The organism is Nitrobacter sp. TKz-YC02 (genome assembly GCF_049852135.1).
GTDB lineage: Bacteria > Pseudomonadota > Alphaproteobacteria > Rhizobiales > Xanthobacteraceae > Nitrobacter > Nitrobacter vulgaris.
Genome location: NZ_CP180728.1, coordinates 1235693 through 1293363 on the forward strand (window position 1 = coordinate 1235693; position 57671 = coordinate 1293363).

Here is a 57671-nt window from a genome sequence, read left to right on the forward strand (position 1 = left end):
TGATACGGCATCTAGATTTTCCACGTATTTTACTGAAATTAATAGAAAATTAGTGTCTTCGGATTTTCGTAGAAGGTCACGCTCCGACGGAAAATTTGGTTAAGGGGCGGCGTGATTGCGGCGGAGATGGGGTAACAATCGGTAAAGAAGCGTGAGTTGGCGTGCTTTATGGCAACCGGTATGTTCTAGGCGTGACTTTGGGGATCACGAATCGATTCGTCGCCTTTGCAGGCGGAGACATCGCCTTTCGGGATTAGTCACTTGGGCAAGACTTTATGAGATTCAACCGCCAGACGACGCTTCGTTCGCGAGCCACCGTGACGGGTGTCGGCGTTCATTCCGGACTACCAGTCAATTTGACCCTTGGGCCTGCCTCGATCGATGCGGGTTTTATTTTTGTCCGTATCGGTCCCGATGGAACCGAACGTCGGGTGCGAGCTGCGGTAAAATCCGTGACGTCGACCCAGTTTGCCACTGTCCTGGGCGACCAGCAAGGCTCGCTTGTATCCACCGCCGAACACGTTCTTGCTGCATTGCGAGGCCTTGGGGTCGACAATGCAACCATTGAACTCGACGGACCTGAAGTGCCGATTATGGATGGCAGCTCGGCGGCGTTCGTCGCCGCGATCGATCAGGCTGGTATTGTCGAGCAGTCGGCAGCGCGCCGCTTCATTCAGGTTCTGAAAACGGTCCGGGTGAAGAAGGGCGAGGCGTTCGGCGAACTGCGACCGCACAGGCGCGGTTTTCGCATCGACATCGAGATCGATTTCGCCAATCCGGTGATCGGCCATCAGGATTATTCCATCGATCTCAATCCCGAAAGTTTTCGTCGCGAAATTAGCCGGGCTCGAACCTTCGGTTGCATGAACGATGTCGAAAGACTCCGGAGCGCGGGTTTTGCGTTGGGCGCGTCATTTGAAAATTCCATGGTGTTCGATGACGAGCGCCTGTTGAATACCGGCGGTCTGCGCTACGCCGACGAGTGTGTGCGACACAAGGCTCTCGATGCGATCGGCGATCTGGCTCTCGCAGGGTTTCCGCTGATCGGCGGCTATCGTTCGGTGCGTGGCGGGCACAAGCTCAACCACGCGGTACTCACGGCCCTGATGGCCGATCGGACTGCGTGGCGGGTGGTTGAGGATCAGCCGGCTCCGCGTCCGCGCAGTCAGGGCGAAGTGGTCGGCGGAATGGTGGGCGGCATGGTTGCGGCCTATGGTCCCAACGTGTCCTGAGTTCTGCCCGGCCTCGCACGCTTTCATCCATCCTGCTCCATACGCGCGCCCTGATCCTGCACGGCTCCGCAGTCTCACGCGAAATGCTTGGGTGGTAGTATGGACAGGCGAGATCCGGATGAATCGGACCAAAGCCTTACTTTCGATCGAGCATGATCTTGTCCGAAAAGTGATTTCCGCTCGGGACCGGGCCCGGTGTTCCCGCCTTAATCCCGGCGAAATACCTGCTTACCCCGTTGGTGGACGGATTCTTTTCGGCTAAACGGGTCGCGGTAAAAGGCCGCGCATCCTGTTTGCCTGGTGCTTGGATCGCCGTATCACGGACGTCGGATTTTCATCAATGTTGGCTAAGCGTATGGCGCTCGGACTGAGCGAGTTCATGGATCGCGTCGCTCTTGATCGGCTTGGCGGGAAACTCCGGCTCGCCGCCAGTCTTGCACTTGTTGCCGTTACCGTGGCCGGTTGCGGGACCGGACCGCTCTTGGACAAGCTCACGGCAAAGGACGAACAGACCTTCAGCGATGACCCGGCGGACAAGCTCTACAATGAGGGCTTGTTCCTGATGAACAAGGAGCGCGACCTCAAGGCGGCTACGAAGAAATTCGACGAGGTCGACCGCGAACACCCCTATTCGGAATGGGCGCGGAAGTCGTTATTGATGTCGGCCTATGCATCTTATCAGGCGGGCGATTACGATACGTGCATTGGCTCCGCGTCGCGCTACGTGACGCTCCATCCGGGCACCCCGGACGCCGCCTATGCGCAATATTTGATCGCCGTCTCGAACTACGACCAGATCCCCGATGTCTCGCGCGACCAGGCTCGCACCGAAAAAGCCATGCACTCCATGGAAGAGGTGATCCGTAAATATCCGACGTCCGAATATGCCGGCGAAGCTAAGAAGAAACTTCAGGCCGCGCGCGATCAACTCGCCGGCAAGGAAATGGCGATCGGCCGCTATTATATGGAGCGACGTGATTATACGGGCGCCATCAACCGCTATAAGGCCGTGGTGACGCGCTACCAGACCACGCGGCATGTCGAGGAAGCGCTGGCTCGGCTGACCGAAGCCTACATGGCGATTGGAATCGTTGCCGAGGCGCAGACCGCCGCGGCTGTGCTCGGCCACAACTTTCCGGACAGTCGCTGGTACAAGGACGCCTACAATCTCGTGACGTCAGGGGGAAGCCAGCCCAGCGAGAATAAGGGCTCGTGGATCAGCAAGGCGTTCAGGAAAGTGGGGCTTGGCTAGACATTCCCAAGCCGTTTCAGCGAATGCTGTTGCGAATGCGGAATCGAAGGGCGCCCCTTGGGCTGCCGATGCCGTTATCAATCCGTGGCTCTGGTTTCGCGATCCGAACTTCGCTAGTCTCCGCGCCACGCTTCTCTGCATCTCTCAACGACTTTCGGCAGGAACCGGCCTCCTATGCTTGCGCGCCTTTCGATCCGCGACATCGTCCTGATCGAGCGGCTCGACATCGAGTTCGCCTCCGGTCTTGCGGTGCTGACCGGCGAGACCGGCGCGGGAAAATCCATTCTGCTTGACGCCTTTGCTCTGGCGCTCGGCGGTCGCGGCGACGCCGGGCTGGTCCGTCACGGCGCGGAGCAGGGTCAGGTCACGGCCACGTTCGATGTTCCCAAGAACCATCCGGCCTGCGTCATCCTTACCGCCAATGGCATCGACGGCTCTATTTCTGAAGATTCGGGCGAGATGATTCTTCGACGGGTTCAACTCGCCGACGGTCGCACCCGAGCCTTCATCAATGATCAAGCGATCAGCGTGCAGACCTTGAAGGCGGTAGGCGCGACGCTGGTGGAAATTCATGGCCAGCACGACGAGCGGGCGCTGGTCGATGCATCGACCCACCGTCGGCTGCTCGATGCCTCTGCGGGGCTGGACACCGAAGTCGCAGCGCTGGAGGTGTTGTGGGAAGCTCGCCGCCGCGCCCGCGCGACGCTTGACGATCATCGCGCCGGCGTGGAGCGCGCCGCGCGAGAGGCCGAGTTTCTGCGTCATGCCTCCGACGAGTTAACACAACTCGCACCGCAGGACGGCGAGGAAACCGCGCTTGCCGAACGTCGTGCCACGATGATGGCGGGCGAAAAGATCGCAACCGACCTGCGCGAGGCGCAGGACGTTGTCAGCGGTCATGGCTCACCGGTGAGCGTGTTGGCGGCTGCGGTGCGGCGGCTGGAACGGCGAGCTGCGAATTCGCCGCAACTGGTCGAGCCCGCGGTCAGAGCCATCGATGCCGCCATCAACGCGCTGGAGGAGGCGGACCAGCATCTCGCGGCGGCGCTGGTTGCCGCCGATTTCGACCCGGCCGAGCTGGAGCGTATCGAGGAACGGCTGTTCGCGTTGCGCGCGGCGTCGCGCAAATATGCGACGCCGGTCGACGGCCTGGCTGCGCTTGCCAAGAAATACGCCGCGGAAGTCGCGCTGATCGACGCCGGTGCGGACCGATTGGCCGTTCTGGAAAAAGAGGCGGCCGACGCCGACAAACGTTATAAAGCGGCAGCGGCGAAACTCTCGGCCGCGCGCACGAAGGCTGCTGACAAGCTCGACAAGACGGTCAACGTCGAACTTGCGCCGCTGAAACTCGAGCGCGCCAGATTTTCCACGCAGATCGATTCCGACCCGTCGGCACCGGGACCGCAAGGCTTCGACCGCGTCGAGTTCTGGGTGCAGACCAATCCCGGTACGCGACCGGGGCCGCTGATGAAGGTCGCCTCGGGAGGCGAACTGTCGCGCTTCCTGCTGGCGCTGAAGGTGGTGCTCTCCGACAAGGGCTCGGCGCCGACGCTGGTGTTCGACGAGATCGACACCGGGGTCGGCGGCGCGGTGGCCGACGCCATCGGCGCGCGGCTGGCGCGCTTGGCCTGCAAGGTGCAGGTGATGGCGGTGACGCACGCGCCGCAGGTCGCGGTGCGGGCCGATCAGCATCTGCTCATTTCAAAGGATGCGCTGGATCGCGGCAAGCGCGTCGCCACGCGTGTTGCGACGCTGGCTGAGGATCACCGCCGCGAGGAGATCGCGCGGATGCTCGCCGGAGCCGAGATCACCGCGGAGGCTCGTGCCGCCGCGGACCGGCTGTTGAAAGCGGCAGGGTAGTGTCTAGGTCCAGGCATGAGCAACAAACTGAATCGAGCAGCCGCAGTCAATCAAATCGCTGATGATTGGTTATTAGTCTTTCCAGACACTCAGAAAGCGCAACTTACGGCCGCTTTGCGGACTTTCTCGGACAACCATCTTGAAGACATCATTTCCTTTCATCGGCGAATTGAAGATTTAAAACCGCCGACGAGAAGGCGCATTTTGCGGGACCTTCCGGATAATTATATGAAAGTTATCTCGGAAATGCTTGAGGCTTACACCAAGGAAATCGAACGCGCTAAGCATGCTTACTATATCTTAGACGCACCCTATATGCCCGATTCCGATTTCGACTTGCTTGAAAAGCTGGTCAAAATAACTATCGAGCAGAAAAGGCAATGGAAAAAGTACTTTGATCGTATCAATGCGGTAGGCACTAAACCATCTGCACGTGGCTTCGCAAAGGTGCAGCACGCGGTACCGATGTTGTCGCTCGGCAATGCTTTCAGCGACGCTGAGGTTGCGGAATTCGTCGAACGCATCCGGCGTTTTCTGAAACTTGCCCCGGACGAATTCCCCGCCATTGTCGCCGAGCCGAAGATTGATGGCCTGTCGCTATCATTGCGCTACGAGCGCGGCGAACTGGTGCGCGCGGCGACGCGCGGCGACGGCTTCACCGGCGAGGATGTCACCGCCAATGTCCGTACTATCAAGGACGTGCCGCAGACGCTCACAGGCCGCAACATTCCCGCCGCCTGCGAGTTGCGCGGCGAGGTCTACATGCTGAAGCAGGACTTTCTTGCACTGAATAAAAAGCAGCAAGAGGCTGACGATACCGTGTTTGCCAATCCTCGCAATTCGGCCGCCGGTTCGTTGCGGCAGAAGGATGTCGCGATCACCGCGTCGCGTCCGCTCAAGTTTTTCGCCTATGCGTGGGGCGAGATGATAGACCGGCCCGCCGACACCCAACACTGCATGCTGGAGTGGCTCAGGGGCGTCGGATTCGTCGTCAATCCGCTGATCGAATTGTGTCATAGCGTCGAGGATGTGCTGGCGTTTTATCGCCGCATCGGCGAGCAACGCGCCACGCTCGGCTACGACATCGATGGCGTGGTCTATAAGGTCAACCGGCTCGACTGGCAGGAGCGGCTCGGCTTCGTGTCGCGAAGCCCACGTTGGGCGGTCGCGCACAAGTTCGCCGCCGAGCAGGCGATCACGATCCTCAAGGGCATCGACATTCAGGTCGGCCGCACCGGCGCGTTGACGCCGGTGGCGCGGCTGGAGCCCGTCACCGTCGGCGGCGTCGTGGTGCAAAACGCGACGCTGCACAACGAGGACTACATTAGAGGCATTGGAAATGACGGCCAGCCGATCCGCGACGGTGTTGATCTTCGCGTCGGCGACACCGTGGTGGTGCAGCGCGCTGGTGATGTGATTCCGCAGGTGGTCAGTGTTGTCATCGACAAGCGGCCAACGAGCGCCAAGCCGTATGCGTTTCCGCACAAGTGTCCGATCTGCGGCAGTCACGCAGTGCGCGAGGAGGGCGAGGCGGTGCGCCGCTGCACCGGCGCACTGATCTGCCCGGCGCAGGCGGTGGAGCGTCTCAAGCATTTCGTCTCGCGTCTTGCCTTCGACATCGACGGTCTCGGCGAAAAGCAAATCCAGGAATTCTATGACGACGGCCTCATCATGCATCCGGTCGACATTTTCACGTTGCAGAAGCGCGACGCACGCGCAGCGAAAAAACTGAGTGATCGCGAGGGCTATGGCGATGTTTCAGTGCGCAACCTGTTCGCTGCGATCGACGCTCGCCGCAAGATCGAACTGAACCGGTTGATCTTCGCGCTCGGCATCCGCCATGTCGGTGAGGGCAACGCTAAACTGCTGGCGCGGCATTACGGCAGTATCGAAAATTTTCGATCCGCCATGGCGGAAGCGGCCGCGGCGCAGACGGAGGAAGGCAACGGGTCGGATGCCTATGCCGACCTCAACAACATCGGAGGCATCGGCGATATCGTCGCCGACGCGGTGGTCGAGTTCTTCGCTGAGACGCGCAACGTCAGGGCACTGAACGATCTGCTCGCTGAGATCGAGGTGCTGCCGGTCGCGCAGGCCCGCAGCGACTCGGCCGTGGCCGGCAAGACCGTTGTGTTCACGGGTTCGCTGGAAAAATTCACGCGCGACGAGGCCAAGGCATCGGCTGAGCGGATGGGCGCGAAAACTTCCAGCTCGGTGTCGAAAAAGACCGATCTTGTCGTCGCTGGTCCCGGAGCTGGCTCAAAACTCAAGGACGCCGAGAAGTTCGGCGTGAAGGTGATTTCGGAAGACGAGTGGCTGCAACTGATCGAGGGATAAGCGATTCCCCGAGTGGTGCGTCGAGGACGTGATGGCGCTCAAGCTGCTGGCTGGCCGATCGTCACTGTCAGCGTACCGACGCCGTCGCAGCCGCATTCGACGTGGTCGCCCGGCTGAAGGGGGGAGACGCCGGCTGGCGTGCCGGTCATGATGATGTCGCCGGCGTCAAGCGCGACCTGTTGCGAGAGCTGCGCGATGATCTCCGGCACATTCCAGATCATCTGCGCGAGATCTCCGGATTGGGTTTCCCTGCCATTGACCGTGAGCCAAATGTGGCCCTTCGACGGATGTCCGATCCTGGCGGCGGGTTGCAGCGCGCCACTGGGCGCGGCGTGATCGAACGATTTTGCGATCTCCCAGGGCTGCTTCTTTTCGCGCACAGCGTTTTGCAGGTCGCGCCGGGTGAGGTCGATGCCGACGGCGTAGCCGTAGACGTGATCGAGCGCGGTGTCGGCGGGGATGCGCAAGCCGCCGCTCTTCATCGCGACGATCAGTTCGACTTCGTGATGCAGATTCTGGGTGAGGGGCGGATAGGGGATAACCGCGCCGTCAGCGTCGATCATGTCGGCGTGTTTGGCGAAGAAGAACGGCGGCGCGCGCTCATCGTGGCCCAACTCGCGGATATGGTCGAGATAGTTGCGGCCGACGCACCAGATGCGGCGGACTGGAAAAAATCTGTCCTCGCCAGCGACCGCAATGACGGATTGGGGCGGCTGTGGAATCACGAATGGCGATACGCTCATGCGGGCTCTCCGCTCTGCCTGCGCTGGCGCGACGAGATCGTCATTGCGGACAATCGCAATGAGCTTACGCCGACGCGCTCAAAGGGGTCAGCGTCAGCGGCGCTGTTTCGCGATGCTGCAGGCGGAAGAACGAAGCATAGCGTCCGCCGCTCCGCAGCAGGTCGTCGTGGCGCCCGCGCTCGACGATCTCGCCGTTCTCGACCACAAGAATGGCGTCGGCATGCATGATGGTGTGCAGGCGGTGCGCGATCACGATCGTGGTGCGATTGCGGCACAGATGCTCGATCGCTTCCTGCACCTGCTTTTCGGATTCCGAATCGAGTGCGGCGGTGGCCTCGTCCAGCAGGATGATCGGCGCGTCTTTGATGAGCGCGCGCGCCACGGCGATGCGTTGGCGTTGCCCGCCGGAGAGCTGGGTGCCGTGCTCGCCCACAGGGGTATCGTAGCCGAGCGGAAAGTTCATGATGAAGTCGTGGGCGCAGGCGGCTTTCGCCGCCGCGACGATCTCGTCCTCGCTGGCGCCGGGGCGGCCGAACGCGATGTTCTCGCGGATGGTGGCGCGGAATAGGTAAACGTCCTGGCCGACATAGGCAGTCTGCTGGCGCAGCGATGTGCGCGATACGCCGGAGATGACCTGTCCATCGATCAGGATGTCACCGTCGGTGACCTCATACAGGCGCAGCAGGAGCGCCAGCACGGTGGATTTTCCGCCGCCCGACGGGCCGACCAGTGCTGTCATCTTGCCCGGTTCGGCGACGAAACTCATGCGCTTGAGCACGGGCTCATCGGCGCGATAGGCGAACGTGACATCCCGCAGTTCGACGCGCGCGTCAGTCAATTGCAGAGCGGGTTTGTCACTGTCGTCTGGCTCGCTGGCGGGGCTGTCCACGATTTCAATCAGCTTGCGCGCGCCGATCAGGCTGCTGTTGAGTTCGATGTTGAGACGGGCCAGCCGCTTGGCCGGCTCATAAGCCAAGAGAAACGCTGCGAGGAACGAAAAGAACTGGCCTGGCGTCGCGCCCATGGCGACGACGCGATAACCGCCATACATCAGCCCGCCGGCGATAGCGAAACCGCCGAGCGTTTCCATCAGCGGGCTGGCGCGGTTGGAGACCCGCGCCATGTTGTTGTTGGTCTGCTCGACGGCGGTGATGCTGGCGTCGATCCGTTCGCGCATGGTCTGTTCGAGCGTGAACGCCTTGACGGTCCGAATGCCTTGCAGCGACTCCTGCATCGTCTCCATGATGTCGGCGGTGCCATGGAACTGGCTGTGCGCCAGTCCCTTGATGCGCTTCACCAGCTTGCGCAGCACGATCATCGCGGGCGGCGCCACTAGCGCGCCAAACAGCGACATATACGGATCCTGCATCACCATCACGGTGACCAGCCCGATTAACGACAGGAGATCGCGACCCACCGCGTTGATCAGCAGGCTGAGCACCTGTGTCACCGAGGTCGCGCCGGCCGTGAGCCGCGCAAGAAATTCCGATGAATGTCGTTGCGAGAAATAGCCGATGCTCTCGCTCATCAGCTTGGCGAACAAGCGGCGCTGATTATTGGCAAGGATCGCGTTGCTGATTTGGGACAGGATCACGGAATGACCGTAGGTCGCCGCGCCCTTGGCCACGAAGATGACGAGCACCACTGTGGACAGCATGAAGATGCCGCTCACGTTGCGGTCCACGTAAGCCTGATTGATGACTTCACCGAGCAGGTAGGCCGAGGTCGCCGTCGCCGCCGCGGAGACGGCCATCAGCGCGAATGCGGCGAGGTAGCGCCGCCAATAGGCCATGCCCTGTTCCGTGATCAGGCGACGAATGAGAGCGGCCGCGCCATAGGGATCGTCGGTAATTTTCTTCGGAGGTTCGGTCATCGCGTTCCGTTGACGCCGTGAATCGGCGGTTGCCCGCGCGTCAGGGGTATTGCGAAAGCTCCGACTCAATGCCCGCAATAGCAGCCTTTTTCAAGCGAAAACCGGGTTTCGCCCGGTTTGTCAGGCTGATGCCGCGAGCGCCTCCGAGACCTGTCGTCCCGCCAGCTTTTCTTCCCACGCCAGCGCGTGCGCGGCGATGGTCGCGAGGTCGTCGTATTGCGGCGTCCAGTCGAGCGCCGTGCGAATCCGGCTCGTGTCGGCGATCATGGTCATGATATCGCCAGGGCGGCGGTCGGAATAGTGAACCGCGAAGTTGCGGCCGCAGACCCGGCGGACCGCTTCGATCGTTTCCAGAACGGAATAGCCGCGTCCATATCCGCAATTCAGCGTGGTCGAGCAGCCGCCGTTTTGCAGATAAGTTAGCGCGGCGCGATGGGCTTGCGCCAGATCGCTGACATGGATGAAGTCGCGAATGCAGCTTCCGTCCGGCGTCGGATAGTCGGTGCCGAACACGTCGATCTTGGCGCGCTGTCCGGTCGCGGCTTCGACTGCGACTTTTAGCAGGTGCGTGGCGCCCGCGGTCGAGAGGCCGATACGCGCCTGTGGGTCGGCGCCCGCGACATTGAAGTAGCGCAGCACTACGTAGCTCATGCCATGTGCGGTTGCGACATCGTGCAGCATGATCTCCGTCATCAGCTTCGACGACCCGTAAGGAGAGAGCGGCCGGGTCGGCGCCTCTTCCGGGACCGGCATTTGGTCGGGATTGCCGTAGACTGCGGCGGTCGACGAAAAGATGAAGCGGTTGACCCCGCATCGGACGGCGGCGTTCAGAAGGCTACGAGTCGCCATCGTGTTGTTACGATAGTAGGCGAGCGGATCGCGCATCGACTCGGGCACCACCACGGAACCCGCAAAGTGAATGATGCTTTCGATACCGTTCTGGGCGATGACGTTCTCGACGAGATTTTCGTCTCCGGCGTCGCCGATGAACAGCGGCACGCCTTCGGGGAGCGCCGACGAGAATCCAGTGGACAGGTTGTCGATCACGACGACGTTCTCGCCGGCCTCAGCCAGCGCGAGCACCATATGACTGCCGATGTAGCCGGCTCCACCGGTGACAAGCACGGTCATATCTGCTCCTTTTGTGCCAAGCTTTGCGGCGAGTTCGGCCGCGGTCGCCGAAGTCTCCCACAAAAGAATGGAATTGCCGTATAGCATGATTGTGAACGACCAGATTTCGTCCGTCTGATCTCGGGATTCGACATTATGGTTGCCAAACTGTAACGGGAACCGGTCTTTCTTTGAGCAGCTGCGGCCGTCGATGACCGACATTCTCATCATCAAGACATCCTCGCTCGGCGACGTCGTGCATCAGATGCCGGCGATCGTCGATGCCGTGCGCGCATGTCCGCAGTTGCGGCTGACGTGGCTGGTCGAGGAATCGTTCGCGCCGTTGGTGCGGCTGCACCCGTCGGTCGCCGACATCATTCCTGTCGCGACGCGGCGTTGGCGTTCGCAACTCGGTGCTGGCGCCACATGGCGCGAGATCGCCGAATTCCGGGCGAGGCTTCGCGAACGATCGTTCGACAAGGTGATCGATACTCAGGGCCTGATCCGCTCGGCGATCATGGCGCGCGTCGCGCGCGGCGAGCGCCACGGTTATGACGGTCGCAGCATCCGCGAACCGTTAGCCGCGCGATTCTACGACGTCAGGCACACGGTAGGGCGCGACCTGCACGCCGTGACGCGCAACCGGATTCTGACCGGTCTGTCGCTTGGATATCGGTCCCCCCACGACGTTGATTATGGTCTGCTCCCGTTCATGCGGATGGGTGGTCAGCCCTATGCAGTCTTGCTTCACGGCACCTCCCGGCTCTCGAAAACGTGGCGTGCGGAGGACTGGATCGAAACCGGCCGCTGGCTGAGTGCGAACGGATTGCAGACCGTGCTTCCGTGGGGTACCGAGGCCGAACGCCTGTTATCCGAACGGCTGTCGGGAGACATCGCGGGCAGTCGTGTCCAGCCGCGCCAGACTCTCGATCTGACCGCGCAGATGATCGGCAATGCGGCGTTGGTGATCGGCGTCGATACCGGCCTGATGCATCTTGCGGCAGCGTATCGTGTTCCGCTCGTCGGCATTTATGTCAGCACCGATCCCGGTCTGACCGGGCCGGTCGGCAGCGGCCGCATGGCGGTCCTGGGCGGCAAGAACGGTCCGCCTTCCGCGGGGCAAGTGATCGATGCCGCGGAGCGATTGCTGGCTTAGGTACGTGGCGTGATTGTGCCGGATATCTCTGCAAGCACCCGCGCGACGAATGCGTCGAGGTCGCCGCCGCTAAACAGGAAGCCCGGAATTCCTGCACCGGCAGCGGCTTCGATATCGCTCTCGCGGTCGCCGATGGCAAAGCTGCCGTGCTGCCGCACCGGCCAATGCTGCATCAGGTCGAGAATCATGCCGGGCTTCGGTTTGCGCCAGCGATGATCTTCCAGATATCCGGCGACGCTGCCGTCGGGGTGGTGCGGACAATACCTGAAGTCGTCGATCCGCGCGCCCTGCGACGCGAGATGGGACTGCATCCACAGGTGCAGATTACGAACATCATCCTCGCTGAAGAAGCCGCGCGCGACACCGGATTGATTGGTGAAGATGAAAACGAAATAGCCGGCCTCGTTTAGCCGCTGGATCGCCCTAGCGACGCCGGGCATCCAACGAATGCGATCACGCGTACCCATATAGCTGTCGTCATGATTGATGACGCCATCACGGTCCAGGAAGGCGGCGGGTTTGCCGGCCTGAGCGATCTCCGCTCCGCTCACTTGCGGCCCGCTCCGTCCACCAGGGCGTGCTCCACGTTATCGCAGATTGCGTGAGCCGCGGTCATGTGGATCTGCTGGATCACCGGGGTGTCGTCGCTCGGCGCAACGAGAAGGCGGTCGCAGATCTCGTGCAGGCTTTGCCCCTTGAGGCCGGTAAAACCGACGGTGACAAGTCCGAGCCGTCGCGCGGCTGATAGGGCAGCGAGGATGTTTGGGGAGCGTCCCGAGGTGGACAGCGCCAGCAGCACGTCGCCAGGTCGGCCCAGACTCTCGATCTGCCGGGCGAAAATCTGCTCGAAGCCGTAGTCGTTGGAGATAGCGGTGAGAGCGGACGTATCGGTCGTCAGGGCGATGGCGGCGTAGCCGGGCCGTTCTTTCCTGTAACGCCCGACGATTTCCGAGGCGATGTGTTGGGCGTCGGCGGCGCTTCCGCCGTTTCCGATCAGAAGCACTTTATTTCCGGAACGGAGCGCGTCGATGATCGTGACAGCAATGTCGCTTACGACTGCGAGCAGCGCCGTGTCATTGGCTGCGCGCTGGAGGGCCGTCAGCGATTGCTGAAAATGGGTTGCGATCGGGTTCTGGCTCAAGACGCACCTTTGTCACCGTGATGGCTAGCGCATTTTCGCTTCTGATTGAATCAGAAGCGACGCTCTAGATTGTTGTTTTGAAGCGTTTTCTTCACGCGAACCGGTATCCACTTCGCTCGCAAACGCTATAGCAGTGGTAATGAGCGCGTCATACTCACGCAAGCATGGCGTGCAGCGTCAACGTGCGTCGTGCGCTCCGGCCTCCGCCAGCACCCGTTCCGCGATCGCGATTACCTCTGCTGCGGGGATATCGCGCATGCAACGATGATCATTCCTGGTGCAGACCGGACGATGGCATGGTTGGCACGGGAGAGGCGTTTTCGCCTGAATCGTCGCGGCGAGCCCGTTCAAGGGCGCCCAGTGATAGGGGCTGGTCGGCCCGAAAATTCCCAGTGTCGGCGTTCCGATCGCAGCCGCGACGTGTAGCAGACCGGAGTCGTTCGATATTGCAATGGTGGCCCCCGCCATCGCCAGAATGCCGTTTCGCAGGTCGTGACCCGTCAGATCCCGGACCCGCGGGCCTCCGGTTGCCGTGATTTCGGTCGCCATTGCTTTTTCATTGGGGCCGCCGATCACCCAAAGGTCGATTTTGCGCTCGGCCAGCATTCGGGCGGCCTCGGCGTAGGAGGTCCAGCGCTTACTGGAGCCGACCGCCCCGGGTGCCAGCGCCACCGCCGGTCCTGTGCCCAATCCCTGCGCCTGCCGCCAGCGGGTGACGTCTTCGGTGGATATCCGAAGCTGTGGTGCCGGCCATTCAGGCGGCCGTGCCCCCCCGGTGGGAAGTGCCAAGGACGCCTTCCTGTCGATCATACGGGGCAGGGCTCTTTCACCCCAACGCCAGCGGTTGAGCAGCCCGAAACGCGCTTCGCCGACAAAACCTACCCGTTCCGGGATGCCGGCCAGCGCGGGCGCGATCGCCGATTTCCAGGTGCGCGGCATGACGAAGGCTGTTCCATACCCCCGCGCGCGCAATTGCCGGGCGAGACTCCACTGTTGCGTCGGTGCCAGCCGGCTGCGGGGTAGGTCCCAGACCACGCCAGCGCGCACTCCGGGCATATAATCGACCAGCGGCGCGCAGAGCGTTGTCACCAGCATATCCACCGGTCGATTCGGCCAGCGCTGTTTGAGCACCCGCACCACCGTGTGGCCGCGCACGAAGTCGCCGATCCACATGTAGGGAACGATCAGAATGGGCCGGGTATCGTCCGGGTCGGCCATTTCCGGTCCATATGGTGAATCTGTTTTCATATCTTGATCGATGCGCGATCCAGGATCGGTGTTCGGTCCTCGGTATCTGCTCCGACCCGTGAGGTAAAGTTATCTCGCGCGCTGTTTTTCACGGCCCGATCGTCACACGGCAGGCCCACCTAAGTTGCCTCGCGGGCTGGAGTGGGGCAAACCAGTGGGGTGAATTTGACATTCGCCACCCACTTTGCCGCAAACCCGGTAAGGGAATGTCAAATTCAAAACTCCACTGGAAAACCTTATGGTTGCTGGTGGTCTCTTGCTTCTAACATTTGCAAAGAACGCCTGCTGCGCCGGGATGCAAATGTTAGAACTACCATTAAGAGTCGCACATCCATGACGGGGACATCATGCTGCTGGTGACCGGGGGCGCCGGTTTTATCGGATCCAATCTCGTTGCCGCGTTGAACGACGCCGGTCGCAGCGATGTGGCGGTGTGCGATGTGCTGGGACATGACGGCAAATGGCGTAACCTCGCCAAGCGGCAGCTTGCGGATATCGTTCCACCCGAGGAATTGATGCGTTGGCTGGACGGCCGTCGTCTGGACGCCGTCTTTCACCTCGGCGCGATCTCCGAAACCACCGCGACCGATGGCGATCTTGTCATCGAGACCAACTTCCGGCTTTCGCTCCGATTGCTCGACTGGTGCACGTCGACCATAACGCCTTTCATCTATGCCTCGTCGGCGTCAACCTACGGCGATGGCGCGCAGGGCTTTCGCGATGATCAATCGTTGGCCGCGCTGCGAGCGCTCCGGCCGATGAATCTCTACGGCTGGAGCAAACACCTGTTCGACATGGCCGTTGTGGACCGCGCCGCCAAAGGGGGTGCTCTGCCGCCGCAATGGGCTGGTCTGAAGTTCTTCAACGTGTTCGGACCGAATGAATATCACAAAGGCTCCATGATGAGCGTGCTGGCGCGCCGCTTCAGCGATGTGAAAGGCTGCCGCCCGGTGCAGTTGTTCAAGTCGCACCGTGAAGGCATCGCCGATGGCGATCAGCGCCGCGACTTCATTTACGTCGACGACGTCGTTCGTGTGATGATGTGGTTGTTTGCGACGCCTTCGGTCAACGGTCTTTTGAATGTGGGAACTGGTGAGGCGCGCAGCTTTCGCGATCTGATGACGGCGGCCTATGCCTCGCTTGGCACGAAGCCGAATATCGAATACGTCGATATGCCTGAACAGATTCGCGGTGCTTACCAGTATTTTACGCAAGCGGATATCGAGCGCTTGCAAGGCGCTGGTTACAACGGAGGCTTCACGCCTTTGGAGGAAGCCGTCGATGCCTATGTCAAGGGCTATCTCGATCGCGACGATCGCTTTCGCTGACGCGCTGGAGCATGATCCCGAAAAGTGGAAATCGGTTTTCGGATAAGATCATGCTCGACCGAAGGATGGGCTTGGGTCTGGTTGATGCGATTGCATCAGACCCCAGTAGCAGGTGAAGGGTTTTGATGATCGATTTTGACGACTTGTCGAATGCCTTTTCCGGCCAGACGGTCCTCTGTGTCGGCGATCTCATGCTCGACGAGTTCGTGTACGGCGAGATTTCGCGGATTTCGCCGGAGGCGCCCGCCCCGGTCATCGCGGTTCAGCGGAGCGAAACCAACGTCGGTGGGGCGGGCAATGTGGCGCGCAATATCGCCGCGCTCGGTGCGCGCTGCATCTTCGTTGGATTGGCGGGTGAGGATGACGCAGGCGAGAGGCTCCGGGCCACGCTTTCGCGGGAACGCCTGATCGAACCATTGTTGATTTCGGATCCGGCGCGACCGACGACGCGCAAGGTCCGCTTTGTTTCGGAGCATTTTTCGACCCACATGCTGCGAGCCGATTGGGAAATGGCCGTTTCGGTGTCCGGGGCAGTGGAGCAGACCTTGATCGATGCCATTCTGCCGCAACTGCCACGCGCTGACATCGTATTGTTGTCTGACTATGCCAAGGGAGTGTTGACAGCGCGGGTAATCCGCGACGTCATCGATGCCGCACGCCGGCTTGGCAAGCGCGTGATCGTCGATCCGAAGAGCGCCAATTTCAACATCTATCGCGGCGCGACGTTGCTCACGCCGAACCGCAAGGAGTTTGCGGATGCGACTCGCACCCGCGCCGACGATCAGCCGAGCATTGCGGCAGCGGCTCGCGAAATGATGCGGCTCGTCGATGGCGAGGCCGTGCTGGTGACGCAAAGCGAACACGGCATGACGCTGGTGCCGCGTGACGGCGAGGTCATCCATGTTCCCGCGCACACCGTCAAGGTTCGCGACGTGACGGGCGCCGGCGATACCGTCGTCGCCACGCTCGCGGTTTCGCTTGCCGCGGGCGCAGATTGGGAAACCGCGCTGCGGACAGCGAGCGCCGCAGCCGCCGTCGCTGTCGGCAAGAGCGGGACCGCGATTGTCACACTCGCGGAACTGCGCCGCAATATTCTGCCGCCGGCCTCTCTGGCCGCCGAAGAGAAAATCGCACAATCGACGATCAACCTTGACCAACACCTGACGGCGTGGCGTGAGCAAGGTCTGCGAATTGGCTTCACCAATGGCTGTTTCGATATCCTGCATCCCGGTCACGTCAAGGTGTTGACCGGAGCGCGCGCTGCGTGCGACCGGCTGATCGTGGGATTAAACAGCGATGCGTCCGTGATGCGGCTGAAGGGCGAGGGCCGTCCGATCCAGAATGAGCGGGCGCGCGCAGAAGTTCTGGCTGCGCTCGAGGCTGTCGATCTCGTTGTGATTTTCGAAGAGGACACGCCGATGAACCTGATCGAGCGAATCCAGCCGAGTGTGCTCGTCAAAGGCGGAGATTATTCTCTTGAGCAAGTCGTCGGTCAGGAGCTAGTTACTGCACGAGGCGGGGAGGTCGTTCTGATCGATACTCTGAAAGGATTCAGTACGACGTCGCTGGTGAAGCGCGCAGGAGGCCGAGCATGAGAGCCTTGCTCCGCAGTGGCCGGTGTGTTTTCGCTTCTTATACTGTCCGGACCAAAGCCTCATGACTCCGCGCCGAAAGTTTACTTCCCGAAATGTTCTGATCGCGCTGCATGACCTGATAACGGTCGTGGCAGCGGTGCTCGTGAGCTGTTACTTCCGTTTTGATGATCATGATTTTGCCCTGCGTTTGCCACTGCTCTTGAAAGCGCTGCCCTATTTCCTGGCCATCAGCTGCGTTATCTTTTATGTCTTTAACCTGACGACAACAAAATGGCGGTTCATTTCCCTTGTGGACGCCCTCAATATCGTCAAGGCGTCCTCGCTTCTGGCATTCGTCATCCTGGTCTTCGACTATGTCATCATCGCTCCCAATCTTTATGGTACGTTCTTTCTTGGAAAGAAGACGATCATACTTTACTGGCTGTTGCAGATATTTCTGCTTGCAGCTGCGCGCTTTACCTATCGGTATTTTCGTTACAAGCGGACCCTTGTTCACGTAAGGGCCGACGACGCAACGCCAGCCATCATCGTCGGACGCGCCGCGGATGCCGAAATTCTCCTGCGTTCGGTCGAGAGTGGCGCGGTCAAGCAATTGCGACCGGTCTGCCTATTGTCGCCGTCGGCCGCTGACATTGGTCAGACGATACGCGGTGTTGCCGTCCTTGGTGGAGTGGATCAACTCGAGGAGGTGATAACGGATTTTGCGGAAAGGCAGACGTCAATCAAGCGCATCATCATGACGCCCTCCGCGTTCGAGCCCGACGCCCAGCCGGAAACGGTTCTCGCTTACGGCCGCAAACTAGGCCTTAAGGTAAGCCGGCTGCCCTCGCTTGGGGAGGGGGGGGAGATTCCGCGCCTGACGCCGGTTGCCGTTGAAGATCTTCTGCTTCGCCCAAGCCGTACCATCGACTATGAGCGGCTCGAAGGACTGATCAAGAACAAGTCCGTTGTCGTGACCGGCGGCGGCGGATCGATCGGGTCCGAAATCTGCAAACGTGTCGTGACGTTCGGTGCGAGCCGTCTGTTGATCGTCGAAAATTCTGAACCTGCTCTTTATGCGATCGTGGAGGAGTTCAGCTCCACGAGCCGAGCCGCTGTGGTGGAAGGTCGCATTGCTGACATTCGTGATCGCGAGCGGTTGATGCGCTTGATGAACGAATTCAAGCCCGACATCGTGTTTCATGCGGCTGCGCTCAAGCATGTTCCCATTCTCGAGCGGGATTGGGGCGAGGGCGTCAAGACCAACATTTTCGGTTCAGTCAACGTCGCCGATGCCGCGCTGGCATCGGGTGCCGAATCCATGGTGATGATCTCCACCGACAAGGCGATAGAGCCGGTGTCGATGCTCGGGCTGACCAAACGTTTTGCCGAGATGTATTGTCAGGCGCTGGATCGTGAACTGGCGGCACGTGCGGACGGCAAAGTTCCGATGCGGCTGATTTCAGTCCGTTTCGGCAACGTGCTGGCGTCGAACGGATCGGTGGTGCCGAAGTTCAAGGCGCAAATCGAAGCCGGCGGTCCGGTGACAGTCACGCATCCGGACATGGTTCGATACTTCATGACGATCCGCGAAGCCTGCGATCTCGTCCTTACCGCGGCCAGCCATGCAGCGATGCCGGAAAGACATGATGTCTCGGTGTATGTCCTGAATATGGGCCAGCCGGTGAAGATCGTCGATCTGGCCGAACGCATGATCAGCCTGTCCGGCCTGCAGCCTTACAGCGACATTGAGATTGTTTTTACCGGGGCGCGGCCGGGCGAAAGATTGAACGAAATCCTGTTTGCAAGCCAGGAGCCGACGATCGAGATCGGCTTACCGGGGATCTTGGCGGCAAAACCGAACGAGCCGCCGATGGACACGGTTCGCGAGTGGGTCGCGGTTCTAAAGGAAGCCGTCGCGAGCGAGAACAAGCTGGCGATCCGATCGATCCTGAAAGATGCCGTGCCGGAGTTCGGCGCGCATCCCGCGCAAACCTCGCCTCTCGCGCCCGATATGTCGCGATGAACCGCTGCGTTATTCGGCACCCTCGATTGAGGGCGATCCTTTCTGACTTCTTTCGCCGCTCAAAATCCAGACGAGTCCCCCGAGCGCGCCTACGACCAAAAACACCGCGCCGTACAGCAGCGAGACATTGACGCCTTCGCTAGTCGCCAGTCCGGCATATCCGAAAGTCAGTGCCATCGACGCCTCGCGCACGCCCCAGCCCGCTATCGAGATCGGCAGCATCGTAATCAGCATGACCGGTGGGACAAGCAAGAAAATCTCGCTGAAAAGGATTGGCGCGGCGATCGCCTTCACAACGCACCATGCGATCACGACGGCGAGGATGTGGATGAGCAGCGACAGAAACGCAATCTTCGACCAGCGCTCTCGATTGAAGATGGCACGGTTCGTGATGATCGAGCAGGCGCGAAGATGGTGCACGGCCCGGATACGTCCGAGCCAGTGCCAATGCAATCTACCGAGAAGCAGGAAACCACCGGCGGCTGCGAGCGCGACAAGATCGACGAACAGCAATGCGAGCCGGCCTTGGGGATCGCCGACCAGACGGTAACTCCACGGTAGACTCGTGGCTATCAGCAGGGCAAGCGCAATCAGGCCAATCGCGCGGTCGACGAAGATCGAATAGGCCGCTGCTCGCCAACCGGCCGGACCACGTCCGACCAGCCAGAGCCGCATGGCGTCGCCGCCGATCGATGAAGGTAGGGTCTGGTTGAAAAACGAGCCGATCATGCAATAGCGCACCGCCTGTGCGACCGAGAGGCTGGCGTTGCAGTCGGCGCTGATTTCACGCCACCGCATGGCGCTGGCGAATACCTGCAATAGCGTTACGGCAATGGCGAGCGCGATCCAGCCGGCGCTGGTGAAACCAAGGCGCGAGAGGAGGTCAGAGATATCGACCTTGCGGAGCGCTAGGTAGAGCAGGGCAGCCGAAATCAGTATTTTTGCCGTTGAAAGCAGAATTTGGCGCATTGCGCTTGTCTGTGCCGAGGTTAAGTTGGCCATCGGGCTCTTCGGTATAAAGTGGGCTTCTTGTCTTGGTATGGTTTTGGATTGCCTCTGGCAATAGTCGTGCACAGCAGGGTATTGCGGCCCTGCGATGCCATGGATAACGAGGCAGGGCTACCCCGTGGGCCGCGGCTCACAGTTCCTGAGGAGTGAAATTGTCGGATTATCCGATATTGGTTACCGGCGCGGCGGGCTTCATCGGATTTCACGTCGTCGGCCGACTCCTGAAGCAGGGGCATCGGGTTGTCGGCATTGACAGTCTCAACGATTATTATGATCCTGCACTCAAGGATGGCCGGCTCGAAATCTTGCGCAAGGATTCACACTTTCGTTTTGTCAAAGCCGACCTGGCTAATCGTGAGGCGACGGCCGCATTGTTCGCTGAACATCGCCTTTCGGTCGTGCTCCATCTCGCAGCGCAGGCGGGCGTTCGCTATTCATTGCAGAATCCCCATGCGTACGTCGATTCCAACCTCACGGCTTTTGCGAATGTCCTTGAAGGATGTCGGCACGGCTGCTGTCCTCACTTGCTGTTTGCTTCATCGTCCTCTGTTTACGGCGCAAACACAAAGCTTCCTTTTTCCGTTCATGATAATGTCGATCACCCCGTCAGCCTCTATGCGGCGACGAAGAAGTCGAACGAGCTGATGGCGCACGCCTATAGCCACCTCTATCGGATTCCGACGACGGGCTTGCGTTTCTTCACGGTCTATGGCCCGTGGTACCGACCGGACATGGCGCTCTACAAGTTCGCCGACGCGATCGTGGGAGGGAAGCCGATCAAGCTGTTCAATCATGGCAACATGCAGCGGGATTTCACCTACGTCGATGACGTGGTGGAAGCCGTTGTCCGCCTGATCGATCATGCTCCACAGGCTAATGCGAGTTGGTCGGGCGATGCCCCCGATGCAGGGACCAGTTCGGCTCCATGGCGAATCTATAATATCGGCAACAACAAGCCGGCAGAGTTGATGAGCGTCGTCACCCTGCTGGAGAAAGCTCTCGGACGATCCGTGCAAAAGGAACTGCTGCCGATGCAACCCGGCGACGTACAGGCAACATTTGCTGACATCGATGATCTTGCCCGTGACGTCGGTTTCCGTCCCTCTACTTCACTGGAAGATGGTGTTCATCGTTTTGCAGCCTGGTATTGTCGTTATCATCGGGTCAATTAGTGCGGCCGTCGGGGTTTGCGTGATCCGATTGAGTGCCTTTCATCGCACGGCTTCCCTCGTCCCTTTGATCCGGGTTCGCATCAAGATGGCTGCCAGAGTCTGATCCAACTGCGTTGAATCAGACTCTGGCCTTAACTTTTTGATTGACATGATCTTATCCGAAAACCGGTTTCCACTTTTCGGGATCATGCTCTAAGGGTCTGCGAACGTCGGAATCGGGATGGACAAATCAGCATACGGAGATGGTCCTGTGAGTGAGCGTATCGTCCCGCTCATCATGTGCGGCGGTGCGGGAACCCGGCTGTGGCCGGCCTCGCGGGAGGGGCGTCCGAAGCAGTTTCTGCCGTTGTTCGGGCCGCGTTCGACGTTTCAGGATACGCTGCGACGAGTGTCCGATCCCTTGCTGTTCGAGCGGCCGATCGTTGTCACCAACGCCGCCTACCGTTTCATGGTGCTTGAACAACTCGCTGAGATCGGGTTTGAAGCGGACATTCTGCTGGAGCCGGCACGGCGAGATTCGGGGCCGGCGATCGCTGCGGGGACGATCTTCGCGCAGATGCGTCACAGTGAAGCCGTCGTACTCGCGCTCGCCGCAGATCACGTTGTCCGCGACACCGAAGCGTTTGTCTCCGCCTGCCGCCAGGGATTAGCTGCCGCCAGTGGTGGCCGCATCGTGACTTTCGGCGTTCGGCCACAGCGGCCGGCGACCGAATACGGTTATATCAACCCTGGCGCGGCGATTGCGGGCGCGGTGCGAGTGGTAACGACGTTTGTCGAAAAGCCCGATCCGCAAACCGCCGCCGGTTACCTTGAGGCGGGGTATCTCTGGAACAGCGGCAACTTCATGTTCCGCGCAGCGGTTCTTCTGGATGAATATCGCAACGTCGATCCGGACAGCGTCGCCGCGGTGACTGATGCGGTATCCCATGCTGGCCGGGATCTTGGCTTTGTCATGCTCGATCCGGAGGCCTTTTCGAGGGCGCAAGCAATTTCGATCGATTACGCCGTAATGGAAAAGACCGCTCATGCGGCCGTGGTGCCGGTTGATTGCGGCTGGTCAGACGTCGGATCGTGGCATGCGGTTTGGGAGTTGTCGGACAAGGACGGTCAGGGCAATGCGGCGCAGGGGATCGCCGTGTTCGAAGATTCCCGCAACTGCAATGTCGCGACCGATAAAGCACTGGTCGCGCTGGAAGGTGTCGACGATCTCGTTGTGGTAGCGACGCAGGACGCCGTGCTGGTGTCGCGTCAGAAGGACGCCAGCGGGCTGAAACGTCTGGTGGCGAAGTTGAAGGGCCTTGCGCCGCAGGTCACGGAAGAACATCTGCGGGTCCATAGGCCCTGGGGCGCTTACCAGTCGATCGACAGGGGCGAGCGGCATCAGGTCAAGCGCATTACCGTGAAGGCTGGCGACCGGCTGTCGCTGCAAAAACATCACCATCGCTCGGAGCACTGGATCGTGGTGCGCGGCACGGCGAGGGTGACGGTCGATGACGTTGTCAAGATCGTGCACGAGAACGAATCGATCTATATCCCGATTGGAGCCGTCCACCGGCTGGAGAACCCGGGCAAGATTCCCCTCGAACTGATCGAAGTGCAAACCGGCAGCTATCTTGGCGACGACGATATCGTCCGGATCGAGGATGATTATCGGCGAAACTGAGCTACGGCTCGGGCGCCGAATCGGCTAATCTGTGGACACACTGTGGATACACTGTTGCCCTATCCAAAGGTGTTGTTCTTCGTTCGGCCGGCCACAATGTTATGTAATTCTTTGAATCAAAACGTGTTGGGATTGTTATTCCTCTAATCGCCTCTTTTGTTATGGCGTGCTAGGGAGAACGCGCGGTCGGGTTCGGGGGTGCCTAGGCTGTCTTTTTTTGGGGTACTTGATGAGTTCCAAGCCATCTGCACTGAAGCCATCTGCACTGAAGCCATCTGCACTGAAGCCGCCTGCATTGAAAACTGCAGCGTCCGAGCGCTTGCTGCGCGTCGGCGTGATCGGCGCGGGCGTCATGGGCAGCAATCACGGCCGCGTGCTGGCCGGTCTTCCGGGCGTCAGGCTCGTCGGCATCGTTGACCCCTTGCCCGGGCATCGTGCCCGCGCGGCCGAGATGACCGGGTGCCGAACCTTCGGGACATTCGATGAGCTACTCGCCGCCGGCGTCGACGCGGTGACTATCGCTGCGCCGACACACCTTCATTGTGAACTCGCGCTGGCTTGTATCGCGCGCGGCGTTCATGTTCTGGTCGAGAAGCCGATAGCCTCGACGGTTGAGGAGGGATTTAAGATCGTCGCAGCAGCGCACCGTGCTGGTTTGACTCTGATGGTCGGCCATGTCGAGCGCTTCAACCCGGCGGTCGCCGCCATCAAGCAGGCGATTAGGGGCGAGGATATTCTCTCTATCGCGATCACGCGTGTTGGGCCATTTCCGCCGCGCATGTCGAATGTTGGTGTTGTGATCGACCTCGCCGTACATGACATCGACCTGATCCGCTGGTTTACAGAATCCGAAATCGTCGACGTCCAGCCCCAACTCTCCTGTGCGGTCGCCGAGCGGGAAGATATCGCGCTGCTTCAGTTCCGGACCGCATCCGGCGTGCTCGCGCACATCAATACGAACTGGCTGACGCCGTTCAAGGCTCGCAACGTCACGGTCGCAACCCGCGGCAAGTACGTGATGGGTGATCTGCTGACTCGCCAGGTCACGGAATGTTTCGGTTTCCAGCCGGACGGCAGTTACTCCATGCGGCACCTTCCGGTAGGCCACGATGAACCCCTGCGCGCTGAACTGATCGCGTTTGTCGATGCGGTGCGTTCGGGCAAAGCTCCGGCCGTGGGTGGCGCCGAAGGCGTCGCCAGTCTCGCGATCGCGATCAAGTGCCTGCAAGACCAGTCTCCCGTCGCTCCGCCGGTGCAGACAGCGCGCCGCGCTGCCGGCTAATAGCCTGGAGCACAGAATGCAGCAGCATATGCCTTCACAGGCGATTTCATTCATCGACGTCGCCGAACAGCGCCGTCGCCTGGGTAAACGTATCGATGACGCGATAGCTCGTGTCCTGACGCACTGCCAGTTCATCAACGGTCCCGAGGTCGCACGTCTGGAGGCCGATCTTGCGGCTTTCAGCGGCGCGAAGCATGTGGTGGCCTGCGCGAGTGGCACGGATGCGCTGTTGATGGTGCTGCTGGCGAAGAAAGTCGGCCCTGGCGACGCGGTGATCTGCCCGACATTTACATTCTGCGCGACCGGCGAGGTCGTGGCGCTGCTCGGCGCGACGCCCGTGTTTGTCGATGTTAACGAGACAACCTTCAATATCGACATCGCTTCGCTCAAGAATGGTATCGCCGTCGCGAAAAAGCAGGGTCTCAAGCCCCGGGCTATCATCCCCGTCGACCTGTTTGGTCAGCCCGCCGATCATGATGCGATTGCGGCGGTTGCTGCGGCCGAGAATCTGTTCGTTTTGGACGACGCCGCGCAAAGTTTTGGCGCGACCTACAAGGGCCGGCGGTTGGGTACGTTCGGCCTTGCGACCGCGACCAGTTTCTTCCCCGCCAAGCCGCTCGGCTGCTATGGCGACGGTGGAGCGATCTTCACCGATGATGCCGAACTGGCGGAAACGTTGCGCAGCGTGCGTGTGCATGGTCAGGGATCTGACAAGTACGACAACGTGAGGCTGGGTCTCACGGGCCGCATCGATACTGTGCAGGCGGCGGTCTTGATCGAAAAGCTCAAGATATTCCCTGACGAGATTGCGGCGCGGGATGCAGTTGCCAGGCGCTACAATGAAGGGCTCGGGCAGGTTGCGATCGTGCCGCGCGTCGCATCGGATTGCACCTCGGTATGGGCGCAGTACACCATCCGGCTGCCGAATGGGGGCCGTGAGGCGCTGGCATCGACGCTAAAGGCGCAGGGCATTCCGACCGTGGTCTACTATCCGAAGTCGCTGCATCAGCAGACCGCCTACCGAAGTTTCCCGGTCGCCGTCGGCGGCCTTGCCGTCAGCGAAAAGCTGTCGACCGAGGTCATCAGCCTGCCGATGCATCCCTATCTGGATGCATCGACCCAAGACCGGATCATCGAGACTGCGCGCGCCGCGCTTGCGAACTGATTTCGCCGTTTTGCGCCGCAAGGCGATCCTGTAGAAACGCCGGATGCTTGGACGTATTTTCACCGTCGGCGGATATACGCTGCTCTCGCGGCTGACGGGGTTTGCGCGCGACATCATGCTCGCGGCAATCCTTGGCGCGGGGCCGGTCGCGGATGCTTTCTTCGTAGCGCTGCGTTTGCCGAATCATTTCCGGGCGATTTTTGCCGAAGGCGCTTTCAACGCTGCGTTCGTGCCTGCTTACGCGCATGTCTCCGCCAGCGGCCCGGCTTCTGCAAAATTGTTCGCCAGCCGCATCTTTACCCTGCTGTTGCTGTCGCAGGTGATTTTGCTGGTGGTCGCATGGCTGTTCATGCCGCAGGTCATCGCATTATTGGCACCCGGCTTCGCTGATGACCCGATACGCGGCGAGCTCGCCATTTCGCTGACCCGGATCACCTTTCCTTACCTTCTTCTGATCACGCTGGTGACGCTGTACGGCGGAATGCTGAACGTCGTGCACCGCTTTGCCAGCGCGGCCGCGGCGCCGATCTTCCTTAATCTGTCGATGATGTTGGCGTTGGCGCTCGCGGCCTTTTTTCCGAGCGCCGGACACGCGGCGGCCTGGGGCCTGTTGCTCTCGGGTTTCCTGCAATATTTTTTATTGGCGGCCGACGCCGCGCGTCACGGCCTGATGCCGCGGCTGACACGTCCAACGCTCGACGCCGACGTGCGTGGTTTCTTTCGCGCGCTCGGACCTGCAACCGTGGGCTCCATGGGAACGCAACTGGCGATGTTTGCCGATACTATCATCGCCACCTTTCTCCCGGTCGGCGCGCTGTCGGCGCTGTATTACGCCGATCGGCTTAATCAATTGCCGATCGGGGTGATCGGTATCGCCATCGGCACCGTGCTGCTGCCGGAAATGTCGCGGCGGATCACAAACGGTGATCTTGCAGGTGCAACGGCATCGCAGCGCCGGGCGTTCGATTTCACGTTGCTGTTTTCGGTGCCGTTCGTGGTCGCCTTTCTGACCACCCCCGATGTGGTCATGCGGGCGATGTTCGCGCGCGGCGCTTTCTCCGCGGCGGATGCGGCGGCGGCCGGCGCGACGCTTGCAGCCTACGCGGTGGGCCTCATCCCCTTCGTTCTGATCCGCAGCGCGGTCGCCACGTTCTACGCGCGCAAGAATACTGCGACTCCGGTGAAAGCATCGCTCACCGGGCTCGGAGTCAATCTCGTGCTCAAGGTGGCATTGATGGGCTCGCTGGCGCAGGTCGGTCTGGCGCTCGCCACTGCGGTCGGGGCCTGGATCAATCTTCTGCTCGTGATCGGATTTGCGATGCGGGCAGGATACTTCGAGGTCGATCGGGTGTTACGAGTCTCGCTCGTCAAATTTCTGATCGCGGGCGCGGTGCTCGCAGCGGCGCTGTGGCTCACCGCGCGCTTCGCCTCCGGACAGTTTGCGGACTGGAGCGCGATGCGCGACGAAGCGGTGCTTGGATTGCTGATGATCGTCGGAACCCTCGTTTATGCCGGCGCGATTTTGCTGCTGTTCGGTCCGCGCTGGTTGAGGTCGTTGGTGCGGGTCTAGTCTCCGATTCCGACAGTTGCTCGAGTATTGCGCTCGGTATTGTTCCGCTGCAGTATCTCGGTAATCCGGGAACATAGCTGGAGATCCCATGGCTCCCGTAAAGTTCGGCATAGGCCAAAGCGTTCGGCGCCGGGAAGATGATGCCCTTATTCGCGGCAAGGGGCGCTATACCGACGATCACACGCCGTCCGATACGCTGCACGCGCTGATGCTGCGCTCACCGCATGCTCATGCGACGTACAGGATCGATGCCTCGCGCGCTCGTGGCTTGGCGGGGGTTGCCCTGATTCTCACTGCAGACGATGTCGACGATCTCGGAGGCTTGCCCTGCCAGTTCAGTTTGCCTGACCAACCCTTCACCGCGCCGCCGTATCCCATTCTGCCGAAGGACGAGGTGCGGCATGTCGGTGATGCCATCGCTTTCGTTGTCGCCGATACGGTCGAGCACGCACGCGACGCGATCGAGGCGATCGAGGTCGGATGGACGCCGCTTGCCTCGGTTGTTGGCGTCGCCAACGCCGTGAAAGATGGCGCGCCTCAGGTCTGGCCGGATAACGCCGGCAACGTTTTGTTCGACGTTTCGCTCGGCGACAAGAAGGCGGCCGATGCCGCCTTCGCCGGGGCGCATGCCGTTGCCGAGATTTCGATCGTCAATCCGCGCGTCGTCACCAACTTTATGGAGACGCGCGCCGCAGTCTGCGAATATGACGCGGGACGCGATCATCTGACGCTGACGGTCGGCAGTCAGGGCAGCCATCGCCTGCGTGAGATCCTTTGCCGGTCCGTGCTGAAGATACCGATGGAAAAGATGCGCGTGATCTGTCCCGATGTCGGCGGCGGATTCGGCACCAAGCTGTTTCCTTATCGCGAATACGCGTTGATCGCGGTCGCCTCGAAAAAACTTCACAGAACGATCAAATGGACGGCAGAGAGGTCGGACCATTTCGTTGGCGACTCGCAGGGGCGCGACAACGTCACGACCGCGCGCATGGCGCTGGCTCACGACGGCAGGTTCCTCGGCATGGACGTCGATCTGATGGGAGATATGGGAGCTTATCTCTCGACCTTCGGTCCGGACATTCCATATAGCGGAGCCGGGATGCTGCCGGGCCTCTATGATATCCAGGCGTTTCATTGCCGCGTCCGCGCCGTGTTCACCAACACCGTGCCGGTCGATGCCTATCGAGGTGCGGGCCGGCCCGAGGCAGCCTATGTTGTTGAGCGGTTGGTCGATGCAGCTGCGCGCAAGATCGGAATGACGCCGGACGCGATCCGGCGCAAGAACTTCATTTCACCGGAAGCGATGCCGTACAGGACCGCGACGGGCAAGATCTATGACTCCGGCGATTTCGCGACGCACATGAAGCGCGCGATCGAGATCGCGAAATGGCAGGAATTTCCCAAGCGGGCCGAAGCGGCGAAAAAGCGGGGTTTTGTTCGCGGTATCGGTTTGGCAACCTATGTCGAGGTTTGCGGCACCATGGGACGCGAGCGGGCGGACGTACGGCTTGATGCCAATGGTGACGTCACCGTGTTGATCGGTACGCAATCAACCGGGCAGGGCCACGCCACCGCCTATGCGCAGATCATCGCCGATCAGTTTGGGATACCTCCCGAACGGGTTCACCTGATGCAGGGCGACACCGATGTGGTCGCTACCGGTCTCGGCACCGGAGGGTCGAGTTCGATTCCGTCCGGCGGCGTCAGCGTCGAGCGGGCGACCAGAAAGCTCGGCGCGAAGCTCCGCGAGATCGCATCCGAGGCGCTCGAAACCAGCGCGGCCGATCTCGAGATTAGCGACGGTTCGATCCGTATCGCCGGTACGGACCGCTCCGTCTCCTTGGCCGATCTTGCAAAGCGCGCCGATCCATCGAAGCTGACGGCCGACGAGAGTTTCAGCAGCGCCGACGGCACATACCCGAACGGAACCCATCTCGTCGAAGTCGAAATCGATCCGGCGACCGGAAAGATCGAGCTTGTGAATTACGTGGTCGTCGACGACTTCGGCGTGACGTTGAATCCGCTGCTGCTTGCGGGGCAGATCCATGGCGGCACCATGCAGGGCATCGGCCAAGCGTTGATGGAACACGCGGTCTATAATGAGGACGGACAGCTCGTCACCGGCACGTTGATGGATTACGCGCTGCCGCGCGCTGCCGACGGCGTCTCAATCGCCTTCGAAACTCACAACGTCCCGTGCGCCACCAATCCTCTCGGGATCAAGGGAGCGGGTGAAGCAGGCGCCATCGGCTCCTGCCCAGCAGTGGTCAATGCCATCATCGATGGCCTGTGGCGGGAGTACAGGATCGACCACATCGACATGCCAGCGACGCCCGAACGAGTCTGGACGGCGATCCGGAACGCTCAGCGGGGCCGGTGAAGACGGTCGAGTCGGAAGCCTACTTCGTGACCTGACCCCGGATTTCGCCGCCAGGATGGGCTGCGGTGTGGACGTTGACATAATACTTGCCGGCAAGGAGGTCGGCGGCTTGCGTGTCGGTCAGCGTGGCGCTGCCGTCGGCCGGGCTGGACGTCGCGTCGGGGATCGTAACTGCAATGCCCGCATTCTCGCCGACGGCTGCCGGGCCATGGAAATGGGCGGCCGTCACCGGACCGGTGAGACCCGAATAGATCAGTTTCCACGTCAATTTTTTGGACGTGGGATCGTAATTCGCATCGACCGTTCCGGTGCCCTTGCTGGTATTGGCGGGCACTTCGGATGCGCCGTTCAGGGTTGCTTTCAGTTGTTCAGCGGAGGCTTGACCCGCGAACGTGATAGCAGCGGCGAGGGTGAGGGTGGCGAGAGAAATCCCGGCGGTTTTCATCGTTTTCTCCTCATCGAGTTCAGAGTTGGCGCAAATTCAAACGAGGCTTTCCGCAGTTTGTTCCCGATACCGGCAGCAGCTACTTCGATCCGAACGCCTTGAAAGTAATAATCGTGTGGGTGTCCTGAATGCCGGGAATGACCTGTACCTTTTCGTTGACGAAGTGACCGATATCGGTGTCGTTATCGACATAGAACTTCGCCAGCAGGTCGTAGTCGCCGGCGGTGGAATAAATCTCGGAGGCGATCTCAGCTTCGGCGAGAGTGTTGGCGACGGCATAGGATTGGCCAAGCTTGCACTTAAATTGGACGAAGAAAGGAACCATCGCGTATCTCCGGAAGGACGAAGCTCCAATATAACGATTTCAGGTCGGGAGAACACCGGTCACGCTTGAGAAAGCACGCCGCGACTGCGCCTGCTGGCTAATCCTGCCGCCTATCCCCGTCGGGCCGCGCTGACTATGCTGGCTTGATTTGATGGCTTTACGTGAGAAGACGATGACAGTCCCTATCGCCGTGACCATCGCTGGCTCCGACTCCAGCGGCGGCGCGGGAATCCAGGCCGACCTCAAGACATTCGCCGCGCTTGGCGTCTATGGGGCGTCCGTCCTTACGGCGCTGACTGCGCAGAACACGCAAGGCGTCATGGGAATCCACCACGTTCCGGTGCATTTCGTGACCGCGCAAATCGACGCGGTATTCAGCGATCTCGATGTCGGAGCCCTTAAGATCGGGATGGTTGCTCAAGCCGCCACCATCGATGCCATCGTCGCCGGCTTGTTGCGCTGGAAGCCTGCGCATGTGGTGCTCGATCCAGTGATGGTCGCGACTTCGGGGGCCCGCCTGCTGGAGTTTGATGCGGTTGAGGCATTACGGAGAAAACTTGCTCCGCGAGCGCAACTGATGACGCCAAACCTGCCGGAGGCCGCAATGCTGCTCGACGAACCCGTTGCCGAGAGCGAAAGCGATATCGTGCGGCAGGGCCAGCGGTTGCTAGAGCTGGGCTGTGCTGCGGTCTTGATCAAAGGCGGGCACATGCATGGTCCCGAAAGCATCGACTATCTTGTCACCCGCCAAGGAACGCTTCAGCTTGCCGCTCCGCGTGCCACCACGAAAAATACCCACGGCACTGGCTGTTCGCTGTCGTCGGCTATCGCTGCAGGTCTGGCCAAAGGCGACGGCATGGAAACCGCCGTGCGCAAAGCGAAAGATTACATCACGGCGGCGATCGCAGCCGCCGACCGGCTAAACGTCGGTCGCGGCCATGGACCTGTTCATCATTTTCACGGGTTCGATCGCGGCTGATGGTGTCGCCGTCGGGTTGTGTCCGTCATCGCTCTGTCATGACGGCATGGTAGCTGCGCTACCATGGGCAGCGACGCGATGAATGAAGGTAATCCAGATCGCCGTTTCCGGGCTCTGTTCATCTCCGACGTTCATCTGGGTGCGGGCGGCTCTCAGGCCGGCCAGCTGCTGGACTTCCTCAAGTATCACGATGCAGAGACGATTTATCTCGTCGGCGATATCATCGATGGCTGGGCGCTGAAGTCGAGCTGGTACTGGCCGCAATCGCATAACGACCTCGTCCAGAAAATGCTGCGCAAGGCGCGCAAAGGCACGACAGTCATTTACGTGCCCGGCAACCACGACGAGTTCCTTCGGTCCTATTACGGGACGCATTTCGGTGGCATCGAGGTCGTCGAGAACGCGATTCATAACGGCGCAGACGGGCGGAGCTATCTCGTTATCCATGGCGATATCTTCGACTTGGTGGTTCAGAACGCACGGTGGCTCGCCCACCTCGGCGACAAAGCCTATGACTTCGCCATCCGGGCCAATCGCATTGTCAACGCGTTCCGCCGCTCGTTCGGATTCCCGTACTGGTCGCTATCGAAATGGGCGAAATTCAAGGTCAAGAACGCGGTGAACTACATCGGCGCGTTCGAGCAGACGCTGGCCGGCGAGGCGCGTCGTCACGGTGCCGACGGCGTGATCTGCGGCCATATTCACCACGCCACGATCCGCGACGAGCAGGGCATCCGCTACATGAACTGCGGCGACTGGGTGGAGAGTTGCACCGCGCTTGCCGAACATGAGGACGGTCGATTTGAGATCATCACATGGGCCGATCCGTTGCGCCATTCGCCGTCTGTGGTACCTATAAGCGCGCGTGCGGCGTAGATGCGTATACTGATCGCTACCGACGCCTGGCATCCGCAGATCAATGGCGTAGTGCGGACACTGACGATGACTGCCGCCGCCGCCAAGCCGTTTGGCGTCGATATCCGCTTCCTGACCCCGGAGTCGTTCCGGACTGTTGCGCTGCCGGGTTATCCTGGAATTCGCGTCGCACTGCCCGAGCCGACCAGGATTGCCGCGCTGATCGCAGAGGCCAATCCCGACAGCATTCACATCGCGACCGAGGGGCCGATCGGCCTTTTGGTGCGTCGCTATTGTCGCAAGCATGCAAGGCCGTTCACGACGAGCTTCCATACCCGTTTTCCGGATTACATTTCGGCGCGGGCGCCGATCCCCGAAGCCTGGATATGGGCCGCGCTACGCTGGTTTCATAGTGCCAGCCGAGCGGTTATGGCAGCAACCCCAGCGCTTGCGGACGAGTTGCGCCAGCGTGGCTTCCGCAATGTGGTGCTGTGGCCGCGGGGCGTCGACGTCGGCTTGTTTCATCCGCGGGAGACCGATCTCCGCCTGCCGCGCCCGATTTTTCTGTCGGTCGGACGCATTGCGGTCGAGAAAAATCTCGATGCGTTTCTCGGCCTCGATCTACCCGGCACCAAGGTTGTCGTTGGCGATGGACCGGCTCGCGCAACGCTCGAGCGGACCTATCCGGACGCGGTCTTTCTCGGCGCGAGAGCAGGCGAACAACTGGCAGCAACATATGCCGCCGCCGACGTGTTTGTGTTCCCGAGTCGCACCGATACGTTCGGCCTCGTCCTTCTCGAGGCGCTGGCGAGCGGCGTTCCGGTCGCGGCCTTCCCTGCGGCCGGCCCGCGCGATGTCATCGGTGATACTCCCGTCGGCGTCCTCGACGAGGATTTACGATCGGCGTCCCTGGCGGCGCTGAAAATCGCGCCCGAGGCCTGCCTTGAGTTTGCCGCTAGCCGGACATGGGAGAAGTCAGCCCGCGCTTTCGTCACCAATATAGTTGAGGCTTGCGCAGCTGAGACGAGAACGGCAAGTTCTCACATCGCCAACCCGCGTTTCGTCGCCTGATCTTGCAAAGCTGCAATGGGAGACGGATGGTCAGGAAAAGAACGCGATCTTTTCCGCTTGAGTCATGCGCCTGAACGGAGCCATCGGATCGGAGCGCGGCGTGATTCGCGGGACGATTCCGCTCTCCAGCAGCGAGACACCGAGTGAAGGTGGTGCGGCAATCTCGGGCGTTGACTCGGCCTCGGAATCAATACGCGCGTCAGAGCTGTCTGCGATCGGCTCGGCAGTTGGCGCTAGCTCGACAGTTTCGGGCCTGTCAATATTAGCATCGTTCGTCGCGGGTTCTTCGAAATCAGGTACTCCCATTTCGAGCGCGATCATGTCGAGCACGGCGTCGTCGTGCGCTATGTCCTGTTCACTCACTTCGGCGGCGGGTTCGCGTTCGATATGGTTTGCCGTCGTCGCTCCATAGGCGGCTGCGACCGGCGCGTCGCCCGCAGTAGCGGTGGCGGCTTCTGGCTCAAAGACAGCAGCTTCCGCCATTGCCTGCTCGTGAGACGCCGCCTTCTCGGGTGGGGCGACGACTTCGTCGTTCGTCGTCGGGGACGTGGTTTTGAGCGGGGATGGGGAAGCCGTCGAGCTCGGAGAGTCCCACAACCCGTCGAGCGTTGTCTCGATCAGACTGAACGCTGAATGCAGCACGGCCACGTCGTCTCTGGCGGCAAGCTGTGAATGAGCTTTCTCGATCGCGCCGGCCTGCGACTCGAGGATATCGCAAATACGGCTGTCCCCGCCGATCTCGCGCCAACGCCATGAGATTTCACGAATGATGCGTACACCGTTCTGAATCGGGACGAGTGCATCGTTCATGATCCGCTTGTCGAATGCCGCCATTGTGGCGGTTCTGGCCTCAACGAGACTTCTCCTGATCGCGGCGAGCGTGTTGGGCAACGTGTCGGCAGGCGCTGCCTGTTGTTGAGTCGCTATAGTTTGCTCGATGCGCGCAACGGCATCGAGCACCATCGCAGTGTCGGCGCTGCGGTTGCGCTTGGCATATTCGGCAAGAAACCATCGGCCTCGCGACGTCTCCATAAAGGCTTCGCGAATGGCGTCGAAGTCGGTCTCGCTGAGAGGCGCAGCGCTGGCGGAAATCGGCGACAGGGCAAAAGCTTCATCGGCCATGGCAAACTCGTCGCGTAAATCATTGCGCGTGCTGTAACGATCAACACGATTCAGCCCGAATCGCAATTGAATTGACGCAATCCGAATCAGAAATCCCCCATTCGCCGCGTTCTGGAGGGCAGGTGGTTCGTGGTCACTCGTGAGCTTGCCGGCGCACCATTCCTAAGAACGTTCCGTGAGAACAGCGGGATCAGCCCCAGAGCGCCGCGTCCGGCGGATAGACCGTGCTGCCGTCGTAGCGAAGACCGTTGTCACGGTCGTCTGCCAGCAACAGCGGACCATCGAGGTCGATGAAGCGGGCTTGCTGCGCGATCAGCATGGCGGGCGCCATCGACAGCGAAGTTGCGACCATGCACCCGATCATGATTTCGAAACGCAACGCGCGAGCCGTATCCGCCATGGCCAGCGCTTCGGTCAGACCGCCGGTCTTATCGAGCTTGATGTTGATGGCGTCGTAGCGTTCGCGAAGGCCGTCGAGCGATGCCCGGTCATGAACGCTTTCATCAGCGCAGACAGCAATGGGTCTGCGAATGCGTGCCAGCGCGTCGTCGCTCCCTGCGGGGAGGGGTTGCTCGACGAGCGTGACGCCGGCGGCCTCGCAAGCCGCCAGGTTCCGCTCGAGATTATGAAGCGTCCATGCTTCGTTGGCGTCGACGATCAGTTCCGATTCGCGAGCCTGTTTGCGCACAGCGGCTATGCGCTGGGGATCGCCGTCGCCACCAAGTTTGATCTTGAGGAGGGGCCGATGCGCGGCTTTGGCGGTCGCTGCCGCCATCGTCTCAGGCGAGCCGAGTGAGATTGTGTAGGCCGTGGAGCGAGGAGAGGGCGCCGAACGATCCAGTAATGTCCATATCCGCCGGCCGCTGCATTTAGCCTCGAGATCCCAGAGCGCGCAGTCCAGTGCGTTCCGCGCCGCGCCAGCTGGCATGGCGGACGCGAGTGATTGGCGATCCAGGCCTGCTGCGAGAGGCTTCTGCATCCCATGGATGGCAGCCAGAACCCCTTCCGGTGTCTCCCCATAACGAGCGTATGGGACGCATTCCCCGCGTCCAGTGTGGCCACTCCGGCTGATTTCGGCGACGACCACGACGGCTTCGGTCTTGGCACCGCGGCTGATCGTGAAACTCCCGGCGATCGGCCAGCGTTCGATGCGGCACTGAAGCGTGATTGCGTCGTTCGACAACATTTCCAAATTGACAGGTCCGAATGCAACGCAAGCCGGTCACGTTGGGAGGGATAAATCCGCGAGCCAGCGACCCCATGTTGACGTTCCGCTTCATGTCGGCAGAGACCAATCCGCGGAACGAATGGCGGCAGACGATCCCACACTGAACCCAGTTGCGCAAGGCGACCGGTCTGGCGCTGGCCAACGTTTGGGGGCAACGCACGGCTCCCGCGCTGTCGGCTGGCCTTCTAAAGGGGCGGAAGGAGCATGCTGCGTAGCGTGATCTTGTGCCCGCTGCGACCCCTTGAATTGAAAGGGCTGCGATATTCCGGATGCGATCTGGTCTTCGTGGGTATCAAAAGCCAAGAAACGGAGGTTTAAGCCTCCGTTTTTCAGCCGGTGAAGCGCTATGCGAGCCGCCCCGCTGCATGCGCGAGCAAGGTATAGACCAACCCGGTCTCTGATGTCAGATGGTCGCTTATTGCCGAGGGTTCTCGCTCGTCGCGTGCGACCTCGTCCAGCAACCGTTCAAATTCGGCAATGTAGCGATCCGCCGTCTGTTTGAAAGTGCGGTCCGTACGGTATTTGCGGGCCACCTCGTCAAAGGCTTTTTGACCTCCCGGCGTGTAGAGCCGCTTAGTGAAGGCCTTGCGTTCGCCACGCTGATAGCGGTCCCACATCTCGCCGACAAGCTTGCGGTCCATCAGGCGGCCGATATCGAGCGACAGTGAATCCAGAGGATTTACGGGCGCAGCCGGCGGCGCTGGTCGTCCGCGTGGAATGTCGCCGCTTCCGGTATCGGCGCGGTTCAGCAAATCCGAAAGCCAACCGTCACCCTCATCGTCAGCGCCTGGCGGTTTGGCTGGCTGATCGGTGCGGCGAGCTGACTGAATGCCAAGGTCCGGTGTCGGCAGGTTCGATGCACTGCCGTTGTCACGCATACGTGCCGCAGGGCGTGCCGTTGCCGCGCTCCGGCTGGCAGCGGCCGCCATCATTGGCTCTTCCTCGCGCTGCGAGCTGCCGCTGCTGACGACGTCGAACCCATGGCCATGGCGCGCGACGATCCGGTTGAGTTCGGCAAGCGCTTCGATCTGGTCCACGATCACTTTGCGCATCTGAGCGGTGCTCTCCGCCGCCTCTTGCGGCATCTCGAGCACGCCGCGACGAAGCTCGCCGCGCGTCGCCTCCAGCTCGGAATGCATCTCGGCCGACATCTGCTTCATGCTCTGCACCAACGCGGCGAACCTGTCGGCGGACTGCCTGAGCATCGATTCAGCTTCCTGGCTCGCCTTCTTGCAAATCTCGCTCATCGATTCTGATGTCAGTCGGCGTTCTTCCTCGGCCGTAGCCCGAACGGCCTCAAACTGACGGTTGATCGCGGCAGATCCCGCGCCGGCGGTTTCGGCCACCACCCGCGCGATATCGCGGGCGCGCTCTTCGGCGGCGGCGAGCGATTCATCGAGCAAGCTCGTAAAACGCGTCAGCCGTTGGTCGAAGTCGGTCGTCCGCAAATCGATTGTTGTCACGAGTGATTCCAGCGCCGACTTACGCTCCTCGACGGAGGAGGTGGCGCTTCGGTTGCTCTGTTCGACTCGCGCTGTAGCTTCGACCAAAATTTTTCCGTGATTCTCAAACTCGGCGGACAAGCTGCCAAGATCATCGAGAGCCTTCGAGGTTTTGGTGTTGAACAACGTCAATTGATCTTCGAGTGTCTGAGTCGCGAGGCCGCTCTGCGAGGTGACATCCCTCATCGTAGTGACGAAATCGGCGACGCGTGTGACGAGCGTGCGCTCCAGTGAATTGAGATTTTCGTGCGCTCCGGTGAGAACCTCCTGAAGAAGAATATTGCCCTCGCGCAGCCGCTCAAACAGCGCAACTGTATCCGTGCGCAATATCTTGCTGGTCTCCTGCATCTCGGTGACGGCCGCGATGGATGCTTGCCGGGACTGATCGATGGCGGAGTGGGATGCCTCCTCGAGATCCTTCAATGATTTGCTGACCGCGGCCGTTGCTAGCTCACCTGCGTTGGTGATTGTGCGGACCACGTCAGAGCCATTCGCCGCGATCGATTGCGAGAATGCCTGGCCTCTGGCTTCGATCGACTTGAGGGCGTCGCCGGTAACGCGGCCGATATCGGAGTTGAGTTGATCGGCCTTGCTCCCGAGAGCTTCGATCAGAGATCCCCGTTTGGTGTCGAGAACCTGTGAGAGACGATCCGTCTGCTGCTGAACGTAATTGACGATTTCGTCCGTTTTACCGGTGATCATCGCGCCGAAGCCGCCGCTGGCCGAGAAGATCAAGCGCTCGGCGTCGGTCGAGGCCGACTTGACCTTCATGCTGACTTCGTTCGACGCCGAGACAAGGGCGGTTTGTGCATTTTGCGCACTCGCCTGAATGATCTCGGTGGTATTTGCCGCGGCTGCGTGGAGGGTGCGTTCGATATCCGACGAGATCACTTTGATCTGATTGGCAGAGTCGGCGGAAGCGGTGGTCAGCGTGCTCTGGGCCTGACGTGCACTGCCGAGAAGCGCGGCGGCGGTCTCAGCGCCTACCGTCGTCAACGTCTGTTCGATCTCGTTCGTAAGCGATTTGACCTGGCTTACGGTATCGGCCGAAGTGGTGGTGAGGGTGTTATGGGCTTCGCGTGCGCTGTTGAGAATGGCGGCGGCGGTATCGGCGCTTACTGTCGTCAATGTCCGCTCGATGTCGCTTGCGAGCGATTTGACCTGGCTTGCGGTATCGGCCGACGTGGTGGTGAGGGTGCTCTGGGCTTCGCGTGCGCTGTTGAGAATGGCGGCGGCGGTGCCGGCGCTCACTGTCGTCAATGTCTGCTCGATGTCGCTTGCAAGCAACTTGACCTGACTTACGGCCTCTGCCGACGTGGTGGTGAGGGTGCTCTGGGCTTCGCGTGCGCTGTTGAGAATGGCGGCGGAGGTATCAACGCTCGCTGTTGTCAATGTTCGCTCAATGTCGCTTCCGAGCGATTTGACCTGATTTGCGGCGTCGGCCGAAGCGTTGACGAGCGTGGTCTGGGCCTCCCTCGCACTCGACAGGACAGTGTCCGCGGCCGACGTGCCGGTGGCGGACAGCATGCGCTCAACGTCGGACCCGACAGTCGTGAGCGTGCGTTCGATATCGCTCGCGAGCGATTTCACTTGATTTGCGGCGTCCGATGACGCGGCGACCAGCGTGCTCTGCGCCGCGCGCGCGCCGGCGAGAACTGAATCTGCCGTGTTGGCGCCAGCGGCGGTTAGCGTCCGCTCGATATCGGCTGACAGGGATTTGGCCTGACTTACAGTCTCTGCGGATGAGTTGATCAGCGTCGTCTGCGCCTCGCGGGCGCTGTTGAGGATGGAGCTGGCAGCGGCCGTTCCGGCGGTGGTCAAGGCGCGCTCGACCTCCGTCGACGTCAGCTGAAGCTGGGCACCCACATCGGTTGAAATCGAAAGCAGGGACTGTTTAGCAGAACGAGCGCCCGTCTGAATGGTTTCGCTTGTATTGACGATTAGATTGGTCAGCGAGCGTTCCGCATCCTCGACATGGGACTTGATACCGAGCGACAGCTCTTCGGCGCGTGCCAACAGTGTGTCGCTGGCCTCGCGCCCGCTCAATTCGAAGCGGCCTGCCACAGCTTCAATTCGTGATCCGAGCAGATCCTCGAACTGCGCGACTCGTGTGTCGATCGCGGTTGCGACAAAGCCCACACGTTCGTCGAGACCTTGATGGATTTCCTGGAACCGCGCTGTGATCGTATCCGCGAGGTAAGCGCTGCGGTCGTCGATGGCTTCAGTTACCCCCGAGATGCGCCCTTCAAGGGCCACGACGGCCTGCGTCGCGCCTTCAGCCAGCGATGTTGTAAGGAGGGAGAGGCGACTTTCGATCGAGCCGATCGCATGAGCGGCGCCATCGGATAACGACGAGGTGAGGGTGCCGAGCCGGCTGTCGATTGTCTCCGTGACTGATTTTGCACGCGTATCGAAGATTTGCTCCAGTGTTTTCAGGCGGCCGTTGACCGATTCGTCGAACGACTTGATTTTAGCGTCAAACGAAGCATCGAGATTGGTGACGCGCGACTGGAGCGAGGTTTCGAATCTCGCCAGATGCTGATCCAGCGCGGCGCTGATCTCGCCTCCATTGGAAGTCAGCCGTGTATCGAAGGTATCGACATAGTTCTTCATACTCTGTGCGATATCTTCGGTGCGCTGGCCAAGGCGATCGACGATCTCAGCGCCGAAGGTCTTCACCGTGCGATCAAACTCCGAGATGTGGCGAGTGATCAGAGCGCCGAGCGTGCCGCTGTCGCGTGCGAATTTCTCTGCGAGTTCGGAGCCCTGGTCTTTCACCAGTTGATCGAACGCGTTCATCTGAAGGCTAAGCGTATCGTGCGCGGTTTCGGTTTGAGTGACAACGTTGGCCACCAGTGTGTTGACTGTAACGTCGAGTGCTTCGCTCGCCTTGTCACCGCACGATAGAATCCGGCTTGCCAGCCGGTTGCCGGCCTCGTCGATCTTGCTGGCAAGGTCGCCGCCGCGGAGCTCGAGCTCCACCAGCAAGGAATCGCTGGAATTTTTCAGAGCGTCGTGGACTTGTTCGGTACGGTCCGAAATGCCTTCGACGATGGATGCCGATTTTTGCTCGAAGTCGCCCGTAATCTGGTCGATCCGATCGTTCAGCATGTCATGGACGCGGTCGGCCAGATCGACGAATTCATCGTGGACGTGACCGGTCTTGAAATTAAGGCTGCTGGTCAAGCGCTCGCTGGCGTCGAGAACGGCGCGTGCGGTCTGGGCGCTGGCTTCCTCAAGGCGGTCGAGCAAGTCGCCGCCCCGTTCGCCGAGCGCAAAAATCATGTTGTCTCCGGCATTACTAAGAGCCGTTGTGATGTGCTCGCCGCGCTCTTCCAACGTACCGGTGATGCCCTTTGCGACTTCGTCGACGCGCGAGGCGATGGCATCACTGATCAGCGCGATGTCATGCCGCAGGTCTATCTGGACACCCGAGATCGCATTGCGGACCTGCTCGGCCTGGCCGACGAGGTTGTCCCGCTGATGCGCGATATCCTGAAGCAAAGCGCGAATCCGCACCTCGTTATCAGAATAGGCACGTTCCAGCGCGGCGACCTCGTTGGCGACCAAAGCTTCCAGTTCGCCGGCTCGGGCGATGGCACGCTCGACGCCGTCGCCCATCGCGGCGACTTCGCGCCGGATCGCCTGTCCCACGGTCACCACCGAATCGCTGGCCAAGCCTTCCGGCTCGGAGAATCGGATCGCCACCTGGGCCATCGACTGCGCGATCATGCGCAATTCCTGTCCGCGCCACGCCATATTGGCCAAAAAGTAGAACAGCAGCACAGGGGCGAAAAACACGGCAATCAGACCGGTGAGGGCGAGCGTACCGCCGCTACCCTGACCAAGGGCCGCCTGAAGCGACGGCAAAAAGCTGATCGTCAGAAGACCGGCGCCGAGAATCCAGATACCGGCGAACAGCGTCGCCAGCGTATAGATGTTGCGGGAAGGACCGCTCTTTTGGAGCGACTGAAGGATTTGCCCGATCGTTTCACGGTCGTCGTTGGCAGGGCGTCGCGTGAAGTGCGGTCCTTCAGCGGCTTCAGGAATCGGTCGATCTGCACGGATGCCGGGCCACTCCTCGCCATGGCCAGCGGGTGGGACCGGCGGGACGACATCGTGACGGGTCACAGCCTGATCAAGGTCTGCTGCGGATGCCTCACCGATGTTCAGCGCCTCCTGTATGGCGGAGAGAGCGACCTCTGTCGGATCTTTGATTTTCTTGGGATTGTTCGCCATCTCAGTCCACGCCCTCGTGTTACGCAAACCGCAAGTTCGCGTCGCCGCTGCAAGTCCGGTCGCCGACCCGAGCCCCAAGCCGGTCCCAGGCGCGGCAATCGCCACCGCCCGTTGTCGGTCACTTCCCCCCAACATCCTATTGGCTTGGCGTCTCGAATGAAATGGTCGTGATTAACACAATCTTAATCATCGTTAACGGCTGGCGGCGCCGACCGCTCGCGCGGCTCGAAAGTCATGGGCAGTACGTTGAAATTGGTCTCTAAACATACGAAAGGTCAGTTTCGTACCTGAAACGTTCCATTAACCAGTTCCGTGATTGGCTGGGCCGGATTCTGCGGGGGAACCTCGCCGTCGCAGCGGATGCCCGGATAGCAGCAATGTCGTTTTCTCTTGGACAGGTCGACTGGATGCCCTCGCCACCGTTGGTTCCGGAGGATGGGCCGATCGATTTCGACCATCTCCATCGCATGACACTCGGCGATGACAGTCTTGAACGGGAGGTTTTGGCAATGTTCGCCGGTCAGGCCGCCGAGCTGGCCGCCTCGCTGGCGCAACTTCCGCCGAATGCCGCGATCCTGGCGCACAAACTGAAGGGCTCCGCGCGGGCGATAGGCGCCATTCACGTCGCCGCTGCCGCCGCCGACCTGGAAATCGCGCTTCGCAAGGGTGCCGATCCGGCCGAGCCGCGGGTTACGCTGAATGACACCGTCAATCAGGTTTGCCAGGCAATTGATGCGATCCTGCGGCGCTCCTGAGGCCACGGGCGAATTCCTGCGAGTGCGCCTTTTTGCGCCGACCGCTGGCGTTGGCCCGATCGTTTCGTTATAGGACAGCCGAACTTCCTCATTACCAGTAATCTGTTCGGCAACACGGCACCCTATGACCAAGATCAACTTTGTCGACCATTCCGGCGAAACCCGCACTGTTGACGTCGATAACGGCGCGACCGTCATGGAAGCTGCAATCCGTAACGCCGTTCCCGGCATTGAGGCGGAATGCGGCGGCGCCTGCGCTTGCGCCACCTGTCACGTCTATATCGACGACGCGTGGGCCGAGAAGGTCGGCAAACCGACGCCGATGGAAGAGGATATGCTCGACTTCGGCTACGACGTGCGGCCGAATTCGCGATTGTCCTGCCAGATCAAGGTAAGCGACGAACTCGAAGGCCTCGTGGTTACGGTACCGGAACGGCAGGCTTAAGCGCGTCGCATAACCGGCTGACGCCCGCCCATAACGGCGCATCTGGCGTGACGCTGGCCGGACGCGGTGCAGGCGCCACGACAGTTTATGGCTTTCCTCAAACCGGCCGGTTGGTTATAGCGAAGCGAATTTGATAAGCGTTCGCGGGAAGAAACGCGTCAGGAATATCCAGGCAGCGGCGCGGCCGTCCTGCTGGCCCGCGCAAAGGTTTCAACGGAAAAAGAAGCTGACATGAGCGAAGCGATCAAGACGGATGTGCTGATTATCGGTGCGGGCCCCTGCGGACTGTTTGCCGTGTTCGAACTGGGGCTGCTCGACATGAAGGTGCATCTTGTCGACATCCTCGACAAGATCGGCGGGCAGTGCGCCGAGCTTTATCCGGAGAAGCCGATCTACGACATTCCCGGTATTCCGTTGGTGACCGGTCAAGGGCTCACCGAAGCCCTGCTGGAGCAGATCAAGCCGTTCAACCCGACGTTCCATCTCAACGAGATGGTGGAGAGCATCGAGAAAATCGGCGATCCCGGATTCCGCGTCACCACCGACGCTGGCCAAGTGTTCGAGTGCAAGGTCGTCGTGGTGTCCGCGGGTGGCGGCTCGTTCCAGCCGAAACGGCCGCCGGTGCCCGGCATCGAGGGTTATGAAAACACTTCCGTGTTCTATGCGGTGCGCAAGATGGAGCAGTTCCGCGACAAGGAGATTCTGATCGTCGGCGGCGGCGACTCCGCGCTCGACTGGACGCTCAACCTACACCCGCTGGCGAAGCGCATGACGCTACTCCACCGTCGCGACGATTTTCGCGCGGCTCCTCATAGCGTCGAGCAGATGCGCAAGCTGGTTGCGGACGGCAAGATGGATTTGAAGATCGGTCAGGTCACGGCGCTGGAAGGCGCGGACGGAAAACTCTCCGGCGCGCAGGTGAAGGGCAGCGATAATGCGATGTCGACGGTCAGTTGCGATACCATGCTGCCGTTCTTTGGTCTGACGATGAAGCTCGGGCCTGTCGCCAACTGGGGCCTTCACCTTGAGAACAACCTCATTCCGGTGGAGACCGCGTCGTTCGAGACCAATGTTCCCGGCATCTTTGCGATCGGCGACATCAACACCTATCCCGGCAAGCTGAAGCTCATCCTCTCGGGCTTCCACGAGGGCGCGCTGATGGCGCAGAAGGCGCATCGCTACGTCTATCCGGACAAGCGGCTGGTGTTCCAGTACACCACCTCGTCGTCGAGCCTGCAGAAGAAGCTCGGGGTGAATTGAGACCGTCGGCTCGCCAACGCGCGACGCCGAAAGCCTCCGAATTGCTTGCGAGAAGTCTTGCGGCAGACCCGAGGCAACGGCGTTTTCGCCTCATTCGTTGCGACCGGACGGCGGCTTCGGCGCGGCTAAAACGCGGCAAACGCTGCGTCGCCAAAACGTCGTCCTTTTGCAGAAAATATTCCTAGATTTCGCCGCGTGATAAGCAAGATGGTATGAGCCCGCGAATGCGAGTCGTGGACGTCGCGGTTTCGCATCGCTAGGTTGTGGCCATGGGGGATGACGTCGCAGCGGCCGTCGAGGCATTCATCAAACGTTGGCAGGGTCAGGAGGGCGGGCAGGAACGCGCGAACTACGCGCTGTTTCTAACGAAGCTCTGTGACCTGATCGGCGTCGATCATCCCGATCCGGCCGGCGCGACCCATGAACGGAACGACTACGTCTTTGAGCGCGTGGTCACGCGGCGCAAGGATGACGGCGACACGCTCGGCCGCATCGATCTTTACAAGAAGAATTGCTTCGTCCTCGAAGCCAAGCAGAGCCGCATCAAGGGCGGCGCGAAGGAAATCAAAGGCCAGAACGATCTGTTCGCCGCCGACGTGTCGTCCGGGGAAGCGCGGGCTGGTGCGCTGGTTGCGGCCAGATTACCAGATTCCGCGCTTCGCCAAGGGCGTGGACAAGCAGGCGGCATCCGAGGAGGGTGCGCAGGTCGCTGCCACACTCGACATTATCGAGAGAGTGCAGTTGCCGTCGTTCCCGGCAGGCGCGGTGGAGCAGACCGCCGCCGTGTTCGCGGCGCTGGCGTCGGCAGGTGCGCCGCTCGACGCCAAAGCCATCGCAGCGCAGTTCAGGAAGGCAAAAACGTCGGAGAAGAAAATCGCCGATGTACTGGCGTCGCTGGCGCGGCTCGGCCACGTCGCAACCGATGGCAAGACATTTACACTGCGCCGGGTGGCGTGATGTAGTTACCCCTCATCCGGCTCACCCTTCGGGCCCGCCCCTTCTCCCGTAAGGGGAGAAGGGGAACTGCTCACGCCGCTACGTTTCCTCTTACTGCTGCATCGGTGCGGGTGGGGTTGCCGCTGGTGGGGTGGGTGCCGGCGACGTCGGCAACGCCAGCGGCGGTAGCGGTTCGCCTGTCACATTGCTCCCATCGGCGGCGTTGAGATGCAGTTGCGCCTCGGCCGCCGGCAGCGCGGCGTCCGCCATCGCGGCATGACCCTCGGCGGTCGGATGGATCGCGCCGCCGTACACCGCGGAGAGCAGTCCCCATGTCGCGTCGTGGATGTCGGACGGCTGCATCGATGAGGACTGCGCCTGCGGGTAGGTCATCGCGGTGAAGTAGCTGTCGTTGGCGTCGCGTATCCAGCGTGCGCGGGGCAGATAGGCGCGGAACGCGCTTGCCTCACGGCCGCAGGCGAGAGGTTGCTGCGGCGCCTCGACGATGTTGCTGACGAAGCTGTTGCCTTGGGGCGAGAAACATTCGCGGTCGAATTCGGGATCGCTGCCAGCGCGCGCGCAAAATCCGTGATCGGCGAAAGCCGCCTGATGCGCCTCGACGAAGGTCATGCGGTCGCCGGCGGGATCACGGCAGATCACACCGGACTGGCACAACGCGAGGGCCTTCAGTCCCGGCAGGAATTCGTTTTGAACGTAGCCGGTGACCGCGGCGAGCCGCCCGGGATCGGCATTGAACGACGGATGCACGTCGAAGCCCGCTTTGCCGCCGGTGCAGGGCGCGCCGCCGTTCGCCAGCGCCGGGTTGGCATAGGAGACGAACACCGCCCGCGACAGGTCGTTATCCAACAATGGCTTCAATGCTGCGCGCAGCCGGGCGAAGGATTGCGGCAGGTCTCGCACGAGGCTCGATTGTGAATCGTCGACCGATCCGATCAGGCCGCCGCGCCTGAACAGCGCGCGTTCGGTTGCCGCATCCACGATGACGTCGGACACGAGGCCGGAGAAATTGATGTCGTTGGCGCCGATGGTCATCAGCACGAGATCGAGCTTGCGGTCGGGCTGGCGGTGCCTCGCAGTCGCGAGCGCCTCGCGCAGTTGGGCGATCTGGCCGTTGACGGTGCCTTGGCACTTGGCCGAAGCCTTCGAGGTCAGGCATTCACGCGCGCGCTGCGAACCCAGCATCCCGTCGGGAATGCTGGCGCCGGTGCAGGCCAGCGGCAGATAGGTCACTGCGACGTGTGTATAGCGCACTGCGAGTGCGAGTGCGGTGCGGGCCTGGTAGCTGTAAAGCGAGCGATGGCAGGCCGCGTTCATCCACAGCGCGCCGTATTGCTGCCAGGTCTGTAGCGAGCCGGAGGTGCCGCAGGCTCGGCCGCCTTTGTAGCCGGCGCGGCTCGGCCGGTAAAATTCGTCCGCCGCGCCACCGAGATAGGAGCGGAAGCAAAAGCCTTCGTCCGACAGCGCAACAGGGCGATCCGGGTTGCCTTCACCGGAAGCGATGGAGTCGCCGAGGCCGGCGACGAGGATGTCGCGCACCTTGATCTGCGTCATCAGGCGCTGCGGTGCGTCACTGCCGCTCGTGACATCGACGGTGGCGTTGGTGGCGCGGCCATAGCGGGCGCGGAAGTCGATCGGCTCGGCGCAGTCCTGCGTCGTGGCGCGGGGGCCGTCGCCGTCGTCGAAAGACCAGGCGCAGACGGCGCCGACCGGGACCCCGCCGGTCAGGCGCACGGTGACCGGATGCTCCGTCGGCGTCAGATAGCTTTCCTTGATCTTGTCGCGCGTGCAGGGCTCGCTGATGTGGCCCCCGAGATCGATGCAAAGACGGTTCACGGCGTTGCGAGCCCAGCCGCGACCGTCGCTTTGCAGTTCCAACGCCTGCTCGGCAGCGAGAATGCTCTGGTTGCTGGCGGCGGCGACATGGATCTGGAAATCCCGCTCCTCCCGGAACAGCCGGAAGCGACTACGGACCTCCCAGGAAATCTGCATTCCGCCGGCAGCCTGATCCTGGATTGGAGCGGCGGGGTCGGCCGGGGCGATGCCAGTGGAAAGCGGCTGCGCGGCGATTTGCTGCGCGGCAAAACAGCCAAGAAATGCGAGGGCAATACCGACCAGGACCGAGGCGTGGGCGCGGAGCATGAATGGTTTTGACGTGACAGTTTTGGCGGAAATAAGAGCGGAGAGGACCTCGCCGGCTCAGTCCTGCGCAACCGGCGACTTGGCCGCTTGCGGCGATGCTGCCTCATCTGGTAGGCCATCATTGTTGCCGTTACCGTGGCCGTCGTTAGCGCTGTTGTCACCGCTAACGTTGCCGTTGCCGTTGATCCTGCGGCGGTGCTGCCAAGGCTGCACCACGTTGAGCCAGAGTTCGCGGGTGCCCATGATGGTGATGGCAATGGCGAACGGGATCATGAAATAGAGAATCCGGAATACCAGCAGCGTCGCCAGCAACTGCTCCTTGCCGAACTGCGGTAGCGCCACCAACATGGCCGCGTCGAACACGCCGAGGCTTCCCGGCGCATGACTGGCGAAGCCGAGCAGGGTGGCCAGAATGAAAACGACTGCCACCGACACGAAATCAATGTCCGGATGCGTGGGCATCAACAGATACATTGCCAATGCACAGAATCCGAGATCGACGACTCCGATCAGGATCTGCACGAAGGTCAGCGGCGCGGACGGCAGCACGACCTTCCAGCCGTTCTGTCCGAGTTCGCGGCGGTTGCGACCGGTGATGATCCAGGCGAGATAGATCGCGATGCCGGCGAGGCAGCCGAATGCGATCAGGCGGTTGACTGACGGCGGCAGCAGGTCCATCGCGCTCGCCGCCCAGGGATGCCAGGCCATGCCGATGCCGAGCACGAACAGGTTGCCGAGCCAGAACGTCAGCCCGGAGATAAAACAGATCTTTGCGACGTCGATGGCGTTCAGCCCATAGTCCGAATAGATCCGAAACCGGATCGCGCCGCCGGTAAACACCGTCGCGCCGACGTTGTGGCCGATGGTGTAGCTCGTGAAGGCTGCGAGCGCCGCGACGCGATAGGGGATGTGATCCTTGCCGATCGTCCGCACCGCGAAGAAATCATAAAAGGTGAGGGTGCAGAACGCCCCGACGACGCAAAGCGCGGCCAAGGCGATCTCGGAGGGCGACTTTTCCGTCAGCGCGACCAGGATAACACTGGAGTCGACGCCCTTAAGGGTGTGGATAAGAGTCGTGATCGCGAAAGCGATGATGACGAAGCTCGCAACGACACCAAGCCGTTTCCAGCCGATCCATTCCTTGAAGCCGCGCTGCAGCGCGGTCAGCAGCCGTTGCATTCGTCCTCCCGCTAGCGCCCCGATTCCGAAGGTCTTATGGCCTTGTGGAAACGTTCAATGCGAATTTCGAAATCAAGGGACACTAGTAATCTCACTATTCCGGTGTGGTTTGATTTCAGAAGACGCCGCTCGACGGCCTCGTCGGGACAATGACGCCAAATTCTGACCACCACACCAGGTCACGATACGTTTCGAGCCGATTGCGGAGAGGAAGGCAAGCGGCTGTTCCGTCTCTCATACGCGAAAAACTCATCAGACAAAACGGCGCGTTTGACGGTGGCTATCAGGCCTGAACGCAGCGGCGCCTTCACCGGTCGAAAAAAGTCAGAACACATCCCCGCTGTGCGCGTCCGCAGCGGCGAAAGTGAGTTGACGATGCATATAGGCATAAGACGCCCCGTGTTCCATCGCCGGTTAGGAAGTTCTTGCAGACGACATCATCAAAGCTCCCGACAGCTCCTTATGCGTCGGATATATGACATCGCTTATTACGCGAGGGAAACAATTTGTGAAGCTGGTGCTGAACTTGTGCATGGCCGCTTCGCGGTGCACTGGCGAACTGGCGCGAATCGAATCCGGACCGATCACCCTTCCTGCTCAGGACAGCCAGGACGGAATGCCGGCACGATGAGCCTGTGCCGGGACTTAGCGACTCGGCCTTGAGATTCAGGTCTTGCGCAGCGTGAAGTAAGCGCCGCAGAAAGCCATCGCCGCGCCAAGGCCGAGCACGGCAAGGCCGGTTATGAAACTCGAGACCGTCGGCGCGGTGCTGGGCACCGAGGCGGCCTGGCCCGCGCCCGCCAGAAACAGTACGGCGACTACGATCAGGAACTGTCGGAGCCGCTGCTGAATGCGGTTGGACGCTGCGCTATGCATCAGCGTCGCGACAAAATAGCTGCCGGAAAAGCTGGCCGTTGCGACTAGCCACCATGCGATCGCGGCACCCGCCGGCATGAAATCCTTGGCATCGGAACGCCAGAGCCCACCGAGGTCGAGACCAATCTGAGCGCCTAGCATGTGCAAGGCGAGAGCGAGCAATATGCCGGACACCATTGCCCCGCCGACGATCAAGTGGCGCGGAAAATAAGCGGTTTCAGCCATGAGAGTTTTCTATAGCGGTTTCGAGCGAAGTGAAATCCGGTTCGCGTGAAGAAAACGCCTCAAATCAAAAAGCTGGAGACTTTCACTGTTTCCGTGAAGCGGTGAAAGACTCTAGGATAAAAACTGCACGTCGAGCAAGAGAGCGCATGGCTGTGCGAAGGGTACCGATTGTGTCGCCGCCACCAGAGATACCGCCGCCTAGCGTTGGATACGCCTATAGAGCCTCGCTGATCGGCTCAGCGCATCGGTTCGCGTTGGAGGATGACGGGATATCGTGGCGCGTTGGCCGCCGGACGGGAAGATGGCGCTATGCGGACGTCGCTGTCTTGCGCATGTCCTACCGGCCGATGTCGATGCAGTCGCACCGATTCCGCACCGAGATCAGCCATCGGGACGGCGGATGCATCATCGTGATGTCCACCACCTGGCGGACTTTGGCGCTGATGGATGCGCAGGACAAGGACTACAGCACGTTCATCGTCGAACTGCACCGACGGCTTGCAGCGCATGGCGCGCGCACCATGCTCGTTGGCGGCCTGAACCCGGTGCTTTATTTTGCGGGCGCGGGCGTGTTGACGCTGCTGTCCGTAGCGATGGCAGCCCTGCTGGTGCGGGCGATGGTGACAGGCGAATGGGGCGGCGCGCTGTTCATAGTCGGTCTGTCGGCGCTTTTCGGCTGGCAGATCGGCCGTTTCATGCACCGCAACAGGCCGCGTGCCTACGCATTCAATACGTTGCCGCGGGAGTTGCTGCCGTAAACTGACGCTGTTCCTCGCTCTCGACGCTCAATGTCGCACGACCAACACCGAGCAACTGGCATAACGCACCACATAGCCGGCATTGGAGCCAAGAAAGTAGGTTTTCATCGCCGGCCGATGCGAAGCCATCACGATCAGATCGGCGTCGACGGCCTGGGATTCCTCAAGAATCTCGTGATAGACGCTGCTGCCCTGCCGCACCACGCTGGAAATGCGCGACGGTTCGATGTCCACCTCGCGTGCGACGATTGCTAGCGCCTCCTGGGACGACTGGCGCTGCAGCATGTCGAAATCCGCCGGCACGTATTCGGTGAGCATCACCGGCGTCATGTGCAGCACGTTCAGTAGCCTGATGGTTCCGTTCGAGGTTTGCGACAACAACACCGCAGTTGCAACCGCGGGCTTGGCGAGATCGGTGTTGGTAAGATCGATTGGCACGAGAATGGATTTGAACATCGGGTGTCCTCCATCATGCCCAGTCCCCGCGTCGAATCTTGTCTTCCTCAGGAGCTGACTCAGGGGCCGCTTGCTGCGTGCCATACAAGCATATCATGAAAGCGATGCGGAGTCGGATGAAAGGCCGAACTGTCAGGCTTCCTTCAGCAGTTTCGGGCTGACGTACCGGACGAGTTGTCCGCCACCCAACGTGATGCTGTCCCAGCGATCGACGGCGAAGTCGATGACGGCAAGACCTGACGTCGGCAGGTTGTCGGCTAACGCCGCACGTCCGGCTGCGTCACCGCCGCCGATCAGACGAAGCGCGAGGTCGTGCATGCCGGGATTGTGCCCGACGATCATGAGGCGCTCAGGATCCGGGCCGGCGGAACGAATAATTGTCAGGAGTTGCGCCGGCTCGGCGCCGTATAGCTCCGGCAGGTGCTCGACAAGTCCCGGAGTCCTTTGATCCGAAAACTTTCGCCGAACGATGTCCCAGGTCTCGCGTGCTCGCACAGCGGTCGAGATCAACGCGAGATCCGGCAGCAGTGATCGCTCTGTGAAAAACCACGCGCCGATTTCGGCGGCGTCGTTGCGGCCGCGCGCGGCAAGCGGGCGGTCCCGATCGCTTCCACTGGGCGAATCGCGTTCGGTTTTCGCGTGTCGAAGCAGCAAAAGGCGGCGCATGACGCTGGCTCGATTCGAGGTTAAGCATGACCCGGGACGCGGGGTAGGGCGGCTTAGTCTACAACCTTGCACGGGACAAGGTCACAGGGGTAGTGGTAGGAAACGTCATGATTTCGGATAGCATAGTTGCGGCCGATGGTCCCAGTGACGCGGAGCCCGCCGTACCGGCGCAGCGGCGCGAGCAACTGACTTTCGATCTCGACGTTGAAATTTGCGTCGTCGGCGGGGGTCTGGCCGGCCTCACAGTAGCGCTGGAGGCGGCGCGGACAGGCGCAAGCGTCGTCGTGCTCGAGGGCCGCCATGTCGGCTGGAATGCGTCCGGCCATCATCTCGGCACGGCGATGCCTGGCTATGGACTTCCGCTTTCCGATCTGATTGCGCGCGTGGGTTTCGATGATGCCTACGAACTCTGGTCGCTGTCTCAGCAGGGCGCCGATTATGTTCGCGCCCATGCCGCTGAAGATGTCATTCCGGGAGTCGGACTCACGGAAGGCGCGCTCGAGGTTTCCAATGTCGATGCCGGCGAGCGGCTCATCAGCCAACTGCAAATGCTAAGCGAGGATTTTGCGACCGAGGTGGAGGGGTGGCAGATCGACCGTGTCCGCGACACCTTACGCACCGACCGGTATTTTCACGCGGTGCATTATCCGCGAGCGTTCCAGATCGACGGCCGCAAATATGTTCACGGCCTCGCGGAGCTCGCGCGCAAGGCCGGTGCTCGCATCTTCGAAGAGACGCCGGTGGTTAGCATCGATTCGGCCGGGATTCGGAAACGCGTTACGACGCCGCGGGCGCGGCTGCGGGCTTCCAACGTCGTGCTTGCGGGCAATGTCCATCTTGGCGAAGCGTTGCGGCGATTGTCCGATACTCTGGTGCCGGTCTGGCGGTATGCCGCCGTCACTTCGCCGTTGGGCGACCGGCTCGCCGAGGTGACGAGGTTTAAGGGCTCTGTCATCGACACTGACGGGATCGATCATTTTCGGATCGTTGATGGCGATAGGCTGATGTGGGCGAGCCCGGAAACGACCTGGGAGGCGCAGCCGGAGCGCCATGCCGGGGCGATCTGCAAGCGCATCCGTACCATCTTCCCGCAACTCGGTACTGTCGAGATCGCGAAGGCTTTCTGTGGCGCGGTCGGTCAGACCGTGCACGGTATGCCGCAGGTCGGCCAGTTACGGCCTGGACTGTGGGTTGCGAGCGGCTTCGGCCGGCAGGGACTAAATACCTCGGCGATGGCCGGGCAACTGATCGCCCGCGGCATGCTGGAAGGAGACGACCGCTGGCGGTTGTTTGCGCCGTTCGAACTCGTATGGGCGGGCGGAAAGACCGGACGCGCGGCAGGCTATGCGATCAGCATGGCCATGCAAGCGCGATCCGCCGCCGCCGGCACGCTGGCGCGCTATCGCGAGCGGGCGCGGCAGGCGCGGCTGAATGCGGCCAATCGCTAGACGTGATCGCGTCCGCGGCGATCCGCGGCTCATCATACGCTGGCGCCAAATGATTCCGGGGAAACAGGAGCGGGCGGCTCTTCAACCTCTCCCCGCTAATGGGAGAAAGCCAAAACGCTTCCGGAAACCACCTCGCAAGAACGTGAGAACATTCTCGACACGTTCGTGTAACTTTGCCCAGGTCGTCCCGTTCTCGCTTACAGAGACAACCATGATCGATCGCCGCATCCTGCTCGCATCCGCCGCCGGTCTCGCGGGCCTGTTCGGCCTCCGCTGGCGGGGGAGGGAATTTGCTTGGGCGACCGGGACGAAGGTCTCGCGAAAGTTCGAGATCGAAAAGACCGATGCCGAATGGCGGGCGCAACTTACGCCGCAGCAGTATCACATCCTGCGTGAGCACGGCACCGAGCCGCCTTTCTCCAGTCCCCTGCTCAAGGAGCATCGCAAGGGCACATTCGCCTGCGCCGGTTGTGGCCTGCCGCTTTATTCGTCCGAGACGAAATTCGAAAGCGGTACCGGCTGGCCGAGCTTCTGGAAGCCGCTCGACAACGCGGTCGGAAAATCTACCGACACAACGCTTGGCATGGCGAGGACCGAAGTGCATTGCCGTCGCTGCGGCGGCCATCTCGGCCATGTCTTCGACGACGGGCCGAAACCCACGGGGCTGCGATATTGCATGGACGGGTTGGCGCTCGTCTTCCATCCTGCTTCGCCATCGGCGACGTAAAGTTCGTTTGCTTCATTTCGGATGGAGATCGTGATGGCCGGGCTCGGCCCGGCGATCCTTCATAATATCTTCCGAAGACAGCAAATCGGACCTCTCGCAAAAATAGGTCTCGATCGCTCGCCACCGAGAGGCTTTTCTCGGCAAGAGTTGCCGAGCAAGGCAAGAATGCCCGGGCTTTGAAACCGGAGCCCTATGCTAACTTGCTGAAATAATTTGTCTCTTCCGTTGGCATGGAGCTTGCGATGTCGTTTGCCGGCCGCGGCGAATTTTGACCCGCGTTTTGGGCCGCCGCCTGGATCGAGTTGGAGACGACGTATGGGTATTTTCGACGCACTGAATACTTCGGTCGGCGGTTTGCAGGCACAGTCCTTTGCACTTCAGAATATCTCCGGCAACATCGCGAACTCCCAGACCACAGGCTATAAGGGTATCACCACCGCCTTCGTTGACCTGATCCCGGATTCGACCACCCCCAATCGCCAGGTTGCCGGCGGCGTAACCGCCTATGCGACGCCAACCATCAGCAGTCAGGGAACGGTGTCCGCCTCGACGGTTGGCACTTACATGGCGATAAACGGCGATGGCTTCTTCAACGTCCAGGCGCCGACGGGACGGGTCGACAACCAGCCGCAGTTTTCCGGCGTGACTTACTACACGCGGCGCGGCGATTTTCAGGTCGATGCTTACGGCCATCTGGTCAACAGCGCTGGCTACTATCTGATGGGCGTGACGGTCGATCCCAAGACCGGCAACCCGCTCGGCAATGTGCCGCAGGTGCTGAAATTCCAGAATAGCTTCGTTCCTGCGCAAGCCACGACGACGGTGCAATACGCGGCCAATCTTCCGGCGGTGTCGAGAACGCTGTCGAGCCCGACCGCGCCGGTCGGGAGCATCACGGCGGCCGGCGGATTGAACCCGTCCGACTTCACGACCAATTTCAATCCCCTTGTGGTCGGCACACCGGCCCCGCCCTATACCGACAACACCATAACGGGGTCGCCGGCGACCAATCAGCAGACGCCTGCGGTCGCGATCACCAACGCGACGCTTTTGTCGGGCACGGCGCCGAGCGACTCGTTGCCGGGCGGATTCGCGGTCGGTGACACCATCACCGTGAACGGCACCACGATCACCTTCACCGACGCCAGCACCGCATTGCCGCCGGGCGCGCAGGATGCGACCCATGTCCGCATCGACGACACCGTCGGCGACCTCCTGGGCAAGATCGGCGCGATCACCGGCCAGGCTCCGACGATCAATGCCGGCAACGGCGCAATCACTCTGCATACGGGCACGGCGCAGAACCTTTCGGTGACGAGCGCCTCAGCCGGTTGGACGGCGATGGGCTTTGGCGCGACAACCAACGTCGCGCGCGGCGGTGGCGGCACCCCCGGCGCCGGCGTGGTGATCGCCAACGACCAGACAATTTTCCAGCAGCAATCGATCAGTGGTGGCGCGGTCACGGCCTATGATGCGACCGGGACGGCGGTGAACCTGCAATTGCGCTGGGCCAAGACCGACAGCGCCTCGCTCGGCGCCGGGCATGCCGATACCTGGAACCTGTTCTATCAGGCCAATCCGAACGCCACCGGCACGCAAGCGGCGTGGATCAACGTCGGCACCAATTTCACCTTCGGTCCCAACGGCCAGCTTTCGAGCCCGGTCGGGTCGTCCGTCACCATTCCCAGCGTCAGTGTCGGGTCCCAGTCGCTCGGCAATCTCACGCTGAATATCGGCTCCGGCGGTCTGACCCAGTACGCCAGCAGCGGCGGCAACGCCACCATCAATTCGATCAACCAGAACGGCTACGCCGCTGGACAGTTGCAATCGGTCGCCGTCAACAATGACGGTATTGTGGTCGGCACCTTCTCGAACGGGCAGAACCTGTCTCTCGCGCAGGTGTCGCTGTCGCACTTCAACGGCACCAACTACCTTAAGGCACTCGACGGCGGCGCATATGCGGTGACAGACGAATCGGGGCCTGCAATCGCGGGTGCGGCAGGGCAAATCAGCGGCTCGTCGCTCGAAGGCTCCAACACCGATATCGCGGATGAGTTCACCAAGCTGATCGTGACCCAGCAGGCATATTCGGCGAATACGAAAGTCATCACCACCGCGAACAGCATGGTTCAGGATCTTCTGAACGTGCTGCGCTAGAGCATGATCCCGAACAAACGGAGTTTGATTCAACGCAGTTGAATCGGACTCTAGTCACGACGCGGATTGATCCGGTTTCGAGGCGGACAAAAAGATGAGTTTGAGTTCGGCCCTCTCCATCGCGATGTCCGGCTTGCGCGCCAACCAGGCCGCGCTGTCGATCGTGTCCGGCAACGTTGCCAACGCGAACACGCCGGGCTACGTCGCGCAGACGCTGGTGCAGGACCAGATCGTTACCGGCAGCACCGGTTCCGGCGTCCGCATTATCGGCGTCAACCGCACGCTTGACGCCTATGTCCAGTCGCAGTTGCGTACGGAAAATGCCGGCAGCGCTTATGCAAATCAGATCGCCGGAGTGCTCGGCCAGTTGCAGAGCGTCTATGGCACCCCCGGCAACGATGGAACGCTGGAGGCGGCCTACAACAGGTTCACCTCGGCATTGCAGGCGCTGTCGGCGAGTTCAGGCAATCCTGCGGCGCAGTCGTCGGTGCTGAACGCCGCGCAGGCGCTGGCGCAACAGCTCAACGCGACCACTAGCGGCATTCAGACGCTGCGATCCAATGCCGAACAGGACCTGTCTGTGTCGGTCTCTCAGGCCAACGCGGCGATGCAACAAATCGCACAGCTCAATCAGAAGCTGCAAAGCTTGAGCGCTCAGGATCCGGCGGCCGCGACGCTGATGGATCAGCGCGACGCAGCGATCGATCAGCTTTCAAGGTTGATGGACATCCGCGTGACGACGGATGGCGTCAATCAGACCTCGGTATTCACCACGTCTGGCATCCAGCTCGTCGGCGGTGTGTACGCTTCAACGCTGACGTTCACCGCGCAGTCCTCGCTTACCGCGAACTCGCAATGGGACGCGGATCCCGCGAAGTCGAGCGTCGGCACCATCATCTGCCAGCTTCCGAACGGCGCGAAGATGGACATGATCGCCCTGCAAGGCATCAACTCCGGTCAGATCGCCGCCGATGTCCAGTTGCGTGACAAGATTCTGGTGCAGGCACAGAACCAGGTGGACCAGATGGCGGCGACGCTCGCCAGCGCATTGTCGGACGTCACCACGAGCGGCGTGCCGGTGGCCGGACCGCCGTCGGGATTCGACACCAGTCTCTCCAGCGTGCTGCCGGGCAACGCATTCAACGTCACCTACACCGACTCCAGCAACGTCTCGCACACCGTTACCGTGGTGCGGGTGGACGATCCGACCGCGCTGCCGATTCCGAATACGGCCTCGAATCCAAACGACAGGGTGATCGGCGTCGATTTCTCGGGCGGGCTCGCCTCGATCGTGTCGCAACTGAATGCGCAACTAGGAGCTACGTCGCATCTGACGTTTTCCGCTTCCGGGTCGCAGTTGCGGGTGGTCGACGACGGTTCGGGTGCGTCGACCGTGACCGCGGCATCGACCACGACGACGGTGCAGTCGCTGACCTCGGGCAGTCCGCAACTGCCGTTCTTCACCGACCGTGCCTCGCTCTATACCGGTGCGATCACAGGCGCCGCGTCGCAGATCACCGGGCTGGCGGGGCGCATTCAGGTCAACGCCGCGCTGCTCGCCGATCCCTCGAAGCTCATGGTCTACAATACCTCGCCGCTGACGCCCGCCGGCGACACCACGCGCTCCGACTTCATTTTCGACCGGTTGACGTCAGCCACCTTCACATACTCTCCGAACACCGGCCTCGGCGCGGCGGCCGCGCCGTTTCAGGGTACATTGCCATCGTTCCTGCAGCAGTTCGTCAGCTTGCAGAGCGGCACGGCGACAACAGCGAAGCAGGTCGCGCAAGGCCAGGACATCGTCGTCAATACTTTGCAGGAGAAGTTTGACGCAAAGTCCGGCGTGAACATGGACACCGAAATGGCCAATCTGATCGCGTTGCAGAATTCCTATGCGGCGAATGCGCACGTGATGACCGTGGTGCAGAGCATGATGCAGACGCTGCTGCAGGCATAATTGTAACGACGGCGTAAAAGGCGGTTCGCATGGCGATCAACGGAATCAGCTTCGGCAACACCATCCTCGGTGGCTCGATCCAGAATCTCAAGACGCAGATGGCCGATCTGCAGAACCAACTCACGAGCGGCAAGCGTGCGACCACCTATTCGGGCATGGGCGCCAACGAAGGCTTTGCGATCGCGGCGCGCGCGCAACTGTCGAACATCGCCGCGTATACCGACACCATGATGAAGATCAACACCAACATCGGAGTCGCCAATACGGCGCTGGAGGCGCTCTCCGACATCGGTACGCAGTTGCAGAATGCCGCGAACAGCGGATCGCAGGTGCTCAACAGCGCCGGACAGACCGCAGGCCAGCAGACCGCGGTCGCGCAATTTTCGTCAGTGGTCGGCATCCTGAATACGCAAGCCGGCGACCGCTACATCTTTTCGGGCAGCGCAATCTATACTCAGCCGGTGGCCGCGTCGGATCTCATCCTGAACGGCAATGGGGTTGGGCAGGCCGGGTTGAAGCAGGTCATCTCCGAGCGCAACCAGGCCGACCTCGGTGCCAGCGGCCTCGGCCGTCTCAACATCTCCTCGCCGACGGCGACTTCGGTGTCGGTCGCGGAGGATGCATCGCCTTCAGTTTACGGCATGAAACTGCAATCTGTGTCGTCGTCATTGACAGGAGCCACTGTCACAGGTCCGGCCGGAACGCCGCGTGCCATTTCAATCGATCTCGGTGCCACCAACCCGGCCGACGGCGACGCGGTGAGCTTCACCTTCAATCTTC

44 protein-coding genes and 1 pseudogene (1 of these 45 cut by a window edge) are annotated in these 57671 nt (G+C 61.2%); 28 read left to right on the forward strand and 17 right to left on the reverse strand.

From position 1 onward, the window contains the following. Positions 1-275 precede the first annotated feature (275 nt). The 4 genes from lpxC to ligA all read left to right on the forward strand — a co-directional run bounded on the left by lpxC (position 276) and on the right by ligA (position 6681). Complete coding sequence (lpxC, locus tag ACM561_RS05830) at positions 276-1232, forward strand: UDP-3-O-acyl-N-acetylglucosamine deacetylase (protein WP_425908721.1); 957 nt, start codon at positions 276-278, stop codon at positions 1230-1232. A gap of 355 nt (positions 1233-1587) precedes the next feature. Then, positions 1588-2484 carry an outer membrane protein assembly factor BamD gene (locus tag ACM561_RS05835; RefSeq protein WP_425909654.1) on the forward strand — a complete coding sequence of 299 codons (897 nt, stop codon included), beginning with the start codon at positions 1588-1590 and terminating at the stop codon, positions 2482-2484. A gap of 174 nt (positions 2485-2658) precedes the next feature. After that, complete coding sequence (gene recN / locus ACM561_RS05840; RefSeq protein WP_425908723.1) at positions 2659-4344, forward strand: DNA repair protein RecN; 1686 nt, start codon at positions 2659-2661, stop codon at positions 4342-4344. Between the two features lie 228 nt (positions 4345-4572). Beyond that, positions 4573-6681 carry an NAD-dependent DNA ligase LigA gene (gene ligA, locus ACM561_RS05845; RefSeq protein WP_425908724.1) on the forward strand — a complete coding sequence of 703 codons (2109 nt, stop codon included), beginning with the start codon at positions 4573-4575 and terminating at the stop codon, positions 6679-6681. Positions 6682-6719: 38 nt separating this feature from the next. Here ligA and ACM561_RS05850 read toward each other — a convergent pair whose 3' ends face one another. From ACM561_RS05850 to galE, 3 genes are all read right to left on the reverse strand, one after another. Further along, complete coding sequence (locus ACM561_RS05850; RefSeq protein ID WP_425908726.1) at positions 6720-7424, reverse strand: fumarylacetoacetate hydrolase family protein; 705 nt, start codon at positions 7422-7424, stop codon at positions 6720-6722. Positions 7425-7488: 64 nt separating this feature from the next. Next, the gene (locus ACM561_RS05855; RefSeq protein ID WP_425908727.1) at positions 7489-9297 is read right to left on the reverse strand and encodes an ABC transporter ATP-binding protein; all 1809 of its coding nucleotides are present in this window, start codon (positions 9295-9297) and stop codon (positions 7489-7491) included. Between the two features lie 120 nt (positions 9298-9417). Beyond that, a complete protein-coding gene (gene galE, locus ACM561_RS05860; RefSeq protein WP_425909656.1) occupies positions 9418-10428 on the reverse strand; it encodes a UDP-glucose 4-epimerase GalE in 1011 nt (336 codons plus the stop codon). Between the two features lie 190 nt (positions 10429-10618). Between galE and waaC the strand changes: the two genes are divergently transcribed. Then, the gene (gene waaC, locus ACM561_RS05865) at positions 10619-11563 is read left to right on the forward strand and encodes a lipopolysaccharide heptosyltransferase I (RefSeq protein ID WP_425908729.1); all 945 of its coding nucleotides are present in this window, start codon (positions 10619-10621) and stop codon (positions 11561-11563) included. On the opposite strand, the gene ACM561_RS05870 is transcribed toward waaC, so the two are convergent. From ACM561_RS05870 to waaF, 3 genes are all read right to left on the reverse strand, one after another. Next, positions 11560-12114, reverse strand: a complete 555-nt coding sequence (locus tag ACM561_RS05870; protein WP_425908731.1) for a D-glycero-alpha-D-manno-heptose-1,7-bisphosphate 7-phosphatase — start codon at positions 12112-12114, stop codon at positions 11560-11562. The genes waaC and ACM561_RS05870 overlap by 4 nt on opposite strands. Continuing rightward, on the reverse strand, positions 12111-12704 hold the full coding sequence (locus ACM561_RS05875) for a D-sedoheptulose 7-phosphate isomerase (RefSeq protein ID WP_079446124.1): 594 nt from the start codon (positions 12702-12704) through the stop codon (positions 12111-12113). Before ACM561_RS05875 ends, ACM561_RS05870 begins: the two co-directional genes overlap by 4 nt. A gap of 177 nt (positions 12705-12881) precedes the next feature. Next, positions 12882-13952: a lipopolysaccharide heptosyltransferase II gene (waaF, locus tag ACM561_RS05880; protein WP_425908732.1), complete on the reverse strand. Its 1071-nt coding sequence runs from the start codon at positions 13950-13952 to the stop codon at positions 12882-12884. A 347-nt stretch (positions 13953-14299) separates the two neighbouring features. Between waaF and rfaD the strand changes: the two genes are divergently transcribed. From rfaD to ACM561_RS05895, 3 genes are all read left to right on the forward strand, one after another. Further along, positions 14300-15280 (forward strand): ADP-glyceromanno-heptose 6-epimerase, encoded by a 981-nt coding sequence (gene rfaD, locus ACM561_RS05885; protein WP_425908734.1) that lies wholly within the window; start codon positions 14300-14302, stop codon positions 15278-15280. 125 nt (positions 15281-15405) lie between these two features. Beyond that, complete coding sequence (rfaE1, locus tag ACM561_RS05890; RefSeq protein ID WP_425908736.1) at positions 15406-16875, forward strand: D-glycero-beta-D-manno-heptose-7-phosphate kinase; 1470 nt, start codon at positions 15406-15408, stop codon at positions 16873-16875. Between the two features lie 61 nt (positions 16876-16936). Then, entirely contained in the window at positions 16937-18880 is a 1944-nt protein-coding gene (locus ACM561_RS05895) for an SDR family NAD(P)-dependent oxidoreductase (protein WP_425908738.1), read from the forward strand. Between the two features lie 9 nt (positions 18881-18889). Here the strand turns inward: ACM561_RS05895 and ACM561_RS05900 are convergent, their stop codons facing one another. Continuing rightward, positions 18890-19849, reverse strand: coding sequence for a lysylphosphatidylglycerol synthase transmembrane domain-containing protein (locus tag ACM561_RS05900; protein WP_425908740.1), 960 nt, complete (start codon positions 19847-19849; stop codon positions 18890-18892). Between the two features lie 191 nt (positions 19850-20040). Here ACM561_RS05900 and ACM561_RS05905 point away from each other — a divergent pair, with 191 nt between their 5' ends. From ACM561_RS05905 to ACM561_RS05930, 6 genes are all read left to right on the forward strand, one after another. Beyond that, entirely contained in the window at positions 20041-21060 is a 1020-nt protein-coding gene (locus tag ACM561_RS05905; protein WP_425908742.1) for an NAD-dependent epimerase, read from the forward strand. A gap of 220 nt (positions 21061-21280) precedes the next feature. Next, the gene (locus tag ACM561_RS05910; protein ID WP_425908744.1) at positions 21281-22723 is read left to right on the forward strand and encodes a mannose-1-phosphate guanylyltransferase/mannose-6-phosphate isomerase; all 1443 of its coding nucleotides are present in this window, start codon (positions 21281-21283) and stop codon (positions 22721-22723) included. A gap of 229 nt (positions 22724-22952) precedes the next feature. Further along, positions 22953-24005 carry a Gfo/Idh/MocA family oxidoreductase gene (locus ACM561_RS05915; RefSeq protein ID WP_425908745.1) on the forward strand — a complete coding sequence of 351 codons (1053 nt, stop codon included), beginning with the start codon at positions 22953-22955 and terminating at the stop codon, positions 24003-24005. A 16-nt stretch (positions 24006-24021) separates the two neighbouring features. Continuing rightward, positions 24022-25170 (forward strand): DegT/DnrJ/EryC1/StrS family aminotransferase, encoded by a 1149-nt coding sequence (locus tag ACM561_RS05920; RefSeq protein ID WP_425908747.1) that lies wholly within the window; start codon positions 24022-24024, stop codon positions 25168-25170. A gap of 43 nt (positions 25171-25213) precedes the next feature. Next, complete coding sequence (gene murJ, locus ACM561_RS05925) at positions 25214-26740, forward strand: murein biosynthesis integral membrane protein MurJ (protein ID WP_425908749.1); 1527 nt, start codon at positions 25214-25216, stop codon at positions 26738-26740. An 88-nt stretch (positions 26741-26828) separates the two neighbouring features. Beyond that, entirely contained in the window at positions 26829-29120 is a 2292-nt protein-coding gene (locus ACM561_RS05930) for a xanthine dehydrogenase family protein molybdopterin-binding subunit (protein ID WP_425908751.1), read from the forward strand. 19 nt (positions 29121-29139) lie between these two features. Here the strand turns inward: ACM561_RS05930 and ACM561_RS05935 are convergent, their stop codons facing one another. Both ACM561_RS05935 and ACM561_RS05940 read right to left on the reverse strand, forming a co-directional pair. Further along, positions 29140-29565 (reverse strand): CHRD domain-containing protein, encoded by a 426-nt coding sequence (locus ACM561_RS05935; protein WP_425908753.1) that lies wholly within the window; start codon positions 29563-29565, stop codon positions 29140-29142. Positions 29566-29644: 79 nt separating this feature from the next. Further along, positions 29645-29890 carry an Lrp/AsnC ligand binding domain-containing protein gene (locus ACM561_RS05940; protein WP_079446133.1) on the reverse strand — a complete coding sequence of 82 codons (246 nt, stop codon included), beginning with the start codon at positions 29888-29890 and terminating at the stop codon, positions 29645-29647. Between the two features lie 172 nt (positions 29891-30062). Between ACM561_RS05940 and thiD the strand changes: the two genes are divergently transcribed. The 3 genes from thiD to ACM561_RS05955 all read left to right on the forward strand — a co-directional run bounded on the left by thiD (position 30063) and on the right by ACM561_RS05955 (position 32795). Continuing rightward, positions 30063-30869 carry a bifunctional hydroxymethylpyrimidine kinase/phosphomethylpyrimidine kinase gene (thiD, locus tag ACM561_RS05945; protein WP_425908755.1) on the forward strand — a complete coding sequence of 269 codons (807 nt, stop codon included), beginning with the start codon at positions 30063-30065 and terminating at the stop codon, positions 30867-30869. 78 nt (positions 30870-30947) lie between these two features. Continuing rightward, positions 30948-31745: a UDP-2,3-diacylglucosamine diphosphatase gene (locus ACM561_RS05950; RefSeq protein WP_425909658.1), complete on the forward strand. Its 798-nt coding sequence runs from the start codon at positions 30948-30950 to the stop codon at positions 31743-31745. Continuing rightward, entirely contained in the window at positions 31746-32795 is a 1050-nt protein-coding gene (locus tag ACM561_RS05955; RefSeq protein ID WP_425908757.1) for a glycosyltransferase family 4 protein, read from the forward strand. It abuts the gene before it with no gap. A 30-nt stretch (positions 32796-32825) separates the two neighbouring features. On the opposite strand, the gene ACM561_RS05960 is transcribed toward ACM561_RS05955, so the two are convergent. The 3 genes from ACM561_RS05960 to ACM561_RS05970 all read right to left on the reverse strand — a co-directional run bounded on the left by ACM561_RS05960 (position 32826) and on the right by ACM561_RS05970 (position 40886). Beyond that, positions 32826-33917, reverse strand: a complete 1092-nt coding sequence (locus ACM561_RS05960) for a hypothetical protein (protein WP_425908758.1) — start codon at positions 33915-33917, stop codon at positions 32826-32828. A 190-nt stretch (positions 33918-34107) separates the two neighbouring features. Beyond that, the gene (gene dgcA / locus ACM561_RS05965; protein WP_425908760.1) at positions 34108-35103 is read right to left on the reverse strand and encodes an N-acetyl-D-Glu racemase DgcA; all 996 of its coding nucleotides are present in this window, start codon (positions 35101-35103) and stop codon (positions 34108-34110) included. Between the two features lie 386 nt (positions 35104-35489). Continuing rightward, positions 35490-40886, reverse strand: coding sequence for a methyl-accepting chemotaxis protein (locus ACM561_RS05970; RefSeq protein WP_425908762.1), 5397 nt, complete (start codon positions 40884-40886; stop codon positions 35490-35492). A 377-nt stretch (positions 40887-41263) separates the two neighbouring features. Here ACM561_RS05970 and ACM561_RS05975 point away from each other — a divergent pair, with 377 nt between their 5' ends. The 5 genes and pseudogenes from ACM561_RS05975 (at position 41264) to ACM561_RS05995 (ending at position 44303) form a co-directional block, all read left to right on the forward strand. Further along, on the forward strand, positions 41264-41641 hold the full coding sequence (locus ACM561_RS05975) for an Hpt domain-containing protein (protein ID WP_425908764.1): 378 nt from the start codon (positions 41264-41266) through the stop codon (positions 41639-41641). A gap of 124 nt (positions 41642-41765) precedes the next feature. After that, on the forward strand, positions 41766-42086 hold the full coding sequence (locus tag ACM561_RS05980; RefSeq protein ID WP_079446138.1) for a 2Fe-2S iron-sulfur cluster-binding protein: 321 nt from the start codon (positions 41766-41768) through the stop codon (positions 42084-42086). 231 nt (positions 42087-42317) lie between these two features. Continuing rightward, a complete protein-coding gene (locus ACM561_RS05985) occupies positions 42318-43346 on the forward strand; it encodes an NAD(P)/FAD-dependent oxidoreductase (RefSeq protein ID WP_425908766.1) in 1029 nt (342 codons plus the stop codon). A gap of 269 nt (positions 43347-43615) precedes the next feature. After that, positions 43616-43888, forward strand: a pseudogene (locus tag ACM561_RS05990) (type IIL restriction-modification enzyme MmeI); the annotation flags it as partial. 79 nt (positions 43889-43967) lie between these two features. Beyond that, on the forward strand, positions 43968-44303 hold the full coding sequence (locus tag ACM561_RS05995) for a hypothetical protein (RefSeq protein WP_425909886.1): 336 nt from the start codon (positions 43968-43970) through the stop codon (positions 44301-44303). Between the two features lie 90 nt (positions 44304-44393). Here the strand turns inward: ACM561_RS05995 and ACM561_RS06000 are convergent, their stop codons facing one another. The 3 genes from ACM561_RS06000 to ACM561_RS06010 form a co-directional block, all read right to left on the reverse strand. Further along, positions 44394-46442: a hypothetical protein gene (locus ACM561_RS06000; RefSeq protein WP_425908768.1), complete on the reverse strand. Its 2049-nt coding sequence runs from the start codon at positions 46440-46442 to the stop codon at positions 44394-44396. Between the two features lie 57 nt (positions 46443-46499). Continuing rightward, a complete protein-coding gene (locus tag ACM561_RS06005; RefSeq protein WP_425908770.1) occupies positions 46500-47621 on the reverse strand; it encodes a lysylphosphatidylglycerol synthase transmembrane domain-containing protein in 1122 nt (373 codons plus the stop codon). 666 nt (positions 47622-48287) lie between these two features. Next, the gene (locus tag ACM561_RS06010; protein ID WP_425908772.1) at positions 48288-48722 is read right to left on the reverse strand and encodes a hypothetical protein; all 435 of its coding nucleotides are present in this window, start codon (positions 48720-48722) and stop codon (positions 48288-48290) included. Positions 48723-48868: 146 nt separating this feature from the next. Here ACM561_RS06010 and ACM561_RS06015 point away from each other — a divergent pair, with 146 nt between their 5' ends. Beyond that, entirely contained in the window at positions 48869-49480 is a 612-nt protein-coding gene (locus ACM561_RS06015; protein ID WP_425908774.1) for a hypothetical protein, read from the forward strand. Positions 49481-49507: 27 nt separating this feature from the next. Here the strand turns inward: ACM561_RS06015 and ACM561_RS06020 are convergent, their stop codons facing one another. Further along, positions 49508-49936 carry a universal stress protein gene (locus tag ACM561_RS06020; RefSeq protein WP_425908776.1) on the reverse strand — a complete coding sequence of 143 codons (429 nt, stop codon included), beginning with the start codon at positions 49934-49936 and terminating at the stop codon, positions 49508-49510. A 132-nt stretch (positions 49937-50068) separates the two neighbouring features. Next, positions 50069-50602, reverse strand: a complete 534-nt coding sequence (locus ACM561_RS06025) for a SixA phosphatase family protein (protein WP_425908777.1) — start codon at positions 50600-50602, stop codon at positions 50069-50071. 107 nt (positions 50603-50709) lie between these two features. Here ACM561_RS06025 and ACM561_RS06030 point away from each other — a divergent pair, with 107 nt between their 5' ends. The 5 genes from ACM561_RS06030 to ACM561_RS06050 all read left to right on the forward strand — a co-directional run. Continuing rightward, the gene (locus tag ACM561_RS06030; RefSeq protein ID WP_425908779.1) at positions 50710-52050 is read left to right on the forward strand and encodes an NAD(P)/FAD-dependent oxidoreductase; all 1341 of its coding nucleotides are present in this window, start codon (positions 50710-50712) and stop codon (positions 52048-52050) included. Positions 52051-52261: 211 nt separating this feature from the next. After that, the gene (gene msrB / locus ACM561_RS06035; protein WP_425908781.1) at positions 52262-52777 is read left to right on the forward strand and encodes a peptide-methionine (R)-S-oxide reductase MsrB; all 516 of its coding nucleotides are present in this window, start codon (positions 52262-52264) and stop codon (positions 52775-52777) included. A 315-nt stretch (positions 52778-53092) separates the two neighbouring features. Continuing rightward, a complete protein-coding gene (locus ACM561_RS06040) occupies positions 53093-54934 on the forward strand; it encodes a flagellar hook-basal body complex protein (protein WP_425908783.1) in 1842 nt (613 codons plus the stop codon). 94 nt (positions 54935-55028) lie between these two features. Continuing rightward, a complete protein-coding gene (gene flgK, locus ACM561_RS06045) occupies positions 55029-56891 on the forward strand; it encodes a flagellar hook-associated protein FlgK (RefSeq protein WP_425908785.1) in 1863 nt (620 codons plus the stop codon). A 29-nt stretch (positions 56892-56920) separates the two neighbouring features. Next, on the forward strand, positions 56921-57671 hold the start of the coding sequence (locus ACM561_RS06050) for a flagellar biosynthesis protein FlgL (protein WP_425908787.1). Its footprint extends 755 nt past the window's final position; only the first 751 of its 1506 coding nucleotides appear in the window; its start codon is at positions 56921-56923; its stop codon lies off the right edge, out of view.

Excerpts from the sequence above, each read along its gene's own strand:
- lpxC (WP_425908721.1), top strand. The coding sequence starts at position 276 with ATGAGATTCAACCGCCAGACGACGCTTCGTTCGCGAGCCACCGTGACG.
- ACM561_RS05835 (WP_425909654.1), top strand. The coding sequence starts at position 1,588 with ATGGCGCTCGGACTGAGCGAGTTCATGGATCGCGTCGCTCTTGATCGG.
- recN (WP_425908723.1), top strand. The coding sequence starts at position 2,659 with ATGCTTGCGCGCCTTTCGATCCGCGACATCGTCCTGATCGAGCGGCTC.
- ligA (WP_425908724.1), top strand. The coding sequence starts at position 4,573 with ATGAAAGTTATCTCGGAAATGCTTGAGGCTTACACCAAGGAAATCGAA.
- ACM561_RS05850 (WP_425908726.1), bottom strand. The coding sequence starts at position 7,424 with ATGAGCGTATCGCCATTCGTGATTCCACAGCCGCCCCAATCCGTCATT.
- ACM561_RS05855 (WP_425908727.1), bottom strand. The coding sequence starts at position 9,297 with ATGACCGAACCTCCGAAGAAAATTACCGACGATCCCTATGGCGCGGCC.
- galE (WP_425909656.1), bottom strand. The coding sequence starts at position 10,428 with ATGACCGTGCTTGTCACCGGTGGAGCCGGCTACATCGGCAGTCATATG.
- waaC (WP_425908729.1), top strand. The coding sequence starts at position 10,619 with ATGACCGACATTCTCATCATCAAGACATCCTCGCTCGGCGACGTCGTG.
- waaF (WP_425908732.1), bottom strand. The coding sequence starts at position 13,952 with ATGAAAACAGATTCACCATATGGACCGGAAATGGCCGACCCGGACGAT.
- rfaD (WP_425908734.1), top strand. The coding sequence starts at position 14,300 with ATGCTGCTGGTGACCGGGGGCGCCGGTTTTATCGGATCCAATCTCGTT.
- rfaE1 (WP_425908736.1), top strand. The coding sequence starts at position 15,406 with ATGATCGATTTTGACGACTTGTCGAATGCCTTTTCCGGCCAGACGGTC.
- ACM561_RS05895 (WP_425908738.1), top strand. The coding sequence starts at position 16,937 with ATGACTCCGCGCCGAAAGTTTACTTCCCGAAATGTTCTGATCGCGCTG.
- ACM561_RS05900 (WP_425908740.1), bottom strand. The coding sequence starts at position 19,849 with ATGCGCCAAATTCTGCTTTCAACGGCAAAAATACTGATTTCGGCTGCC.
- ACM561_RS05910 (WP_425908744.1), top strand. The coding sequence starts at position 21,281 with ATGGACAAATCAGCATACGGAGATGGTCCTGTGAGTGAGCGTATCGTC.
- ACM561_RS05915 (WP_425908745.1), top strand. The coding sequence starts at position 22,953 with ATGAGTTCCAAGCCATCTGCACTGAAGCCATCTGCACTGAAGCCATCT.
- ACM561_RS05920 (WP_425908747.1), top strand. The coding sequence starts at position 24,022 with ATGCAGCAGCATATGCCTTCACAGGCGATTTCATTCATCGACGTCGCC.
- murJ (WP_425908749.1), top strand. The coding sequence starts at position 25,214 with ATGCTTGGACGTATTTTCACCGTCGGCGGATATACGCTGCTCTCGCGG.
- ACM561_RS05930 (WP_425908751.1), top strand. The coding sequence starts at position 26,829 with ATGGCTCCCGTAAAGTTCGGCATAGGCCAAAGCGTTCGGCGCCGGGAA.
- ACM561_RS05935 (WP_425908753.1), bottom strand. The coding sequence starts at position 29,565 with ATGAAAACCGCCGGGATTTCTCTCGCCACCCTCACCCTCGCCGCTGCT.
- ACM561_RS05940 (WP_079446133.1), bottom strand. The coding sequence starts at position 29,890 with ATGGTTCCTTTCTTCGTCCAATTTAAGTGCAAGCTTGGCCAATCCTAT.
- thiD (WP_425908755.1), top strand. The coding sequence starts at position 30,063 with ATGACAGTCCCTATCGCCGTGACCATCGCTGGCTCCGACTCCAGCGGC.
- ACM561_RS05950 (WP_425909658.1), top strand. The coding sequence starts at position 30,948 with ATGAATGAAGGTAATCCAGATCGCCGTTTCCGGGCTCTGTTCATCTCC.
- ACM561_RS05955 (WP_425908757.1), top strand. The coding sequence starts at position 31,746 with ATGCGTATACTGATCGCTACCGACGCCTGGCATCCGCAGATCAATGGC.
- ACM561_RS05960 (WP_425908758.1), bottom strand. The coding sequence starts at position 33,917 with ATGGCCGATGAAGCTTTTGCCCTGTCGCCGATTTCCGCCAGCGCTGCG.
- dgcA (WP_425908760.1), bottom strand. The coding sequence starts at position 35,103 with ATGTTGTCGAACGACGCAATCACGCTTCAGTGCCGCATCGAACGCTGG.
- ACM561_RS05970 (WP_425908762.1), bottom strand. The coding sequence starts at position 40,886 with ATGGCGAACAATCCCAAGAAAATCAAAGATCCGACAGAGGTCGCTCTC.
- ACM561_RS05975 (WP_425908764.1), top strand. The coding sequence starts at position 41,264 with ATGTCGTTTTCTCTTGGACAGGTCGACTGGATGCCCTCGCCACCGTTG.
- ACM561_RS05980 (WP_079446138.1), top strand. The coding sequence starts at position 41,766 with ATGACCAAGATCAACTTTGTCGACCATTCCGGCGAAACCCGCACTGTT.
- ACM561_RS05985 (WP_425908766.1), top strand. The coding sequence starts at position 42,318 with ATGAGCGAAGCGATCAAGACGGATGTGCTGATTATCGGTGCGGGCCCC.
- ACM561_RS06000 (WP_425908768.1), bottom strand. The coding sequence starts at position 46,442 with ATGCTCCGCGCCCACGCCTCGGTCCTGGTCGGTATTGCCCTCGCATTT.
- ACM561_RS06005 (WP_425908770.1), bottom strand. The coding sequence starts at position 47,621 with ATGCAACGGCTGCTGACCGCGCTGCAGCGCGGCTTCAAGGAATGGATC.
- ACM561_RS06010 (WP_425908772.1), bottom strand. The coding sequence starts at position 48,722 with ATGGCTGAAACCGCTTATTTTCCGCGCCACTTGATCGTCGGCGGGGCA.
- ACM561_RS06015 (WP_425908774.1), top strand. The coding sequence starts at position 48,869 with ATGGCTGTGCGAAGGGTACCGATTGTGTCGCCGCCACCAGAGATACCG.
- ACM561_RS06020 (WP_425908776.1), bottom strand. The coding sequence starts at position 49,936 with ATGTTCAAATCCATTCTCGTGCCAATCGATCTTACCAACACCGATCTC.
- ACM561_RS06025 (WP_425908777.1), bottom strand. The coding sequence starts at position 50,602 with ATGCGCCGCCTTTTGCTGCTTCGACACGCGAAAACCGAACGCGATTCG.
- ACM561_RS06030 (WP_425908779.1), top strand. The coding sequence starts at position 50,710 with ATGATTTCGGATAGCATAGTTGCGGCCGATGGTCCCAGTGACGCGGAG.
- msrB (WP_425908781.1), top strand. The coding sequence starts at position 52,262 with ATGATCGATCGCCGCATCCTGCTCGCATCCGCCGCCGGTCTCGCGGGC.
- ACM561_RS06040 (WP_425908783.1), top strand. The coding sequence starts at position 53,093 with ATGGGTATTTTCGACGCACTGAATACTTCGGTCGGCGGTTTGCAGGCA.
- flgK (WP_425908785.1), top strand. The coding sequence starts at position 55,029 with ATGAGTTTGAGTTCGGCCCTCTCCATCGCGATGTCCGGCTTGCGCGCC.